At 50.8% G+C, this 57671-nt stretch carries 35 protein-coding genes and 1 pseudogene (2 of these 36 running past the window's edge); all 36 read left to right on the top strand.

What is annotated here, in order from left to right; genetic code table 11:
- On the top strand, positions 1–1784 hold the 3' portion of the coding sequence (locus VIS48_06235; GenBank protein HEY9165745.1) for a cellulase family glycosylhydrolase. Its footprint begins 70 nt before the window's first position; 1784 of the gene's 1854 nt are visible here — the last part of the coding sequence; its start codon lies beyond the left edge, outside the window; it ends in the stop codon at positions 1782–1784.
- 52 nt (positions 1785–1836) lie between these two features.
- The gene (locus tag VIS48_06240; GenBank protein HEY9165746.1) at positions 1837–3873 is read left to right on the top strand and encodes a sialate O-acetylesterase; all 2037 of its coding nucleotides are present in this window, start codon (positions 1837–1839) and stop codon (positions 3871–3873) included.
- A gap of 12 nt (positions 3874–3885) precedes the next feature.
- Complete coding sequence (locus VIS48_06245; protein ID HEY9165747.1) at positions 3886–6147, top strand: Sip1-related alpha-galactosidase; 2262 nt, start codon at positions 3886–3888, stop codon at positions 6145–6147.
- Positions 6148–6296: 149 nt separating this feature from the next.
- The gene (locus VIS48_06250) at positions 6297–7289 is read left to right on the top strand and encodes a glycoside hydrolase family 130 protein (GenBank protein HEY9165748.1); all 993 of its coding nucleotides are present in this window, start codon (positions 6297–6299) and stop codon (positions 7287–7289) included.
- Between the two features lie 104 nt (positions 7290–7393).
- Positions 7394–9808, top strand: coding sequence for a N,N'-diacetylchitobiose phosphorylase (locus VIS48_06255; protein HEY9165749.1), 2415 nt, complete (start codon positions 7394–7396; stop codon positions 9806–9808).
- 88 nt (positions 9809–9896) lie between these two features.
- Positions 9897–11393 (top strand): MFS transporter, encoded by a 1497-nt coding sequence (locus tag VIS48_06260; GenBank protein ID HEY9165750.1) that lies wholly within the window; start codon positions 9897–9899, stop codon positions 11391–11393.
- 157 nt (positions 11394–11550) lie between these two features.
- Positions 11551–13947 carry a N,N'-diacetylchitobiose phosphorylase gene (locus VIS48_06265; protein HEY9165751.1) on the top strand — a complete coding sequence of 799 codons (2397 nt, stop codon included), beginning with the start codon at positions 11551–11553 and terminating at the stop codon, positions 13945–13947.
- A gap of 102 nt (positions 13948–14049) precedes the next feature.
- On the top strand, positions 14050–15162 hold the full coding sequence (locus VIS48_06270; GenBank protein ID HEY9165752.1) for a cellulase family glycosylhydrolase: 1113 nt from the start codon (positions 14050–14052) through the stop codon (positions 15160–15162).
- Positions 15163–15183: 21 nt separating this feature from the next.
- Entirely contained in the window at positions 15184–16278 is a 1095-nt protein-coding gene (locus VIS48_06275; protein HEY9165753.1) for a cellulase family glycosylhydrolase, read from the top strand.
- A 326-nt stretch (positions 16279–16604) separates the two neighbouring features.
- Positions 16605–18659: a glycoside hydrolase family 2 TIM barrel-domain containing protein gene (locus VIS48_06280; protein ID HEY9165754.1), complete on the top strand. Its 2055-nt coding sequence runs from the start codon at positions 16605–16607 to the stop codon at positions 18657–18659.
- A gap of 38 nt (positions 18660–18697) precedes the next feature.
- On the top strand, positions 18698–20692 hold the full coding sequence (locus VIS48_06285) for an alpha-L-arabinofuranosidase C-terminal domain-containing protein (protein HEY9165755.1): 1995 nt from the start codon (positions 18698–18700) through the stop codon (positions 20690–20692).
- A 66-nt stretch (positions 20693–20758) separates the two neighbouring features.
- Complete coding sequence (locus VIS48_06290) at positions 20759–21595, top strand: alpha/beta hydrolase-fold protein (protein ID HEY9165756.1); 837 nt, start codon at positions 20759–20761, stop codon at positions 21593–21595.
- 210 nt (positions 21596–21805) lie between these two features.
- Entirely contained in the window at positions 21806–24208 is a 2403-nt protein-coding gene (locus VIS48_06295) for a beta-L-arabinofuranosidase domain-containing protein (protein HEY9165757.1), read from the top strand.
- A 10-nt stretch (positions 24209–24218) separates the two neighbouring features.
- Entirely contained in the window at positions 24219–25490 is a 1272-nt protein-coding gene (locus VIS48_06300) for a glycoside hydrolase family 27 protein (GenBank protein ID HEY9165758.1), read from the top strand.
- Between the two features lie 127 nt (positions 25491–25617).
- A complete protein-coding gene (locus VIS48_06305) occupies positions 25618–27087 on the top strand; it encodes a glycosyl hydrolase family 28 protein (GenBank protein HEY9165759.1) in 1470 nt (489 codons plus the stop codon).
- A 715-nt stretch (positions 27088–27802) separates the two neighbouring features.
- A complete protein-coding gene (locus VIS48_06310; GenBank protein HEY9165760.1) occupies positions 27803–29830 on the top strand; it encodes a T9SS type A sorting domain-containing protein in 2028 nt (675 codons plus the stop codon).
- 343 nt (positions 29831–30173) lie between these two features.
- A complete protein-coding gene (locus VIS48_06315; GenBank protein ID HEY9165761.1) occupies positions 30174–33179 on the top strand; it encodes a TonB-dependent receptor in 3006 nt (1001 codons plus the stop codon).
- Positions 33180–33390: 211 nt separating this feature from the next.
- Positions 33391–35223, top strand: a complete 1833-nt coding sequence (locus tag VIS48_06320; protein ID HEY9165762.1) for a T9SS type A sorting domain-containing protein — start codon at positions 33391–33393, stop codon at positions 35221–35223.
- Positions 35224–35444: 221 nt separating this feature from the next.
- On the top strand, positions 35445–37079 hold the full coding sequence (locus VIS48_06325) for a TlpA disulfide reductase family protein (protein HEY9165763.1): 1635 nt from the start codon (positions 35445–35447) through the stop codon (positions 37077–37079).
- 57 nt (positions 37080–37136) lie between these two features.
- Positions 37137–39632: a glycoside hydrolase family 9 protein gene (locus VIS48_06330; protein ID HEY9165764.1), complete on the top strand. Its 2496-nt coding sequence runs from the start codon at positions 37137–37139 to the stop codon at positions 39630–39632.
- Between the two features lie 21 nt (positions 39633–39653).
- Positions 39654–40715: a glycoside hydrolase family 88 protein gene (locus VIS48_06335; protein ID HEY9165765.1), complete on the top strand. Its 1062-nt coding sequence runs from the start codon at positions 39654–39656 to the stop codon at positions 40713–40715.
- Between the two features lie 370 nt (positions 40716–41085).
- Positions 41086–42780, top strand: a complete 1695-nt coding sequence (locus VIS48_06340) for a FlgD immunoglobulin-like domain containing protein (protein ID HEY9165766.1) — start codon at positions 41086–41088, stop codon at positions 42778–42780.
- Positions 42781–43322: 542 nt separating this feature from the next.
- Positions 43323–44840, top strand: a complete 1518-nt coding sequence (locus VIS48_06345; protein ID HEY9165767.1) for a hypothetical protein — start codon at positions 43323–43325, stop codon at positions 44838–44840.
- Positions 44841–44901: 61 nt separating this feature from the next.
- Positions 44902–45783, top strand: coding sequence for a TIM barrel protein (locus tag VIS48_06350; GenBank protein ID HEY9165768.1), 882 nt, complete (start codon positions 44902–44904; stop codon positions 45781–45783).
- A 36-nt stretch (positions 45784–45819) separates the two neighbouring features.
- Positions 45820–46812 (top strand): SDR family oxidoreductase, encoded by a 993-nt coding sequence (locus tag VIS48_06355; GenBank protein ID HEY9165769.1) that lies wholly within the window; start codon positions 45820–45822, stop codon positions 46810–46812.
- Between the two features lie 162 nt (positions 46813–46974).
- Positions 46975–47223, top strand: a complete 249-nt coding sequence (locus VIS48_06360; protein HEY9165770.1) for a T9SS type A sorting domain-containing protein — start codon at positions 46975–46977, stop codon at positions 47221–47223.
- Between the two features lie 30 nt (positions 47224–47253).
- Positions 47254–48420: an SMP-30/gluconolactonase/LRE family protein gene (locus VIS48_06365; protein HEY9165771.1), complete on the top strand. Its 1167-nt coding sequence runs from the start codon at positions 47254–47256 to the stop codon at positions 48418–48420.
- Positions 48421–48436: 16 nt separating this feature from the next.
- Positions 48437–48634: pseudogene (locus VIS48_06370) on the top strand (glycoside hydrolase family 27 protein).
- A 213-nt stretch (positions 48635–48847) separates the two neighbouring features.
- Complete coding sequence (locus VIS48_06375; GenBank protein ID HEY9165772.1) at positions 48848–50227, top strand: AGE family epimerase/isomerase; 1380 nt, start codon at positions 48848–48850, stop codon at positions 50225–50227.
- Between the two features lie 119 nt (positions 50228–50346).
- Entirely contained in the window at positions 50347–51432 is a 1086-nt protein-coding gene (locus VIS48_06380) for a GDSL-type esterase/lipase family protein (GenBank protein ID HEY9165773.1), read from the top strand.
- A gap of 216 nt (positions 51433–51648) precedes the next feature.
- Positions 51649–53355, top strand: a complete 1707-nt coding sequence (locus VIS48_06385) for a sodium:solute symporter family protein (GenBank protein HEY9165774.1) — start codon at positions 51649–51651, stop codon at positions 53353–53355.
- A 9-nt stretch (positions 53356–53364) separates the two neighbouring features.
- A complete protein-coding gene (locus VIS48_06390; GenBank protein HEY9165775.1) occupies positions 53365–53598 on the top strand; it encodes a hypothetical protein in 234 nt (77 codons plus the stop codon).
- 51 nt (positions 53599–53649) lie between these two features.
- A complete protein-coding gene (locus VIS48_06395) occupies positions 53650–54807 on the top strand; it encodes an aldose epimerase family protein (GenBank protein HEY9165776.1) in 1158 nt (385 codons plus the stop codon).
- A 109-nt stretch (positions 54808–54916) separates the two neighbouring features.
- The gene (locus VIS48_06400) at positions 54917–56617 is read left to right on the top strand and encodes a ribulokinase (protein HEY9165777.1); all 1701 of its coding nucleotides are present in this window, start codon (positions 54917–54919) and stop codon (positions 56615–56617) included.
- Entirely contained in the window at positions 56617–57312 is a 696-nt protein-coding gene (locus tag VIS48_06405; GenBank protein ID HEY9165778.1) for an L-ribulose-5-phosphate 4-epimerase, read from the top strand. The genes VIS48_06400 and VIS48_06405 overlap by 1 nt, the downstream gene beginning before the upstream one ends.
- Positions 57313–57374: 62 nt before the next feature.
- On the top strand, positions 57375–57671 hold the 5' portion of the coding sequence (araA, locus tag VIS48_06410) for an L-arabinose isomerase (protein ID HEY9165779.1). Its footprint extends 1209 nt past the window's final position; 297 of the gene's 1506 nt are visible here — the first part of the coding sequence; it begins with the start codon at positions 57375–57377; its stop codon lies off the right edge, out of view.

The raw sequence follows: 57671 nt of genomic DNA on the forward strand, positions 1-57671 counted from the left end.
AGTTCAATGATTTTGTCACGACCAAGAGCGACAAGCTCATGGACGGCAATAAAGAGCTGAGGTTCGTGTCGTACGATATTCCAAACCTGGCTTACGTTGAAGATTATATGCCGTTCGGTGCGTCGAGTCCATTCAGGCTCCCCGATGAGTTCGAGATAAGAGACGCACTGAAGGCTATCAAGATGGCTGGGGGGAAGGTCGCGAGAATATATACGTTATCTGTGAGAAGGGTCGGCGAATCTCCGAATATCATCCGTCACGTGGAGGGACCCGGGAGGTTCGACGAGCGGGCGTTCCGATCTCTGGATAAAGTCCTCCAGGTAGCTAACGAAGAAGGAGTGAGGTTAATCATTCCATTCGTCGACAATTGGTGGTGGTGGGGCGGAAAAGCGGAGTATGCAGCGTTCAGAGGTAAACAGCCGAATGATTTTTGGACCGACCCGCAATTGATATCCGATTTTGAAAAGACGATCAGCTTTGTGCTGAACAGGAAAAACACATACACCGGTGTCATGTACAAAGACGACAAAGCCGTCCTTGGATGGGAAACGGGCAACGAACTTGAGGCACCCTTTTCCTGGCAAAACACGATCGCTGCTTACATAAAGAGCATCGACAAGAATCATCTCGTGCTTGAAGGGACTTACGTCCAGGTGTTGAGCCCGCAGGAAGTCGCGGATTCCAACTTCGACGTGCTCTCGACTCACTATTATTCTCCAATCAACCAGGCGCTCCATGATGTTATCGCAAACAGAGATCTGACAAAAGGTCGCAAACCATATTTCGTCGGCGAATTCGGATACAGGAATCCTGGTGAAGCGATGTCGCTTGTGGACACGGTCATCAACAGCGGCGTTTCAGGAATAATGATCTGGAGCATGAGATTTCACGCGCGTGAAGGCGGATTCTACCAGCACGGGGAGAACTACGCAGTCGGATCGTACAGATTCCCCGGCTTCGCATCCGGCAGCATATATAATGAAAAGAAAATAATTGATTTCCTGAGACAGTCCGCATACGCGATAGACGGACTACCCGAGCCGCCGCTTCAGGTTCCTGATCCGCCAGTTCTACTGAGTATCAACGACGTGTACGACATTTCCTGGCAAGGCTCCACAGGCGCATCGAGCTATATGGTTCAAAGAAAGGAATTGGGTGCCGAGTCGTGGACCACGATTGCAGACAGTGCGAGCGATGCAGGTCAAACTTTCCGGCCGTTGTACGACGATACTTCTGCCGAGTTGGGTAAGAGCTACTCATACCGGGTGATCGCCGAAAACTCATCCGGCTCGTCGGTGCCATCCAACGAAGTCGGACCCGTCGAGGTAACATTCAAGAAACTTACCGACGAGCTCGCTGACTCAAGCATGATGTACCAGAAGTCGGACAGTCTGCAATTCGTAACTTATCAATTCGGATACCAGGCAAAGAACGACTTCAGCAGACTCCGGGGATCGAACGATTCTTATCTGATTTATCATGTTCCCGGAAACATCGATTCAATTCGAGTAGAAGTTTTCCAGACGAGCACGCAATGCGGATTGGATCTATCGGCTTCCGATTCGTTGACCACTCTCAGGCCGCTTGGCGCGAAACTCGAAACATTTCCGCCGTACAGGAATTTTTACAGGTTCTTCACACCGGCGTTGTACACTTGTGCCGAATTCCCTCCGAATAGCAGCTATTTGAAAATAAAGTTTAATGATATCTCGCAGCTGAGCCGAGTCGAAATTATTTATTCTAAGATTCACAAACCGAATCCGAATATTATTACTATCCAATGAGTCACGTTCGGTATCTTTCTAATTTTCTTCCAACCAATCTTCGGGTACGCTCATGAAAACTCTTACAATGCTTCTCGCGTTTGTCGCGCTCGCAAATGCCGGGCCGCAGGCCGGTTATCCAGTGATGCCTTCGATTCTCACAGACAATATGGTGCTCCAACAGAAAGCGAAAGTCCCGTTCTGGGGAAGGGCGCTCCCGGGAACTGAAATTGCCGTTAAACCCGGCTGGGGAAAAGTATCGAAGACTAAGGTCAGGGCCGACAGCACATGGCTGCTGAAGATTCAGACGACGAAGGCAGGCGGACCTTATGAGGTCACGGTGACTGTCGGCGATTCGACAATCATCTATAAGAACGTCATGCTCGGAGAAGTATGGGTATGCTCCGGACAATCGAACATGGAAATGCCGCTCGCAGGTTGGCCGCCGGAAAATCTCATTCAGAACTCCGCACAAGAAATTCAGAACGCGAATTACCCCAACATCAGGCTGTTCACTGTCACGAGAGCCGTGTCGAACGCACCGGAATTCAACTGCGGCGGCACGTGGAGCCAATGCGACTCCCAGACGGCGGCCAAGTTCAGCGCTGCGGGATATTTCTTCGGAAGGAAATTGTACCAGGAACTCAAAGTTCCAATCGGACTCGTGTTCACGAGCTGGGGAGGAACAAAAGTTCAATCCTGGATAAGCGGGAAATATCTCGGACAGGTAGACCGCTACAAAGGTCTCGTCGACTCCATCGGTTCGGTGGGCGGCGAAGTGAAAAAACTGGACGACTGGATCCACTCTCACCCAGCAGTTGAGATCAACACCAAAGCTCCTGATCATCAGTGGGAAGGTCTGGAATTCGGCGACAGCAGCTGTTCGCAGCGCGATTTTCCCGACAGCACATGGCGTACCATGAAACTCCCGCGATATTGGGAAACGACAGAGGTCGGTGATTTCGACGGAGTTGTCTGGTTCAGAAAGAAAATAGAAATCCCTGACGCATGGATCGGGAGAAGTCTTGTGATTGAGCTTGGACCCATTGACGACATGGACAGGACTTTCGTGAATGGCGTGCGAGTCGGCGGATTTGAGGGCGCCGGTTATTGGCAAACGCCTCGCGTTTATTCCGTCCCGCAAAATATCGTGACGGATTCGATCCTGACTATCGCGGTGAGGGTCCTCGACAACGGCGGCGGCGGCGGAATCTGGGGAAATGGTGTTAAGATGCAGATCCATCCTGCAAACGGTCCGGACAGTCTTCAGGCCGTTCCTCTTTCCGGAGATTGGAAATATCTCCCGGTCGCGGAATATATTGCCAACAAATTTTATGTCTATGGGATCAAAGACGAAGAATTTTATTCCCGGCCGAAAACGACTCTGACAATCGGACCTAATACACTGACCATGTTGTACAACGGCATGATCGCGCCGATTGTGCCCTATGGAATTAAGGGCGTGATCTGGTATCAGGGAGAATCAAATTCAGATCTACCTGAGGAGTATGACAATTACGGTTCTTTGTTTGCCCTGATGATCAAGAATTGGAGAGCCGAATGGGGCGAGGGGAACTTCCCGTTCTATTTTGTACAGATCGCTCCGTTCACGTACGGTCCTAATTCGAAATCATATGTCGTGCGTGACGCACAGAGACGGACACTTTCGGTGGCGAACACAGGTATGGCGGTCACACTCGACATCGCCAGCATCACCACGATTCATCCTTCAGATAAGCAGGATGTCGGGCTAAGACTCGCTTATTGGGCGCTTGCCAAAGATTATCACAAAAAGATCCTCTGCTCCGGACCGCTTTACAAATCTATGAAAATTCAAAAGGGAAGAGCGATCCTTTCTTTTGACTATGCCGGAAAAGGACTCGTCATGAAAGACAGCACCGGCGAAACCAATTTCCTGATCGCCGGCAAAGACAGCGTATTCGTCAAAGCAAACGTGAAGGTGGACGGACAAAGACTGATTGTCTACAGTGATTCTGTGAAAAACCCGATAGCGGTTAGATACGCATGGACAAATACCGATGTCGCCACACTCTTCAATAAGGAAGGTCTTCCTGCGTCGACATTCAGAACAGACAATTGGAAACAGTAGGCAATAGCTGAGATGCGTCCTTCAACCGTTCGCCCGCTTCGTTTGATCGCTTGCTTCGTTGTGACACTAGGATTTGTTGTAAGTCTCTGGCATTCAGTTGAGGCTCTGCCCACATCGGGTGGAAGCAAATCGAAAATCCAACTCGAGGCCACCGGCAACAAGTTCGACGTTTATTATGCGGGCAAAGTCAGACTTGTCGGCGGAAACTTCATGTTTGAGTCGAAGGATATTTCGACTCGCGTGCTGACCTTGACGAGAAGTAAGTTTACATTCCGGACTTCAGGGAAAGATGTCGGAATTACGTCGACGTCTGCGGGCGACGTTGTCTCTTTCTTCCTATCGCCCGGCGGAAATCAGTCGGACAGTGGCGAAGATTTTGTCGGGATGTTTTTCGACTCCATTCCGGGATATGCAAGAGGAGTGTCGCTCTGGCGCTACGGACCCTGGAATTCCTGGACGAAGCCCGTCAAGATCGATAGCGTAAGCGGCCTCGAGAGCTCGGACGTGCAATTCTTTTACTGGCAATATTCCGACGGACTTTACGGCGCCGCGATTCCTCTATCGGGCCAGGGCTACCGGACAACCCTCGGAGAAGAAAATGGGATGTTCGGGTCCAAATCCGTGAGCTATTTTTCAGGAATGAACCGCGGGAAAATTCCACAAATGGCGGTCGGGTTCGGAAATGATCCGTATAAATTGTTCGCAGAGTTATACAAGCAAGGATTGAAAGCCATCGGGAAGAGCAACGATCTCGTATCGGGAAAAGTTTATCCTGAAGTGTTGAAAGGCATAGGTTGGTGTTCATGGAACGCGTCGGTCTATGGAACGCGGTTAAATGAAAATCTGCTTGTGAGTTCGGCCGCCGATTTTAAACATGCCGGACTCCCGATGAGGTGGATCCTTATCGACGACGGGTGGTTCGATAACACTGACGGCAAGGTCAACTCGTTTCGGCCGGACAGCACAAAATTTCCTGATGAATTCAAACCGGTCATCCAGAAGCTGAAGAATGAATACGGCATAAAAGACGTAGGGATATGGCACGCATTCGATGGATACTGGTCGGGCATCAATCCCGATTCCAGGCTCGGGAAAGAATTTAAGAAAGACCTCTTCTCGTGGAAGGAAAAGACCAGACCGGATATCGATTCATCTGCGATTAAGAACTGCTATTTCGTTTCTCCCTTTTCCAAATCAGTTTGGAAATTCTATAACCAGTTTCACAAGTATCTTTCGGACCAGGGATTCACTTTCGTGAAAGTCGACAATCAATTGATTACCGAGAGAATGTCGCCCGGCAATTTCCCGATCTTTGATGGAGCGGAAATTTATCACGAGGCGCTCAATTTGTCAGTGGCAAGATATTTCGGCAACTCGATAATCAACTGCATGGACATGACGCCGGAAGCTTACTTAAATTTCGGTTCAACCTCCGTCGCGCGTGCAGAAGACGATTACTGGCCCGAGTACGATACGCTCCACCCCACTAATTACTGGATGAGCAGAGCGGGCGAACACGTTATCCAGGAAGTCTACAATTCATTATACTTCTCGCAGATGGTTTATCCGGATTACGACATGTTCGAGTCTACAAATCCCGCCGCTGCAGAATATGCGGTGGCGCATGCGTTGAGTAATGGACCTACATATATTACAGATAAAGTCGGGCGGCATAATTTCGGCGTGCTGTGGCCTTTGATTTTTTCAGACGGCACTCTTCTACGCGCTAACCGATCGCTTCTCCCGACTGAAGACTGCCTGTTCCAGGTTAATGGGCCCAAACTATTCAAAGCATATTCTATGGATGGTCAAGCAGGGCTCATCGGAATCTGGAATTGTGCGGACTCGAACGGTATCGACGGGGAGTTTAAACCGTCGGACGTCCATGGAATAGAAGGCGACTCGTTTGCCGTTTACGGATACTTCGAAAGATCGCTGAGGAATTCCGGTCGGGAGGAGAGATTACCTGTCTCGCTGCCCTCCTACGGGTGCAAGCTCTATTACGTGGTACCCGAGAAATACGGGAACGCGGTGATCGGCCTGGTTGACAAATACAATGCGCCCGCCGCGATTGTTAGTCAGAGAGTGACTCCATCAGGAATTTCAGTCACGCTTTATAACGGCGGCCGGTTTGCCGCGGCGGTCAAGTCCAGGCCCCGGAGCGTCACCATCAATGGAATCCATTCGGGGTTCAGTTATGAAAACGGACTCTTGATCGTAAATATTCCTGTGACACCTGAACGCGCCCGAGTGAATGTGGAAATAAAACTGTAGTGGATCTCCTGTCCATGACGGAGACCGTGTCGGGGCTGAGAGTTCTGTGAAATAAGATTCAGCGATCAGACATCTGAGTTACTTTTCCAAGATTTTTCTTACAATGTTTCTTCAGCATCTCCTGGAATTTCTAAATCAACGAGGAAAATATGACCACAGTGAAAATTATCAATCAGAAGCCAATACCAAACCTCCCGTGGGAAGACAAACCGGTCGGACACAACAAACCAGTCTGGCGATATTCAAAAAATCCGGTCATTCCGCGGGATCTACTTCCCACGTCGAACAGTATATTCAACAGCGCAGTGGTTACTTACAAGAATGAATTCGCAGGCGTATTCCGGTGCGACAATTGGGCGAGACAAATGAGGCTGCATCGTGGTTTCAGCAAAGACGGCCTGAAGTGGGAGCTCGATCCGGAGCCGCTCAAGTTCCAATGCGACGATCCGGAAGTGGGGAATTTCATTTACGGTTACGATCCAAGAGTAGTGTGGATCGAAGACAGGTACTATGTCTCCTGGTGCAATTATTATCACGGCCCCACGATCGGAGTCGCTTGGACAAAAGACTTCGAAAGCTTTCATCAATTTGAGAACGCGTTCCTTCCATTCAACCGGAACGGCGTGCTTTTTCCGCGGAAGATAAACGGAAACTTCTATATGCTCTCGCGTCCTTCCGACAGCGGGCACACTCCGTTCGGAGACATTTACCTCAGTCAGAGTCCGGATCTCTGCTACTGGGGCAAACATCGACATGTGATGGGTCCGATTGGAGACTCCTGGCAGTACACCAAGATCGGTGCCGGCCCGATTCCGATCGAGACATCTGAAGGCTGGCTCCTTATCTATCATGGCGTGCTGCAATCCTGCAACGGGTTTGTTTACAGCGCCGGTGCTGTGCTGCTCGATCTCGAAAAACCGTGGAAGGTCATCACACGGGGCGAGCCTTACCTCTGGTCGCCTCAAACATTGTATGAGTGCGTCGGCGATGTGCCGAACGTTGTCTTTCCATGCGCGATGCTATGCGATGCGGCGACAGGACGGCTCGCGATTTACTACGGTGCGGCCGATTCCGTGACCGGTCTCGTGTTTTCAACTGTCGACGAGATAGTGAACTTTGTAAAACGACATCCGCAAAGCTGAGATCGACTCCGGGTGTCGAGGGTCAATTCGTGTTGGTATAATTGGATATTCGTTTCTATTTTAGAAACGTCATTGCTGTTTGCTAACATGTAAGGGCTGGACGATTGCGATTCGGACATTTTGACGATAGACGGAAAGAGTACGTAATCACAAGACCTGACACGCCGAGGTCGTGGAGCAATTATCTCGGCTCCACCGAATACGGGGCGATAATTACGAACAATGCAGGCGGCTACAGTTTCTTCCACTCCGCCGCCCAGGGCAGGTTCACTCGATGGCGGCCGAACAATCTGCCGATGGACCAGCCGGGAAGGTATTTCTATCTCCGCGACCGCGACTCTGGAGATTTCTGGTCGTCATCGTGGCAGCCCGTCGGAAAATCTCTCGCATCAAAAATTCCGGGCCGGGAATTCAAATCGATCTGCCGCCATGGAACCGCGTACACGATCATCGAATCCGAATATGCCGGCATCTCGACTGAATCTACCTACTTCGTTCCTCTCGGCGAGTCGCTCGAATGCTGGCTTCTCAGGATCACGAACACCGACGCGAGGCAGAGACGACTGAATGTGTTTCCGTTTGTGGAATATAGCAGCCACTGGCAATTATGGATGGATTGGGTCAACCTGCAGTACACGCAGTACATAATAGAGATGAAAGTTGTTGACGGAATAATCAATCACTGCACTAATCCTTATCTTCCCGTGGTGCGAGGCGATTTTGCCGCGGATCCCCAGTCGCGCCACACCTTCTTTGCACTCGTTGGCGCGCAGGTATCAGGATTTGATACTGACCGCGAGAAATTCATCGGGCCGTATCGCGGCTACTCAAATCCGTTGGTCGTCGAAAACGGGAAATGCAAGAATTCCATTGCTGTCGGCGATAACGGGTGCGGAGTCTTCCAGGCAGATCTGGAGATCGAGGCCGGAGATTCTGCGGAGATTCTAGTGCTTATGGGAATCGGTGAGGCCGGCGTTGAAGGCAAGGCTGCGACTAAGAAATTCTCGTCTCCCGGGAAGGCGCGTGAAGCGCTCGAGGCCCTTAAGGCACACTGGCACTCGATGATCCACGCAATGTCTGTGGAGACACCCGATCAGTCGTTCAACAGCATGATGAACGCATGGAGCCCCTACAATTGTCTCATCACCTATGCCTGGTCGCGTGCGGCAAGCACTGTGTATGCCGGAGAGCGGGACGGTCTCGGCTATCGCGACACGGTACAGGATCTACTCGGAGTCCTGCCGCTGATCCCGGATGAGGCGGGGAAACGACTCGAGTTAATGATAACCGGACAGGTTTCTACCGGAGGAGCTATGCCGGTTGTCGGGCAATTTGACCACCACCCCGGTCGTGAGATGCCGCCGTCAGAAGACGAATACAGATCTGACGATGGTCTCTGGCTTTTCAATACTGTACCAGCTTACGTGAAAGAGACCGGTCGCTTAGAGTTTTATGACAAAGTCCTCCCCTATTCCGATGTCGGTGAGGCGACAGTCCTCGGCCATTTGCGTCGTGCGATCGAGTTCAGTTTGAGAAGATCGGGGACGCATGGATTGCCATGCGGCCTGAGGGCGGACTGGAACGATTGCATCCAGCTCGGCCAGAAGGGGGAATCCGTATTCGTAGCGTTCCAGTTGAGACATGCACTTCAGACCTATGTAGAAATTTCAAAGAGCCTCGGGAAAAGCGGCGAGTCCGAATGGGCGATGGAGAAACTCGAAACTCTCGACCTGAACATATCAAAGAACGCCTGGGATGGAGATTGGTTCCTTCGAGGTTATCGTGAAGACGGGCTGACCTTCGGCTCGCGCAGGAACGACGAAGGTCAGATATTCCTGAATCCCCAGACCTGGTCTGTGATAAGCGGCTACTCGTCGGAGGAAAGAGCGAAACGCATCATGGATGTTGTTCGGGAACGTCTCTCGACCGCCTACGGCCTCGTCATATGTGCGCCTCCGTACGAAAAGACCGACATTTCAGTGATGAAGGCGGCACTGTTCAACAAAGGCATGAAGGAGAACGGTTCGGTCTTCTGTCACACTCAGGGATGGGCAGTCATCGCTGAATCGCTTTTGAGAAGAGGAAATGAAGCATACGAAATTTTTAAGAACTACATGCCGGCATCGTACAATGATTGCGCCGAGGTCAGGGAAATTGAACCGTACGTTTACTGCCAGTCAACCGAAGCGCCGCCCAGTCCGCGCGCCGGTGCGTCGAGGCTTCCATGGCTCTCCGGCTCAGCATCGTGGGCCTACTTCGCCGCAACTCAGTACATACTCGGGATCAAACCGGAGATCGACGGACTGGTGATCGATCCGTGTGTCCCATCGGATTGGAAGTCTTTCAAAGTGTCCAGAGTATTCAGGGGAAAGAAAATCAATATACAAATTACAAATCCGAACGGAGTGCAATCCGGCGTAGTCAAGATTGTCATGAATGGAAAAGAAATTTCCGGAAAAGTGATGCCATTGGATCTCATGCGTGACATCAACGAAGTCCAGGTTTTGATGGGGACTTGAACTTTATAAACAGGGACGTCGCTGTCGCTGCCCGTCATATTGAAGTGGGCCGGCAGCTGAAGTCCGAATGCAAAAATAAGGAGTCGTCATGAGCGCAGATGTTAAGAAGTTATCTTTCTGGGAAAAAGCGGGATACGGGTGCGGAGACTTTGCGTCTGTACTTTTCTGGCAGACGATCATGGTTTACCTTCTCTTTTTCTATACCGACGTATTCGGGCTCGCTGCCGCAGCGGCGGGCACAATGATTGCAATCTCCAGGGCATTGGACGCGTTCTTCGATGTGGGAATCGGCATGACCGCGGACAGGACGCAAACCCGTTGGGGTAAGTTCAGGCCGTATCTTATCTGGATGTCCCTTCCGCTTGCGATAGCGGCCGTGCTGGCATTCTCGACTCCGGGCTTCTCTCCTACCGGAAAACTGATCTACGCCTATGTCACGTTCATCGCATTCATGTTTTTTTATTCGGCTATAAATATTCCATACACCTCTCTTCTCGGAGTGATAAGCGGGGAACCCGACGAGCGTACGAGCGCATCTTCATTCAAATTTGTCGGCGCCTACTCTGCCGGCATAGTCGTCTCCGCTACTGCCTTGCCATTGTCGGGATATTTCGGCGGCGGAAACAACGCCAAAGGCTGGCAGTCCACGATGGTACTCTATGCGGTCGTCGCTGTCGTTTTCTTCACGATAGTTTTTTTCTCGACGCACGAGCGCATACAACCGATGTCGAAGGAGAAGACATCTGTCAAGGGAGATCTTAAGGACATTTCCAGGAATACACCCTGGCTCGTGCTGTTCGGCGTGACGATCCTGCTGATCCTATTTGTTGCGATAAGGCTCAATGCGACAGTGTACTATTTCAAGTACTACGTCGGCGAGCAGGTCGTTCCATGGCTGACACACGTCACTAATTTCGCCGTCAGGAATGTGATAAATCCGCTGTGGGGCGTTTTCGGGAAGCAGCCGGTCCAGCTTCTGGACGAGACACACAGATACGGATACGAGGTTCTGGCCTCGTTCTTCAACGTTGTCGGTCAGGCCGCATCGCTCCTTGGAGTATTGCTTGTCCCATGGTTTTCACGCGTGCTGGGGAGAAAGAATGCGGCGATCGTCCTTTTTGTCGCGGCGATAATCTCCACAGGTTTGTTCTTCTTCTTCAGGCCTGACGATGTGCTGTGGATGTTTGTTCTTCAAATCATCGGGTCCGTCGTCGGCGGCCCGATCTCTCCGTTGTTGTGGGCGATGTATGCCGACACGGCTGACTATTCCGAATGGAAAACTGGCAGGAGGGCAACAGGACTTGTCTACTCAGCTTCGATAATGTCGAACAAGCTGGGATGGGCCATCAGTACAGCGATTGCAGGATGGATTCTTGCCATGACGGGATTCCAGGCTAACGTGGCGCAGAACCTGGCGGTACTGGCTGGAATTAAGTCCATGATGAGTGTCATTCCCGTTGTCCCCGGGCTTGCGGCGGTCCTCTTGCTTATCTTCTTCTATGGCCTCAACGAATCGACCGTCAAGAAGATCAAGGAAGAAGTAGAGACGAGACGCGTGGCAGCAGGAGTAGCAGAGGCAAAATAAAGAAAAATCTAAATTTCAAATTCTCAATTTTGAATTGAGAAAGGCTGAGCGCAATTTAAGGTGATCGTCAAAATGTCGCGGCACAAAACGTGAATTGTGAATCATCAATTACCGAAACTCACAATTCAGAATTTAGAATTCAAAATCCGGAACGAATATGCAGTACGGTTATTTCGACGATAAGAACAAGGAATACGTAATAAACCATCCGGATACCCCGAAGCCGTGGAGTAATTATCTCGGCTCGACCGATTACGGCGCGATAATTACAAATCATGCCGGGGGCTACAGCTTCTTCAAATCGGGCGGCATGGGACGATTCGTCAGGTTCAGATTCAATTCGATACCCGTTGACCAACCGGGTCGGTACATCTACTTCCACGATCATGGTACAAAGGATTTCTGGTCGGCGTCCTGGCAGCCGGTCGGCAAACCGTTGAGCAAGTACAAATCCGTGTGCCGTCACGGTACCGCTTATACGGCTATCGAATCACAGTACCAGGGCATAAGATCCGAAGTCACCTACTTCGTCCCGCTCGGCCGATCGTTTGAATTCTGGAAAGTCCGCGTCACCAACAAATCAAAGAAAAAGAGAACGCTGAGCGCATTCACTTATCTTGAATATGCCGGGAATTGGAATGCGATAGACGATCTCCTGAACATCCAGTACGTCCATTACATTGCGCAGATGAGTGTCGCGGACGGGATTATCGATCACGGAACAAATGTGAATATTCCCGAAATGCCGGACAACTTCAAGGAGAAGGATCAGGGGCGCCACACATTCCAGGCCATAACCGGCGCGAAGGTGATCGGTTACGACACGGACCGCGAAGCTTTCCTCGGCCCGTACCGTACGTACGCGAATCCCATCGCGGTTGAACAGGGAAAATGTTCGGGCAGTATCGCGTACGGTGACAACCCGTGCGGCGCGCTGCAGGTGAAATTCACGCTTCGACCCGGGCAGACCCAGGAGTTTCTTGTGATTGCCGGGATTGGCCGCGCCGAGCAAGAGGGGAAGGAAATCGCGCGCGAGTTCGGTGATCCTTCGAAGGCGGACGAAGAACTCGAGAGATTGAAAACCCATTGGCACCAGCGACTCGCGGGATTTTCCGCGAAGACTCCGGATCCGGAGCTGAACGCCACCATCAACACCTGGGGAATCTATAATTGCCTGATCACCTACGCGTGGTCGCGCTCGGCAAGCCTGATTTATTCCGGCATCGACAGGGACGGCCTGGGATTCCGTGACACAGTCCAGGACCTTATCGGTGTCATGCACTCAATTCCCAAGGAAGGAAGGAAGCGGCTTGAGCTCATGATTACGGGACAGGTCTCAACCGGCGGCGCAATGCCCGTCGTCATGCCGTTCGGCCATTCTCCCGGACATGAGACCGCTCCCAAGGAGGAAGACTACCGCTCGGATGACGCGCTCTGGCTTTTCAACGCGATCCCTGCATACGTCGAGGAGACCGGCGACACAGCTTTTTACGAGAAGGTTCTCCCTTACGCAGACAAAGGTGAAGACACCGTTTTCGGCCACATGAAACGAGCGATCAAATTCAATCTCGACCGCTCGGGCGCGCATGGACTGCCTTGCGGTTTGAAGGCGGACTGGAACGACTGCCTCCGGTTCGGTCATAAGGGCGAATCGATGTTCGTGGCGATGCAGCTCCGTTTCGCTTTGAAGGTCTACATCGACGCGGCAACAGTTCTTCACAGGGCCGACGAAGTAGCATGGGCGAAGTTGACACAGGAACGTCTCGACAGCAACATCAAGCGTTACGCCTGGGACGGCGAGTGGTTCATGAGAGGGTACAGGAACGACGGGATGAAGTTCGGCTCGAAGGAATGCAAAGAGGGCCAGATATTCCTCAACACACAATCATGGGCTGTTATTTCCGGACTCGCGTCTCGTGATCAAGCCGAAACGGCGATGAAAAGCGTGCGAGAGCGATTGTTCTCCCGTTACGGACTCGCTCTCTGCGATCCGCCGTTTACCAAAACGGATTACAAAATTGTCCGGGCATCATTCTTCAATCCCGGTCTCAAGGAGAACGGAGGCATCTTCATCCACACACAGGGCTGGGCAGTGATGGCCGAAGCGATTCTCGGTCACGGTGACCAGGCGTACGATTATCTGCGCGCTTATCTCCCTGCCGCGTACAACAAGAAGGCGGAGGTGCGCGAGATCGAACCATATGTCGTCTGCCAGTCAACTCACGCCAGGCAAAGTCCGAAACATGGAGTCTCTAGAATTCCATGGCTGTCGGGTTCAGCTGCGTGGACTTATTACGCGATCACGAGATTCATACTCGGTGTTCGTCCCGAGATGAATGGAATGCGAATCGATCCTTGTGTCCCGTCCAGGTGGGAATCGTTCTCGGTGAGGCGCGACTTCCGCGGAAAGATCCTGAATATCACAGTCCGCAATCCAAGAGGAATCGAAAAGGGCGTTAAGAAGATTATCCTCAACGGCGAAACTATCGACGGGAATTTTATTCCTGTGTCTAAGATGAACGCCGAAAATGAAGTTGCCGTAACGATGGGTTGAGTCCGCCGTCTCATATCGGACTTTCGCAGAGACAATGCGCCTCACTTGCAGATCGGACGGGGCGCGACACATAATTCTTCCACATAAGATCCAGGAGGATTCGTGAACAGATTCTTTATCGCATTCCTTCTCATCGGCATCGTGTTTAGCACAAAACTTTCGGCTCAATCACAGGCAGATGCAAGAAAATCTCCGGCCAAAGGCTATGATTGGAATCCTCCGCCCGATTTCCGGTTCCGGCTTCCGGTCTGGAAAAAGAACGCGAATGTTCTTCCGCAGCTGAGAGTTGAAGGCAACAGACTGATCAGCGACCGGGGAGACACGATCCTGTTTAAAGGCGTGTCGGTGGCTGATCCCGACAACCTTGAGCAAAGGGGACATTGGAGCAAGGAAATTTTTGCGGAGGCCAAAAAACTGGGAGCGATGATTGTGAGACTCCCGGTTCATCCCGGAGCGTGGCGCGCACGAACACCTGAAGCATATCTGAATCTTCTCGACCAGGGGATCGAATGGTGCACGGAGGAAAGTCTCTATGTCGATATCGATTGGCACTCCATTGGGAATCTCGAAGAAGGACTGTACGAGGACCCATCATACTACACGACGCTCCAGGAGACGTTTAATTTCTGGAAGACAATCGCCGTCCATTTTGCGGGATGCAACACAGTCGCCTTCTGCGAGTTGTTCAATGAGCCGACAGATGCGTCAGGAAGGCTCGGGAATCTTTCGTGGGACGGGTGGAAGAAGATAAACGAGGATCTGATAAAACTGATAAGAGCAAACGGAACCAAAAGTATTCCTCTTGTGGCCGGTTTCGATTGGGCTTATGATCTCACCCCGCTCCGTTTCGCGCCGATGAACGCAGAAGGGATCGGTTATGTCGTGCATCCCTATCCTCACAAACGAACTCCGCCGTACGGTCCCAAGTGGGATGAAGATTTCGGTTTTGCCGCGGCTAAGTACCCGCTCGTCGCAACGGAACTCGGTTTCACGCTGGGTGACGGCGGCTTGAAAGATAATGGCGACTACGGGAAGACGATCGTTTCCTACTTTGAAGCGAACCACATCAGCTGGATCTGGTGGGTGCTCGATCCGCTCTGGAGACCGCCGATGCTGCAAACATGGAAGGGTTACAGGCTGACCGAGGGTGGAGAGTTTTTCAAGGACGTTGCTCACGGGAAGACGGGAGAAGTTGATTCGACGTCGGCTCGTTAGCTTTCAGATAGAGGAGAAATCATGACGAGATTCCTGTGCATTACGATTAGCCTGGTCTTTTTAGTTTCGGTCGGTTTGCAAGCCCAATCGGGCTCGAGTACCGATTCAGTCGGTTACCACCAGTGGTGGTTTGACAGGTGGCCGGGGGCGCCGCTCAGGAGTCCGGACGGCAATTTACTCCCCCAGGTGAGAGTCAGCGGAAATTCTTTCGTGAATTCCATCGGAGATACGATTGTCTTCCGCGGGCTCTCGATCGCCGATCCCGATAAAATCGAACACCAGGGTCAGTGGAACAAGGAACTGTTTGCCCGAATCAAAAATCTCGGAGCTATGCTGGTACGCATCCCTGTTCACCCAATCTCGTGGCGCGAGAGAACACCCCAGAACTACCTCAAACTCCTCGACCAGGCCGTGGAATGGTGCACAGCAGAAAGTTTGTATGTCGATATCGACTGGCACTCGATCGGAAACCTCGAAGAGGGATTGTTCCAGGACCCGATGTACTACACCACCATGCAGGAAACTTTCAATTTCTGGAAGACAATCGCGAATCATTTCACTGGCAACAACACGGTGGCGTTCCTCGAGCTTTTCAATGAGCCTGCCGATTTAGGCGGAAGGCTGGGAAATGTTTCGTGGGACGATTGGAAGAAAATAAACGAAGAGCTGATTGCTCTGATAAGATCTTACGGCAACAAAAGCATACCACTCGTGGCGGGGTTTGACTGGGCTTACGATCTGACACCACTTCATTACGCCCCGATCGACGCGCCGGGGATCGCGTACGTCACACATCCGTATCCCATGAAACGAAATCCGCCATACGAACCGAAATGGGAAGAAGACTTCGGTTTCGCGGCGGACAAATATCCCGTCATTGCAACGGAGTTGGGCTTCGCGATGAGAAATCCCCAATCGGCTCTTGATTACGGAAGAAGAATCATGAAGTTCTTCGCGTCGAAACACATCAGCTGGCTCTGGTGGGTTTACGATCCACAATGGGGCCCGCCTATGATCAAGTCGTGGCAGACATTCGAGCTCACGGAAGGGGGAAAATTCTTCGAAGAGGCGGTCCGTGGTAACATCCCGGCGCCCGATTCAACGGCCATCCATTGATACGCCCCATCTCGGCGGATCCGCACCGGCGAAAATTCTCCTCTCGATTATACGGGAGCTCAATCAATGCAGCTGTCACGCAGCCTGTCCAAAGATTACTCCTTATTGTTCCCGGGGTTTTCATTTTTCTGAGACCGGGTATCATTCTTGCACAATTGAGCTTTGTCAGGGCGGCATGAACTCATTATACCCCAGGCTACGGATTGAAGATCAAGTTGCCGGAACTAAGGTGCTTCTAATCAAATAAGAGCTGCTTTTGTCAAAATGTGAAAATAATACCTGAGGTCATTATACTGGTAAAGAATTTTGGCGGAAGGGTCATTACGATGAACAAAATCCTCTTTTCGATTGCTTATATTGCGCTAGGCATCAATATGGCATCAGGTTTCAACCGAATTCAATTACCTCTCAATGACGGCTGGAAGTTCACGAAAGGCGATATCGCAGGCGCGTCAGGAATCGAATTCGCGGACTCGGGCTGGGAGAGCGTGTGTCTTCCACACACCTGGAATAACATGGACGGCCAGGATGGCGGGACTTACTATCGGGGTCCTGCCTGGTACAGGAACAAATTCAACGTGTCGAAAGACCTGTCGGCGAAAAGGATCTTTATAAGATTCGGTGCGGCTTTCATGATCGCGGACGTTTTCATCAATGGAAAATTTGTCGGCCGCCATGAGGGCGGGTTCGCGGCTTTTGTTTTTGATGTAACTCAATTCTTGAATTTCGGAAATCAGAATGTAATTGCCGTGAAGGTCGACAATACCGCGCCTGACACGTCCCCCGAATTCAGATTGGCTCCGCTCGATGCCGACTTTACGATGTGCGGCGGATTGTACAGGCAGGTCGAGCTGATCGTCACCGAAAACATCCACATCTTTCTTCTCGATTATGGCTCGCCTGGAGTTTACATCACTCAGGAGAAAGTCAGCGACGACGAAGCAGAAGTATCGGTGCGGACGATATTGAAGAACGATTCGAGGAAATCACGAAGCGTATCGGTGAGAACGCTGATATACGACCTCAAGAATGATGTTGTTGAGGACGCAAGCGCAAACGCGGAGATACCCGGCGGCAGCGCCGCAGCAACAGTACAGAAATTCACAATCGATAATCCTCACCTGTGGAATGGACGGATCGATCCGTACGTCTACAGAGTGGTTGTGTCGGTCCAACGCGGGAAGGAAATTCTGGACCAAACCGAACAACCGCTCGGTCTGCGATACTATAAAGTGGATCCGGAAAAAGGATTCTTTCTGAACGGGAGGCAGTATGATCTCCACGGATTCTGCTTGCATGAAGACAAAGAAAATGAAGGACGGGCAATTACGAACGCCGACAGGAAACAGGAAATGGATTATATGCTCGACATCGGAGCAACCGTGGTAAGGATGTCTCACTATCAGCATGGATCCGAGATGTACCGCCTCTGTGACAAGTATGGGATTGTAGTGTGGACAGAAATTCCTCTCATCAATCACATCGACAGCTCGAAAGCTTTCGCGGACAACTGCGAGCAGCAGCTTATCGAGTTGATCCGTCAAAACTATAATCATCCATCCATTTTCTTCTGGGGAATCTTCAACGAGATCCTCAACGTGAAAGGTCCCGATCCGACAGCGTTAGTGAAATCGCTCAACGAACTCGCAAAGAAGGAAGACCCGACGCGTCCCTCCACATCGGCAGCTAACATGAACGATTTTCCGTCCGCTTTCGTGACTGACGTCCTGGGCCTCAATAAATATTTCGGCTGGTACGACGGAAAGGTTCAGGACCTCGGTCCGTACCTTGACGACTGGCATAAGAAACATCCCGACAGAGCCATTGGTATTAGTGAATACGGCGCGGGCGGAAGCATTTTCCAGCACGAAGAAAATCCTCAACAGCCTCGCACGGACGGGCCGTGGCACCCCGAAGAATATCAAACCTACTTCCATGAAGTGAGCTGGAAAGCGATAGAAGAAAGGCCCTACATCTGGTTCTCAACCGTATGGAATGGATTTGAGTTCTCATCTGATTTCCGAACAGAGGGGTTTCGCGCTGGAATAAATGATAAGGGACTTGTCACGCAGGACCATTCGACAAAGAAAGATTCGTACTACTGGTACAAAGTGAACTGGAACCCGGCACCGCTGGTTCATATTACAGGCAAGAGATTCACCGTGAGGGACACATCTATCATAAATGTAAAAGTCTATTCGAATGCTGATGCGGTCGAGTTGTTTTTGAACGGGGCTTCGCTCGGTAAGGCAAGGAGCACCGATCACAGGTTCATATGGAACGATGTGAAGTTGAATTCCGGATCGAACGACGTGAAAGCCGTAGCGATTCTCGGAGGTGTTGAGTATTCTGATGAATGCTGGTGGAGATTCGACAAATAAGTGATCGTCGACCCCGGCTTAATTGAAGGAGAATCCTGATGAGGCGATTTATTACTATTTTTATTTTAGTCTGCTTCAATTCGTTGCTGACCGCTCAGGTGAAAGAGACGGCAGTGGTTGTCGATGCATCTCATCTTCAGTACAAGATCAACAGGAACATCTACGGCCAATTCAGCGAGCACCTCGGACACTGTATCTACGGCGGTATATGGGTCGGCGACACATCCTCGATTCCCAATATCGATGGGATAAGAAAGGACATCGTGGACGCCCTGAGGGAAATCAAGGTCCCTGTCCTGCGTTGGCCCGGAGGATGCTTTGCCGACGAATATCACTGGATGGACGGAGTCGGTCCTCGGAATCTTCGTCCGAAGATGATCAACACAAACTGGGGCGGCGTCACCGAAGACAATAGTTTCGGCACACACGAATTCCTGGAGTTCTGCAAACTGGTCGGCTGCGAGCCGTACTTCACGGGAAATGTCGGGAGCGGAAGCGTTCGCGAGCTGTCGCAGTGGGTTGAGTACGTGAACTCCGACAACGTCAGTCCCATGACTGAGCTCCGGGCAAAGAACGGCCGTGACAAATCATGCGGAGTGAAATACTGGGGGATAGGCAACGAGGCCTGGGGATGCGGCGGGAATATGACGCCTGAATATTACTCGAATCTCGTCAGGAGAATCTCCACATTCATGCACGACTACGGCAAGAACAAGATATTCAAAATCGCGTGCGGACCTTCCGACGACGACTATAACTGGACCGATGTCGTGATGAAGAATGCGGGCGGCTATATCGACGGCTTGTCGTTTCATCATTATTCATTCGCGAACTCGAAGATCGCGACGGATTTCGATGAGCGTGGTTGGTTCGATATAATGAAGAAGTCTCTCTCGATCGATGAGATGATTAAGAAGCACTCCGCGATAATGGATATTTACGATCCTGGAAAGCGGGTTGCGCTCGATGTCGACGAATGGGGAACATGGTACAAAGTGGAGCCGGGGACGAACCCGGCATTCCTGTTCCAGCAGAATACATTGAGAGACGCAGTTGCCGCTGCCAGCACTCTCAATATCCTTAATAACCACAGCGATCGAGTCCGTATGGCAAACATTGCACAAATGGTGAATGTCCTCCAATCGATGCTCCTTACAAACGGGGACAAGATGGTACGGACACCGACTTATTATGTCTTCGACATGTATAAAGTTCACCAGGACGCGATGTGGATACCGACCGATGTGAAATCGACCGAATACACGCTTGACGGTCAAAAACTTCCCGCGGTGAATTGTTCGGCTTCCCTTGACAAAGACGGTAAGATGCATATCTCTTTGTGCAATATTAATCCTGATGCCGAAGAACATGTCGAGGTGAATCTTTCGAAATTTACGGCTGACAGGATCACAGGTCAGATTCTCACTGCCGGCAAAATGAACGTCGACAACACTTTCGATAATCCAAGCGCTCTTGTCCCTGAGAATTTTTCCAGATTCAAGATTAACGGCAGTCGTGTCGAAGTGAGCCTCCCCCCGATGTCCGTGGTCGTACTCGAATTGACAGGCACGTTGGCAGTCGAGCCGCCGATACAGCTAAAGAATCCGCTGCCGGGGTTGAACTACAAATACTATGAAGGGACCTGGACGATATTGCCAAACTTCTCTCGGCTTTCTCCCAGGAAGGAAGGTGTGACGAACGATTTCACATTAATACCAAATACTCGCGATGAAAACTTCGGAATTCAATATGACGGTTATATAAAGATCCCTTCCGATGGCATGTACACTTTTTATTTGAATTCAGACGACGGGTCTGCGTTGTATATCGATAACATGACAATCGTAACTAACGACGGACGCCACGCACCGAAGGAGGAATCCGGAAGCGATGTACTCAGAGCGGGCTATCACAAGATCACGGTTACATTCTTCCAGGCATCGGGCGGAATGGAGCTCGCCGCAAGTATCGAGGGACCAGGGCTGCAGAAGTCGGCGATTCCTTCCGACATGCTTTTCAGAGAAGGCAAATAGACCGGACCGTTGTCGTCGGACGTCGTCCAGTTCCCGGTTGCTTCAAAAACCAAAACAGGTGGAGTGGTGAGAGACCCGAAAAGTTTGTCCTCATTTATTTTTCTCGTTGCGTGGATGAGCCTGTGTTCCTGTGAAAGATGCGAGATCGACTCGCCCGACTCCCGCGAAACCGCGAAATTCCCGACTGAAAAGATCATAGACACGACATTCATCTCCGCCTTTGTCAAGGACAGCATAAAGATCGACATCAGCCTGCCGAAAGGTTATAATGAAGAAGAAAAGTCGTATCCGGTAATCTACATGACGGATGGCTACTGGCGCAGGGCAGATCATGACACGATTCACCTGATGAGTGACCGCCACGAAATACCAGATGTGATAGTTGTCGGAGTCGGGTATCCTGATGACTACAACTTTGATAGCACGAGGGTCCGCGACCTTATAAAAAACTCCGGATCCCTCTTCGAATGCATAAAATCCGAAGTGCTTCCGTATGTTGAAGGCAAATTTCGAGCGGACACCGCGAACCGAACACTCCGGGGTGCATCCTACGGCGGCTACTTCCTTGTTTATGCATTCACCGAGCATGTCAGGCAGGGAAGACTGTTTAAGAATTATATCGGAGCGAGTGCTGCACTTGTGCCGCCGTACCAGCATGTGGACCTGCTCGAGAATGAACGTGCACTCTGGGAGTCCACGAAAAGTCTCCCCGTGAATCTCTATCTCACCGTGGGAGGAAACGAGACGACATTTTTCCGGGACTCTTATACCTCGCTAGTCAACGCAATAGAGTCGCATCATTACTCAGGCCTGCGGTTCGAGCACGAGATAATTCCCGGCACGGATCATTACACTGTCTGGCGACCGACTCTTCTCAAAGGTCTGCGGACATTTCTAAACTGACACGACCCGCGGAAAATGTTCCTCACGTAGGTGCTCGGTGGCAACCTGAGCTCAACGCCGGACCACGAATTTTGAAGGAGCTCTTCAGGACATTTTCTGGACAGATAACGTCAAATCTCGATCTTAACATTTCATCAAGACACAAGTTTTGAAATATTTTTTTGGGTAAATTGTCGGGCCATCCAATAGATCCGAAAGGAGCCGGTAATCATGCGGACTTTGATCGCGAATTCAAATAAGTCGTCTTCGACTGTCTTTCGCCGGGTTCTTCTTAACTTCACGATACTTTCTACTCTCCTCATTTCTCTGCCGGGGTTTGCCGGAATTTTACCGGGGAGGTCCACAGATCTCGTACCGAACAAAATCGGCCTCGTCGTTCGTCCTTTCGATCTGAAGGATGTGCGGCTGCTGGACGGGCCATTCAAGCACGCGATGGAGATGGACGAGAGCTATCTACTGGAGCTAAGACCGGACAGGCTGCTTAGCTGGTACAGAAGAGAAGCCGGGCTTCCCCAGAAGGACAGCGTCTACGGCGGCTGGGAGTCGATGGGAATCGCGGGCCATTCGCTCGGGCACTACCTCTCCGCGTGCTCCATGATGTACGCCTCTACCGGAAATGACAGCTTGAAGGAGCGGGTGGACTATATTGTCGACCAACTCGCCATTTGCCAGGACGCTAACGGCAACGGGTATGTTGCGGCGATCCCGGGTGGGAAAAAAGTCTTCGAGGAACTTATTGAAGGCAAAATTGAAACGAAGCCATTCGAGTTGAACGGTGTCTGGGTACCATGGTACACGATACACAAAGAACTTGCCGGGCTCCTCGATGCGAACCGTTATTGCTCAAACTCGAACGCGTTATCGGTAGCGACAAAGCTGGCGGACTGGGCATACGAAACCACGAAGAACCTTACCGACGAGCAGTTCCAAAGAATGCTTGCCTGTGAACAGGGAGGCATGAACGAAGCGCTCGGTGAGCTTTACGCGAGAACAGGGAACGAAAAATATCTGAAACTTGCAGAGCGATTTCATATGAACGCCGTTCTTGTCCCGCTCGAGCACCGGAAAGATGTGCTTGCCGGCATTCACGCGAACACCCAGATTCCAAAGCTCATCGGGCTCGCCCGCCTGTACGAGCTCACCGGCGACACCACGTATGAGACCGGCGCAAAGTTTTTCTGGAACACAGTCGTCAAGCATCATAGTTATGTCATCGGCGGGAACAGCATGAATGAATCCTTCAGCCCGCCCGATGAACTGAACAATCTCCTGGAGGATAATACCTGCGAAACATGCAACACATACAACATGTTAAAGCTGACTCAACATCTTTTTGAGTGGGAGCCTTCAGCGGCCTACGCCGACTATTACGAGAGGGCTCTCTACAACCACATCCTCGCCTCTCAGAACCCGAAGACGGGAATGATGTGTTACTACGTCTCTCTGAAACAGGGCACGGAAAAGGAATTCTCGACTCCTTTCAACAGCTTCTGGTGTTGTGTCGGTACCGGGATGGAAAATCATTCGAAGTATGGGATCGGAATTTATTATCACGATGCGAACAGTATCTGGGTCAATCTCTATATACCATCCGCGCTTACGTGGGAGGAAAAAGGGATCAAGCTGACACAAGAGACAGAGTTTCCTGACAGCGACGAAATACATTTTACCGTCAACTGCGCTAAACCAATTAAGTTGTCGCTGAGATTCCGTTATCCATCCTGGGCGGTGAATGGAATGTTTCTGCGTGTTAACGGAACCGGGATACCCGTGACCGGTAAACCGGGAAGTTACCCGGAGGTTGACCGGACATGGAAGGACGGCGACAGGATCGAATTGAGAATACCGATGTCGCTTCGCACCGAGAGCATGCCGGACAATCCGGACCGGGTCGCAATTTGCTACGGACCTATCGTACTCGCGGGCGACCTCGGCGAGTTGAACGATCCGACGTCGAAGCAGTTTAATTTTGTGCCGGCGCTTCTGACGAGTGGACATCCCGTTAATGATTGGGTGGAGCCGGTCGCGGGGAAACCCCTTACTTTTCGAACAGTCAAGGTAGGAATGCCTCATGACGTGACACTCGAGCCGTTCTATGAATATTATGATAGAATGTATTCGGTTTATTGGGACATTCTGACGGGGGAGCAATGGAATCAACGATTGCTCGATCAAAAAGCCGACCTGGATCGCCAAGCGGCCATCGAAAAAGTTACGATTGATTTCGTCCAGCCCGGTGACGATAAGTCCGAACAGACTCATGACATGAAGGGTGAAAACACTTCTTCGGGAGAAGCTTTCAATCGGAACTGGCGGCACGCTTACGATGGAGGGTGGTTTTCATTTGCGATGAAGATCGAAAGGGGCGGCCCTGACACACTCGTCTGCACATACTGGGGCGGTGACAGCGGGGATCGGACGTTCGATATTCTTCTGAACGGCAGGAAGATCGCAACACAAACTCTTCAGAACAATTCCCCCGGGAAATTCTTCGACGTTCGCTATCCGGTGCCGGTAGACATCGCGAATGGTACAGATAATGTGTCAATCAAATTTGTATCTCGTCCCGACAGTACTGCCGGGGGAGTATTCGGAATCAGAATAATCAAATAGAGGGATGAAGATGAAAAAAGTTATTTCCATGTTTTGGCTCATGATGAGCTTGGGCTTTGTTGTTGTCTCAAGTCCAATCGTATCTAGTTCCGATGTGTTCGCGCAGGGCACGGGAGAGAAGGATCCGCTTAAGGGACTCGCGTTGACTCCTCCCATGGGATGGAACAGCTGGAATAAGTTCGGCTGCAATGTAAACGAGCAAATGATACGCGACATGGCAGACGCGATGGTCACTTCCGGCATGAAAGACGCGGGATACATTTATATTAACATCGACGACTGCTGGCACGGACAAAGAGACAGTCTCGGGTTCATCCATCCTGATTCGGCCCGATTTCCTCACGGCATGAAGGCGCTCGCGGATTATGTCCACTCGAAAGGTTTGAAGCTGGGGATTTACTCGGATGCCGGTTGGCAAACTTGCGCGGGCAGAGCCGGGAGCAGAGGCTACGAATTTCAGGATGCACTCACGTACGCTAAGTGGGGAGTCGACTATTTGAAGTACGACTGGTGTAACACGGAAGGGCTGAACCAGCTCGGCGCGTACATGACGATGCATGAAGCACTCAGGAAAGCGGGAAGGCCGATAGTTTTCAGTATCTGCGAATGGGGTACGAGCAAGCCCTGGGAATGGGCCAAGGGAATTGGAAACCTCTGGCGCACGACCGGAGACATCTCGGCAAACTTTGCGCACAACATCGACCATGGGACATGGATACAGCTGAGTGTCGTTTCAATCATCGATCAACAGGACAGCATTCGCAAATACGCGGGCCCGGGACACTGGAATGATCCCGACATGCTTGAGGTTGGGAATGGAATGACTGTCAGCGAGGATCGTGCGCATTTCTCCATGTGGTGCATGCTTGCGGCACCACTCATTGCCGGAAACGATCTGACGAATATGACGCCGGACACAAAAAGGATATTAATGAATAGAGACGTGATTGCAGTCGATCAGGATTCTCTCGGGATTGAAGGCTTTAAGTATTCCTCGAGCGACAGCGTCGATCTTTGGTTCAAACCGCTTGAGCACGGCGACTGGGCGATGTGTTTCTTGAACAAAGGAGACGGTCCAAGGAATGTCTCATTCGATTGGAAAAAAGAAAATGTGACCGACAATCTTTCGGGAAGAGATGCTTCTTTCGGGAAAGTTGATTATAAGGTCAAAGACCTCTGGACCGGCAACGCGAACAGGACGACGGCAAAGGTGCTCAACGCGGAGGTACGTGGTCACGATGTCTTAATGCTAAGACTTATCAGGACTGGCGAGTCGCACTGACTCCCGGTGGCTTCAGCCGGGTATCAGCCGTGATTCAGCCGATACCCGGTGGGTTGCGCTTCATTTCTATTGGCCTCATGTTCAGGGTGCCCCGGATTAATCGCCTACTTTTAAAGGACCTCTCGAAATGCAAACATTGAAAACGGCATTCTTTTTTGTTCTTGCGTCGTGGGGTGCCTCTGTGTCCGCTCGGGTGTACAACATTAGGGATTTCGGGGCCGTCGCAGACGGGAAGACCGTAAACACTGTGGCGATACAAAGGGCGAATGACAACTGCAGAAATTCCGGCGGCGGAGTGGTGCTGATTCCTGCGGGAACATTTGTATCTGGTCCGATACAACTGTTCAGCAATATCGAGCTGCTCATCGAGACCGGGGCGACGCTGAAAGGAAGCGGCAACGTTTCGGATTATTTTATCGCGGGGAAAAAACTCGGGCTCATCTATACTGAGAACTCGACAAATGTTTCCATCACCGGCGGAGGAAACATCGATGGGAACGGAGACGCATTCATGGAGCTCGATCGGTCTAAGGTGTTCGATACCGCGGCTACGAAATACACACGTCAGGGCATTCACTTCCGAGAAGTTCTTAGTGGACCGGGGGACGGCCCGCTCGTGCCGAAGGATGGTCCGTTTCAGATGATAATCTTTTCGAACTGTAAGGAAGTAACCGTGCGCGAGGTGCTAATATCGAACTCTCCTTTCTGGACGCTTCATCTCGCAGACTGCGACGGAGCAATCATCACAGGTGTGAGAATATGGAACAACTTGATGATCCCCAATAATGACGGTTTGGATCTCACCTCTTGCAGTAACGTTCAAGTTTCCGACTGCGACATACGAACCGGCGACGACGCGATCGCAATAACAGGTTATGCGTACAATTTTGATTTGCCCGGCTACAAGAATATCACGCACAGTTCAGAAAACATTACCGTTACAAATTGTTACTTCGTTTCGAGATCAAGCGCGATACGAGTAGGCGGATGGGATCAGAACGACATGCTCAATTACACGTTCAGCAATATCATTATTTCAAATTCGAATCGCGGCATCGACCTCTGCGTTAGAGATCAAGGGTCGATCCGGAACATGATCTTCTCCAATATCATTATACACACCAGGTTGTTTACAGGTGACTGGGGGGGTAACGGTGAGCCGATTCATATCTCAGCGATCAGGGGAAAAGAAAATGTGAAGCTTGGAAAAATTGGAAACATCAGATTCAATGATGTCATTTGTAACGGCGAATCCGGGGTTCTCATGTATGGAACAGATGAAAGCGGGATCGAAGACGTCACGTTCCACAACTGTTCCATCCATATAAATGATAGCGAGCTGAACAGTACTTGCGGTGGTAACTTTGATCTTCGGCCGGTAATAGACCACAGGTCTTCTATCTTCGCACATGATGTTCCGGCATTTTACGCGTGCGATGTGGGAAACATCAAATTGTACGACGTTAACATCAGCTGGGGGGACGTAAAGGAACTTTACTTTACAAACGCGGTCGACATCACACATTTTGACAGTGTGCCTCTCGACGGATGCACTCTAGATCGAGCTCCTCACAGCGCTAAGTCAGCTGTCATATAATTGACTGACGGGAAGTCGTATCGTGTTCTGAACTCACGCTCTTCTAAACCTGGGGGAAGTTTTCTCCGAAAAAAATGTATCGGGACAGTGACCAGGACGGAGTAGAACTCACACCTCTCTCCAGAGAGCCACTTTATTAATCAAGGTCTTGCCAATATTGGACTGCGGCACGTTGAAACTAGTATTGATCGCAACCGACTTCACTGCGGCTTCGAAATTGGTCAAACGGGTAAATGAGTCATCTTACAATCGGAATTGTTATGTTGACTCGAGGAATATGTCAAGAACGGCAGGCGAACGGATCGCTATTATAGAGGCGCATTGAGTTGAGAGCCAAAAACGAAATGGTAAGCAGCATGTATTGAAGCCCATAATCGGGCGGCGTTGAACGATCCTCCGATGGATCAGGTCACTCGCTCGGCAAATCCTGTATTTTTGGACGATGATCGCCGGAAATGTTGATGACACGTTCTTGAGTGTGTTCTGTAGCCACTTCATTTTGAATTTAGATGAAAAAAGGACTTGCGTTCTAGGCTGAAGTTTTGTAGACTAAGATCGTTGGGAAAAGGTAACTAGTTCAGGCGGTGCTGCAGGAATGTATGTCAGTTATGGCGTTGTGTCCTTTTATTGTTCCCGAAATCAGGGCATCGGGAATTTGGACATACCTTTGATTTCTCCCCAAACAACAAATCCCTAAAACAGTAAAGGAGCAAAAATGAAGAAGGTCTTACTACTTTTCATTGGCCTGTTGCTGTTGAGTCCGCATGCTAAGGCTCAGGTGTATGCGAACTTCAATACGGCAGGTGACCTACAGGGCTTCAAGAAATCCAGCGACAGCGACACGTCGCATTACACATTACAGCAGATGACAGATCCTAATAACCCCGCGAATGGTGTGGCTGCAATCAATTTTGCATTCACAACGGGCAGCCAGCACGCGCGTCTTGAGTACGACGGACCTGCTGGAGGTTTGGTGCTGCCGGGCGCCGCAGAGTTCCTGACGTACTGGGTATACCTTCCGTCAACTCAGTCGGTGCCGGACAGTTTCAAGATTGATACTTATGCCATGCCGTCGACGACATGGAACTGGACAGAGGAAGTTCACTACGCGGTAGATGTCCCGAAGAACAAGTGGTATCCTCTTTCGTTCCCTGTAGCACAGTATGCGGCGGGAAAGGCCGGGTTTGACAGTGCGTTTGCGTACCCGATTGCACAATCTGGCTTGCAGCTGTATCCAGCCCCACGTGCCGACTCCACCTGGAACGGGACATGGTACACAGACAACGCGGAGATCGACGGCGCCAATCTTCCGGGAGAACAGATTGAACAATTCAATTCGACCGGCACGACTGGGCTGTATGCTTATAACCACTGGGGTCCCCACAAGTTCATCGATTCGATCTATCAGCAGGCGACTGTGAAGATGGGCAACACTGGTGGTGCTCTTGCAGTGGCGCTGAATCAACAGGGACTGAACGATTGGGATGCAATAGGTCTTGCGAATTCCTACAAGGGCCACGTCAGTTCGGCCGGCGCGGGCTTCACCGGGTTGGCTCTTACGATGTGGGTCTTCATCCCGAAGGCAGATACAATCTCCGACAGCACTGCGTTTGGTCTCTATTACCAGCCGGTTGCTGGCGGCGCGTGGACGTGGACAAACACGGATTATCTCGTAAAGAACATGCCAAGAGATATCTGGTATCCGTTGTCGGTTCCGATTCTTGCACTCAGCATTTCGGATTCGGCAGGTCATTACCTACCCGGAACTAACGACATAGGAGATTTCGGTATCCAGTTCCACTATAACGGGGATACTGCGCACGTTGCGAAGGGTGTAGTGTATGTCGACAACATTCAGATCGTCAGCTCGGCGGCGACTCCGCCACCGCCGGTCTGGGCGGCAGCTGATTTCGAAGCAGCCGGTAGCGGCAAGAACGCCGGACTGCAGGGTTTCTACGTGTCTGGCTCTGCTCCCAATGGCAAGATTGCACGAAAGGCTGATTTCGTCACGAGCAATGGAACCTATGTACTTGTGGACACCATGAATTTCACTGCGGCACCTCATAAGTCTGGTATTCAGCGCGATAGTCTGCAGCTGGCCGACGCAGCGCTCGATTCGACTGCACTGTCCGCTTCATTCCAGATTTACCTTCCGAATAAGTTCCCCAACCACGCGGTGGTGAAGTTCTATCTCTCTCGCGGCGCGACTGACAGCGTGGCATTTGTTGACACCGTCGGCGGCGCAAGCGGAATGCTGAAAGCCAATCAGTGGAACACGATGACGATCAACGTCGACTCGCTTGCGAACGCAGGTAAGATCGATCCCACTAAGAAGCATACGGTGGGAGTGGTGATGTATTATCCTGCTCCGTATGACACGACCAAGTGGATTGGTGGAGTACTGTTCGATAATCTTGACATTGTCGGGCTAACCCAACCACCGCTCGTTGATCTGGGAGTAAAGGGACTCAACGTTGTGAAAGAATACATGCTTTATAACAACTACCCGAATCCCTTCAACCCGTCAACGATTATTCGTTACGATCTGCCGAAAGACTCGAAAGTCGTGCTGCAGATCTACGACATATTGGGACGCGAGGTAACGACGTTAGTCAATGAGAGACAAGGCGCGGGTACTCACGAGGTGTCCTTCAACGCCTCCAGGTACGCTAGCGGCGTGTACTTCTACAAATTGACAGCTGGCACCTATTCCAAAGTCCAGCGGATGATGCTGATAAAGTAAGCTGTTCCATATTGAGAGGCGGAACCCAAAGTGGTTCCGCCTCTTTATTTCTGTGGCGTTCAAATTTGTGGTTGCCGGACTTTGAAGGAGGAATGCGATCTGCCGCTCAGTTCGATCTTGACGGATGATCGAAGGTCTCACGGTCTTTGCGTCAAGAAAATGGAGATGCGGCGTCCCGGGCGCGGATGGCGGTTTGCGCCCAGCCAGATGACGTAGGGAGTGGTCAGAAGAAGCTTTCACCTGCATTTTACGGGCACCCACTATAATTCCGAAGAGATGAAGCAATCGCTTAAACGATATTTGCCAGGCCGAAGTGGATTGATTTAAAAGCAGGGAGAAAGTTATGTCATCAAGTGGCTTTCGGATTTTATTCAGAAGTTTAGCAGCCTTGAGTGTCTTCTTCGTTGTTTCATCCCAAACGCTCATGGCCGCAGGCACAGGCACAGTCAGGGGACGGGTGTTTGACAAGGACACAAAGGATCCGCTGCCGGGAGCGACGATCATGGTCAAAGGAACCAGCATCGGTGCAGCGTCGGATCTCAACGGCCGTTATATAATTCGAAATGCTCCGTCCGGTCAGCAGACACTCACCATTTCCTATATCGGGTATAACTCTACAACCATCGATCTAAATCTTCCGGATAACGGAGACATTGAACAGGACATATACCTGGAAGCAAAGGCAATCACCGGGCAAACTGTGGTGGTTACTGCACAGGCCGAGGGACAGGTTCAGGCCGTGAACCAGCAGCTCTCGTCCAACTCAATAGTCAATGTTGTATCGGCGAAGAAGATTCAGGAACTCCCCGACTTCAATGCCGCAGAAGCTCTCGGACGCTTGCCCGGCATTTCGGTAACTAGAAGCTCCGGTGAAGCTGACAAGATAGTGATAAGAGGACTTGCCCCACAGTTCAACACAGTGGCGATCAACGGCGTTACACTCGGAGCCACCGACAGCACAAACAGAAGTGTAGACCTGAATCAGATAAACCCGAACATGATCAAGACAATCGAGGTTTATAAGGATATCACTCCCGATATGGACGCGGAGGCAATTGGCGGCTACGTCAACATGGAACTAAACGACGCTCCATCGGGATTGCATACAGACCTGCTGTGGCAGTCGGGTTACAACAAGTTCAGAAGCAAGTACAGCAACTATAAAGTATCCGGATCGGTCAGCGACAGGTTCTTCGGTGATCAGCTGGGCGCATATCTCCTGTTGAGCGCCGAGCAAGTGGACCGAAGCTCAGATCAACTGAGCGCGGGCTATCAGGTTATCGGCGCCGGCGCACAGGAACAGGTGCGTGTCGGCAACCTTTTACTTAACAGGCACTACGAATCACGAAACAGGGTCAGCGGCAACCTTTTGATGGATTACAGGCTACCGAATGGAAGGATCGTTCTCTCAAGTTTCTTCGGACGACTTAATCCGCGGACTTCCGATTACTCGCTTAATTATTATCCTCCATGGAACAACGCGGGATGGCAAGTGTACAACGTTTCTGGCGGTGTGAGCACGAACGACTTGATGACAAATTCACTGGAAGGCCAGTATGATCTCGGCTTCCTCCAATTTGACGTCGGTGCCGCTAACGACTATGTTTGGAACCGGACCCCGTCTGCCCCCTATATACAGTTTCTTCAGACGAACGGTTGGTCTCCTACATTAAACGCCGTCATCGGCGCGGGTATGTCGCCGCAAACACTTGTGACCTACTCCGTCCCTAAAGATTCCAATATTGCACTGGCAGGATTGGGCAACCAGGTTCTCTCATTTAAGAACACCAACCAGGCTTACCAGGCGAACGTGAAAATCCCGTTCGTGATTACGTCCGACGCATCAGGGTTCTTCAAGTTCGGAGGAAAATACACAGACATCAAACGCGTGAACGATGATACCAGATATTACGCTGACGCGTATTACGGTGGTAGCCAGGATGTGATAAACGATATCAAACGGCTTTACCCGACACTCATAATGGCTCCATTAGGCGGTGCCTCAGGTGGTAATATTTCAGCTCTCAATTTTACAAATCCCGACCCGACTGTCTGGGAAAATTTTCTCCCAGACCAACATGTCGGAGATCTCAATTGGACGTCGACGCTGGGCTACCCAAATCAGGTCAGGATGTCGCTCTTTGACGACAAAACGAATCCAAGTACGGTTGTACAGAACCAGATTGCACCCGTCAACGGTGCTGAGGGACTGTACCTGAACGACTATACTTACCTCGAAAAATTAAGTGCCGGCTATGGAATGGCAGAGCTCGACCTCGGGCAGCAGTTCATGGTTGTCGGAGGTGTGCGTTATGAAAACGATGCGAATAATATAACGGCGTATGCCGTGAAACAGCAGAGCGTGCGTCAGGTTGCGTTCAATCAGGACACGATCAATGCGGTGACAACCAACCACTTTCTTCTCCCGATGGTTCAGGCTAAGTACAAGATCACGGATTGGCTTGATGTTCGTTACGCATATACACAGACGCTTGGTCGCCCTGACTTCACTGCTATGATTCCGAGAGTCTACATCAGCAGCAACGGTGGGTACGGTTCACTCGGCAATCCGTTCCTCGTCCCGGCCCGCGCATACAATCACGATGTGATCTTGTCATTTTACAGCAACTCGATTGGACTGTTTACTCTGGATGGTTTCTATAAGCAGATTAATGGATTCATTTATCAGAGAGGCTACCCGTTGCTCGTTCATCCGCCCGTTGCGTTTGATTCGACGACCTCTACTGTAGGTGGATATACTCTTCTCCAACTGGGATTCGCTCCGGGCGGCGCGACCATCAATGACTGGGTGAACAATCCGCACCCCGCCTACCTGCGTGGAGTGGAGACAGACTTCGAGCATCGCTTCTGGTATCTCCCCGCGCCGCTTAACGGTTTGGTCCTGGGAGTCAACTACACTCATATCTGGTCGAATACCCTTTATCCGATAATCAGATCGAAATCTGTCGGAAAGTCTGTGATTATTCTTCCGGATTCTGAATATGCCGGGCGATTGGTGCAACAGCCAACGGACATATTCAACGGTTCGATCGGTTATGATCTTGGAGGATTTTCGGCGCGTGTATCATTCATTTACCAGGGCGCAGTCCTGACCGCGGTCAATTCTGATGTAAATAACAATTATCAGAACCAGTCTTATTTCAGGGCCGACGCTGCTGTCAGATACTTGCTCCAACCCGGCTCCATCTTGCCGGGACTGCAGTTCTATCTCAATCTCAATAATCTGACTGCGAGACCCGACGAATCTAATCAGGTGACGAAGGGTTTCATATCGTACGAGAACTTCTATGGCTTTACCGCCGATCTCGGAGTGAGATACACACTTTGACAAATTTGAGTTGATGAATCGCGTGACAATCGTGTGGTCCGGCGGAAACCCCGCCGGATACCTCTCCGATTGTTGCTGTTGACAAATCAAAAAAAAAGAATCATCTTTGTGATGATCTTAATGGAAGGAGGGATGGACGGGGCAGAATTAGATTGAGGTTCAGCTTGAACTGTTTGTTTGATAAATCACTAAACAATCAGAAGGAGAAAAGATGAAGAAGTTCATTTCCATTTTAGCACTGGGACTATTCATTGTTCCAATCAGCCTTCAGGCACAGTGGACTGCTAACGTCACGCATGGAGACACGACGTATGTGGCGGCGGTCGACAACACCATGGCACCGGTGAACGACGCCCTTTCAAGCGCAATTATGGGCGACACCACCGCTGCCGGCGCGCGCGTCGATGCCAACAGGGTCTACGTATTGGAACGTGGCATGACGTATTTCAATACGATCCACATCGCGAGCACCGGTTACCATCTGATGATCGTTGGACAACCTGCTACGGCGGACTCAACCCTGCCGGTAATCCAGCTTGCGCCGAATCAAAGTGCAAACTATGATGATCGCGTGATCGATGCGTACGGCGACATGACGTTGAAGTATGTTTGGATCCTTGCATGGCACACAGGCGGCGGAGAAATCTGGCAGCCCGTTTATGAAGAATCCAACAATACCAACATCTGGATCGACCATTGCGTGTTTGAGTGGTCACAGGGTCCGTTCATTTGCATCCAGGGCAGCGGAACGAACACACATCTGACAAATGACCTGTTCCGTAATTCGATCGACCCGGGTCAGTGGTGGGCCGGAAGAGTAATCTATCACATCCCCGGCGTCACTGTCGACTCGTTGATCGAAGTCAACAACACCGCCGAGAACGTCGGATTCGGCTGGCTGCAAACCCAGAACGACTCGATGGCGTACTATTTGTGCGATCATAACACCATGGTCAACTGCGCAAAGTTCGTGTGGCTCGGACACAACTTCCACGAGGCGTATTTCGGAAACAACCTTGTCGTAAACGGCCACTTCACTGGCGAACGCTTCAACGACAGACCCGGTCAGGATCCCGATGGACTGATTTACGGACAGGGTCTTGGTCTCGACACGCTCGTAATCGGTGGCGTGACAACGAATTCGTCTGATCCCGAAGAACTCGCCCGCATCGTCCACTACGAGAACAACGCCACTTACCTGGACACAACGTTCTTGTATCCGTTCTATGCGGCGTACAACGATACGGTAACTACTGGGCTTCACGGCCTGATCCAGGCTGAGCCGATCATGAATGCGCGTACTGCAAGCATGTTCACTTGGCATCCGCACTTCATCTATAAGAATAATCTCGAGGATGCGTCTGGCACACCGTCAAGTGATCCTTCGAACACACCGACCGAATACCTCGGGATCAATCCTGGCTTTACAAAACCGATGACGAACGGCCCGGATATGCTGACCTGGTTGACAGCCATGTTCCACGGTGCCAGCGACGGCTACTGGGGCTATGATCCCGATAGCTTGCAGCATCCCGGCATCGACGTTGCTCAGAACCTGACATACCAGTACTCGAACTCCTCGGGCACGACGTATCCGAGCTTCAACGATGATTCATATCCGACAAGCTCCCCTCTGTACACCGGCGGCGTCGGCGGATACCCGATTGGCGATTTGAACTGGTTCCCAACAAAGATTGCTGCGTACAATGCGGCAGGCGGCTGGGCATCAGTCGACCAGCCTCTCCTCGCGATCAGGGAAGTTCCGAATAAGGTAGTCCCGAGCAATTACACCCTCGGCCAGAACTATCCGAATCCATTCAACCCAGCAACTCAGATCAACTACTCCGTACCTCAGAAGAGTTATGTGACGTTGAAGATATTCAATGTTCTCGGCCAGGAAGTTGCAACGGTGTTCTCCGGCGTATTAACGGCCGGCAACTATGTTGCGACCTTTGACGGAAGCAAGCTCGCCAGCGGCGTGTACTTCTATCGCCTGCAGGCCGGCAGCGTCTCCATCGCGAAGAAAATGATCCTGATGAAGTAATCAGATTCGCGAAGATTGGTTTTCGTCCAATGTAAATTTGGCCGAAATATTTTCCTCAATGGAGCCGGAGGACGCCGAGTCTTCCGGCTCCTTTTGTTGAATCGGATGTCAATTAACTGATCCATTTTCCCTAAATTGAATTTGAGAGCGGAAGCCGCCGAATCGTGTCGTTGCGCGCTGACTTTCTCATCCGTTTACTCTAAAACAAGGCGGAGTAGTAGATGCGGAAAATGATTTGGATCGTGTTCCTTTCACTTATTTCTTCATGGTATTCTTTCTCCCAAACAGTAGTGACCGGAAGGATCTTGGGCGGCGACGGAAAACCGATGAGGGAGGCTCGCCTCTTCGTTGCCCGCCCACTTGAGCCCTTGTCAGGAGCAGGGATGCAAGCGCGAACAGATGGCAGTTTCCGGATCGATATCCGATCAAAGGGTGTGTGGATGTTGAATTTCACGGGAACATATCATGACGTTTTTGCTCTCCCACTCTATGTCGACAAGAAGCGGTCAGTCAAACTCAATGTTCGTCTCGCGACGCACCGATACCTCGCCCACCTAGGGCAGGTCAAGATTACTGGAAACTTCAACCGCTGGTATCCACCCGACGCGGTCACGATGTCACTACAACCCGACGGGAGCTATTCGGCCGTGATCGACAACGAGTCCGACACTGTAATCTACCGCGTGGTCGGAGTGAGTCCCGCGAGGGAAGTCGAAGGCACTGAAGCCGATGGGTACATAAGTAATGGGGTTGCTGGCTTTAGTTCCTTCTTGATCTCGAAAAAAGGCATGATCACGATAACTTTCGATCCCCGAAAGCTTGTCACCTCGAATCAAGAGGCAAATTTTAATTTCGCACCTACCGACTCGTTTGATTCCCGATTCGCAAAGATTTACCTCGAGACCCAGCGTGACAAAATAGAATGGGCGCACGCGCAGTTGGAAGCGATAGAGAAAAAACGAAGCGGACCGGTTTTTAATACCGACAGCGCTCTGGCGTCACTTCAGAGCCAATTAATGAATGAGACAAACCATCTCTTGCGGCAGGAAATATATCTCGAGTATTTTGTCCTGAAATCGTTGAGGCATTACGCTGACTCATCAACCTGCCGGAAGACCGTATCGGAGATTCCTCCGTCGTCTTATATTTGGGGACTCGATCCGGGTGCAATCTCTGATGCCTTTGATCACGTGGGCTACAATGATAATGAAGCGCGACGGGGCCAATACGTTGACATGGTGTTGACAAGCAATCCGGTCGAGAAGACCAAGTCCATTCTGCTATCGAATGAATTCAAAAGGAAACTATACCAGGGAGCGGACGAGAAAGCGCTTCGCTATTATTGCATTCTCACCGACCAGTACGGTAACACTCCGGAAGCTGAGGAACTGCAGAGAGTTTTCTACCACATGAGTTCAATACAGATCGGCAAGCCTGTTCCGCGCTTCAATGTCGTTGACATGATAGACTCAATGACGATATCCAATGATTCGCCGAAAGGAAGATACCTACTTATGAATTTCTGGTCCACGACAAGTCGTGCTTCCATTGATGAGATCAAGAACCTGCAAGGCGCTTACGGAAGATACATGAAGAAGAACTTGCTCATCATCAGCCTGTCAGCTGACAGCTCTGCCGGTGTCGTGCTGAAATTCCTTCACTCGACAAAAATGCCGTGGGCGAATGTGTTCATATACGACGGAATAAACGGCAAGCTTTTCAGGGACTTTAATGCCTATTCGCTTCCTAAGAATATCCTGGTCGGGCCTGACGGCAACGTCATCGCAATGGGAATGGAGCTCCGCGGAAGCGATCTCGAGAAAACGCTTTCGAAATGGCTGGAGAACCGGAAGTGAATTTCCGTGTAGCCCGGATCAAATCCAACCGTCATAACCGCATTCTAAAGGTGATGCATGTCTAGACTGTCTTGTCTCTTTGTTTTTTCATTCGTGGTCCTAGCTTTCGCGTCAAGGGTATCCGGTCAACCTCTGAACTCCCTTCGAATAAACGATCTTGGTTACTACGAATTGCAAAGCTTAAACGTTATGGTCTTCGATGACTTCTACCCCGAAGGTCATCAAGGCGGAATCACCATCGTGCAGTTCGGCGAGCGTGTTGCGGCAAATGGAGATGTCCGGATCGACCCAACGCCCGGCCAATGGTCTCCCGTCCCGAAACTCGGGAGCCGCACGATCGACAGGAAAGACGGAACGATCAAAGTCACGTTGTGGTACCCGGATTCAAGCAGAAATGAAAAGGGATACAACCCGATCGATTATCCCGATCTGGCGTTTAAGTATACAATCATCACAAAGGCCGTCGGTACAAGCCTGCGCGTTATGGTAAATCTTGATAAGCCGCTTCCTGACAGCTGGTCTAACAAGATAGGATTTAATCTCGAATTGTATCCCGGTCGCCTTTTCGGAGAACATTATTTCATGGACGGCAATCCGGGAATTTTCCCGCGGCAGGTGGACAGCCCTGTGAACCCTGACTCAGAGGGACAGCTCCAGGTGTCTCCAATGGCCGTTGGGAGAGAGTTGATCGTCGCACCCGGTAATAATTATAAGGAAATTAAGATTGTCAGTCTCAAATCTAATCTGGAACTACTCGACGGCAGAGGTCTGTACAATAACGGCTGGTTCGTTCTGAGGTCTACCATTCCTGCAGGCGTCACTACCGACGCGCTCGAGTGGACAATCAGTCCGGGCATCGACACAACATGGAGATACAAGCCGGTCGTTCAAGTCTCGCAGGTCGGGTACGCCCCCGCGCAAATTAAATTCGCTGTGATAGAGCTCGATAAGCTGACCGATTCATTCACGCCGATTGAGCTGATCAGGATTGATTCGAATTCCGAACGGGTGGTGAAGAGCGACAGCTCTCCTTCACCGTGGGGAAATTTCCTCAGGTACAAATATCTTAGATTCGATTTCACGGACATCAAACAAACCGGATTGTATAAGATCAGGTACGGGAGTTCAGAATCGAACGAGTTTCTAATCTCCGACGATGCTTACGCGAACGACGTGTGGCAGCCGACTCTTGAATATTTTCTCCCCGAGCAGATGTGTCACATGAAAGTCGAGGACAGGTACCGCGTGTGGCACGGACTCTGTCATATGGATGATGCGACGATGGCTCCCATCAACGAGGACCATTTTGACGGTTACTTTCAGGGTCCCTCGACGCTGACCAAGTACAAATCCGGTGAGCATGTCCCCGGTTTGAACATCGGAGGTTGGCACGACGCCGGAGATTATGACCTGAGAATCGAATCGCAGGCGGAGACAGTTTACAAACTCGCTCTGGCGTACGAGTTGTTCGGAAATAATTTCGATCAAACATCGATCGACGAGAATGCCAGGCTGACTGAACTCCACAAGCCGGACGGGAAGCCTGACATTCTGCAACAGGTCGAACATGGACTGCTGTCGATAATAGGAAGCTACGAATCGCTCGGAAGGCTGTACAGGGGAATCCAGGAGGCGACACTGCACCAATACACTCTACTCGGGGACGGCGAAAATGCTACGGACAACCTGGTCTACAAAGCGGGTGAAACGGATCCGGTTCTTCACCGTCCTCTTCCGCAAGACGACAGGATTGTATTCACGGAGAAAAATCCTAGAAGAGAATTGTATGTCGCGTCGACACTCGCCGCGGCTTACAGGGTCATGAAGAAATTCGACCCTGCGATGGCGGAGAAGTGCATCGAGATCGCCGAGAGGATTTATGACGGCGATTCCACGGCGCCGGCAAGATTCAGGATAAATGCAGCTGCGGAGCTCTTTCTTTCTACTTCGAATCCCGCTTATGCCAGACTGCTCCTCGACAATGCCGACTTAATTTCAAAAAACATTATGCCGTATAGTATCGTCATTGGAAGAGTTGTCAGGAAACTGGATAACCCGGAATTCAAAGAAAAGATTGAAGCGGCCGTCCGCAAAGCGTTTGAAGATATTTCGAAGAGATCTCAGCAAAATCCATACGGTGTTCCTTACGAGCCGTATATTTGGGGAGCAGGTTGGGAAATCCAATCCTTCGGTGTAGAACAGCTGTTTCTCTATCTTGGTTTTCCATCCATCTTCAAATCGGACTACGTATTCAACGCGCTCGACTTCGTCCTCGGCTGCCACCCCGGGGAGAACACGTCTTCTTTTGCCTCCGGCGTCGGTGCGCGTTCGATGACTGTTGCTTACGGCGCGAACCGCGACGACTGGTCATATATTCCAGGAGGGATCGCAAGCGGCACCGCTTTAATACGCCCAGACCTGCCGGAACTAAAAACCTGGCCATACTTCTGGCAGCAGGGAGAATACGTGCTTGGAGGCGGCGCGACAGATTTCATTCTTTTGTCCATGGCGGCAGATTATCTTTTCAACAACATGAATCCGATCGACAAATGAATCTTCAGTCAGGAGGGAATCGTGAAACGAAGAAACTTTTTGGAGGGCATTCCGCTCGCGGCGATTGCCGCGGGGAGCACGGGTAAAATGTTCGAGAGGATTTTTGGTTCGCAGTCCAGTACGGGTCAGGGTGATGAAATGCTGATTGAAAAAGTGAAGCTCGCGATGCTCAGCCTGCAGCGTGCGACATGGGAACAAGGTGTTGCAATGCAGGCGATGCTCGAGACCGGCAATTCCGATCTCGTCATCCTGATGGCACGAGATGCCGTCCTAAGACAGGCACAGGATGGGCGGCCTGCGATGCTCGGCGAAGAATTCGCATCTACTGACGCTGCCTCAACCGGAGAAGCCATTCTGTGGGCCGCAAAAAAGACAGGAGATCCCAACATGACGGCGTCTTATGACAAGATGCTGACATACTTTCTCGAGAAGGCGCCGAGGAACAAAGAGGGTATAGTTTATCATTTTACAAATCTTCCTCAGGTGTGGAGCGATTCTCTCTATATGCTTCCGCCGTTCCTGGCGACGGCGGGGAAATTCGATGAAGCTATGAAGCAGATCGACGGCGTCCGAGGATTTCTCTGGAACTCCGAGAAAAAACTTCTGTCACATATGTGGGACTGCGAAAAGAATGATTTCGCGAGAAAGGATTTCTGGGGAGTAGGAAACGGCTGGGCAGCTGCAGGCATGACAAGAGTGATACACGCCATGCCCGAATCCATGCGCGCCGTGAGAGATAAGCTGATGAGCTACGTTCGTGACCTTATCGACGGATGCCTCGCGCACATTAGAACAGACGGATTGTTCCACAACATCATCGACAATCCGGGCTCTTTCATTGAAACAAATCTCTCGCAAATGCTCGCGTACTCGATCTATCGCGGAATCAAGGGCGGCTGGATTGATGGAGGATACGAATCGCGCGCCGACAAGATGTACGAGGCCGCCCGATCGAAAGTCGATGAACTTGGTATGGTTCAAGGGGTGTGTGGTTCGCCCGAGTTCGATCACCCCGGCACGGCTACCGAGGGGCAAGCCTTCTTCCTCATGATGGAGAAAGCTCGCGCTGATCTGGCCGGCTGAAATTGCGGCCATGTATTATCACATCGAATCGGTTGTTCAGACTAATTCAAAAAGATTATCTCATAGTATTTTTCAGCGGCGTGTTAACATCAAAGCTCCAATCTGTTTCTCTGTCGAAATAATTGTAATGAAGCCCCACGATTTGTATACTGGACTTGCAAACGGATGGCGACCCGCAGCTGAGGTACAATCAACTATGCGGGACTAACGGGTCGAAGCCCTACTACGACATTGCCGAAAGTAGTTGCCGCTATGCCGACGGGATTAGACCCAAGAGCGCGGATTTGATTTTCTTAATGGAATTACGACTCTTCGGAATTCGGTGAGTCAGCAGTTACCTGAATTGCGCACGAACCAAGGAGATGCTAAGATGTTACTTGTCACTGCTAAACGGATATTGCTCGCGGTATTTATTTTCACCTTCGTTAAATGCGCAAACGTTCAGGCGCAGCCGAAGGTGCTCCATACGGGAGTTTCAATAAAACAACTAGCTGTTCTCGGTCATAATACGGTCAGGATCAGGCGGGACCCTGTGACCGGAGACCTTTACGTCCTGCAGAACAACGGAATAATCCAACGAGTAAATTTCAGTTCGGATAGTTCTTCGGCAACTCTGACGACAGTTTACACTACCTCCGACCACGGGTTGAACGCTCCCCTCGGGATGACGTTCGGGAGCGATGGAACCATGTATTTAGTCGGAAACGATTCCACAAGTGTCCTCGGGACTGCTACCATCGTGAAAGGTATCCCCGACACCGTCGGTGGCGAGACGCGCACATGGAGCGTGATCGCGACGACGGTCCCTTACGCTTACGGCAACATTTATAACCATAGAATGAGCGGGATTATACTCAATCCCACAGGCGACTCATTGTATGTAAACAGCGGCGCTGGAACGGATCATGGAGAAGTTGAAAACGGTTATCGCGAAGTCGGTCTCACTTCGATCATACTCCGTCTCCCCGTGGACGGCAACGACGTCATCCTTCAGGATGATCGATCTTGGCTGAGATCGAATGGGTATCTTTTCTGTGAAGGGATCAGGAATGAATTTGATTTTGCGTACGACGGGAACGGAGACCTCATAGGCGTCGAGAATTCCGGCGACCGTGACGATCCAGAGGAAATCAACTGGCTCAGACCTGGGCTCCATTACGGTTTCCCATGGCGCATAAGCACAGATATCACTCCTCAGCAGTTTACTCCTTACGATTCTCATTCAGATCCTCTCCTGAGTCCGTACGCCTGGGGCGGAGGAAATCTTTATAAGACTTTCAGCAACGATACTTCGTACCCTGCGGCGCCGGACAGCATCACGTTCACCTATCCCATCCCGAGTTACGGTCCTGACGCCGATCACTTCCGTGACACGGCGACAGGTCAGGTGATGGACGCGAGTCAGTCGGGCACTACAATATCATCTCTGACGCCGCACAGATCGCCCGATGGGATTGCCTTCGACAGGGACTCCATCCTCGCCGGAGACCTGAAGGGAAGCGGATTCGTGATATCAGTTGCGACAAGTAGGCTGGTAAGCGACCTGGGCGATACCAGTCAGGATCTCCTGGTTGTCAATCTCGTGAAAGACACCGGTAATTATGCGGCTCACGTTACGAGGATGATATCCGGTTTCAACTCGCCGCTCGGAGAGGAGCTTGTCGGCAACCGACTCTTTGTTGCGGAAACCGGCCTGGAGCAGCCTAACGGTGCACCGAAATTATGGGAGATTACGCTTCCGACTTCAGGAGCAACCGGGATCAAGACCACTAATGAGAAGTCCGCGACATTTCAGTTACGACAGAATTACCCAAACCCCTTCAACCCGACAACTAAGATCAGCTTTTCCGTGCCGGAGCTAGCTGAATTCACATTATCCGTTTATAATTTGCTCGGCCAAAAAATACGAACGCTTGTTCACGGCACAGTTGCTCCAGGGGATCATGTAGTTGAGTGGGACGGCCGCAATAGCCAGGGTCAAAGCGTGCCGAGCGGTGTCTACTTCTATCGGCTCTCCCAGGGCTCGCGCGTGATCGCAACAGATAAAATGATATTATTGAAATGAATCATGGCAAGTTCCAAGTTGAAATCGCAATCAGGACGCAGCTCTTCATTTAGTTTTACTTTGACATCAGGCATCCGTGAGTATTGGGTGAACAACAAATGAACTTGTGCTCGGATGAATTCGACCAATGCAGCGTATTTAGGAATGAGAGAGGAACTCCTTCGGTCGCTCTGTTTTCAGATCGGAGCGCGGAGCGGTGATCCCATTCCTGAATTGATGCTCGGGATTGAGATGCAATTCAACCGATCGGAAAGTCCTCTTGTCATTATGGCACAAAGGTTCTAATTTTAAGCCGTCACGTCGAATAAACAGGAGACCTGTTTAAGATGACCAGAAGGCATGCGGGAAAGTTCATCGATCGGTTTTCGGAGGGCTTGAACCTCGATGCGGGCGGGCTGAATCGCTGGTCATGACCTCAGTCTGGAGTTGTGCTCCTTACGGATTCATCTGTGAAGAGTTGGCATCACGGTCTTTAAGGCCGGTTCCTGTTTTTGATTTTCTTCATGACGTTATAACCAAAAGCTGGAGGTCAAGATAAAATCATGAGACCAATTTCTCCTGTCCCTGCGGCCCGGAATCTGAAAACTATTTTCCATCTTTCGCTTGTGCTCGTTGCCTTATTCTCTTTTGCGACGCTCGCGTACGCGCAGACTAAGTTCGACGGACAGACAAAAGTGGGAAGGGTACATCTTCCGTGTTCCATGAAGTACGACTCCGCTGCGCATACGTACACCATCACCGGTAGCGGCAACAACATGTGGGCAAACGAGGATGATTTCTACTATGTATGGCGTCACGCCTCCGGAGACCTTCATCTTTCAACCGATATATCGTGGGTGGGCGAAGGCAAGCAGCCTCATCGCAAGGCGGGTTGGGTCGTCCGGGCAGGGCTGAACAGCGACGATCCGTACGTTGATGCCGTCGCACACGGCGTCGGATTGATATGTCTCCAGTACAGGACTACAACGGGCGGGACGACGAGCGAGGTTCAGTCTCCTGTGGCCGCTCCTGCAAGGATGATTCTGGAACGAACCGGAGACCAGTTCACGCTGACCTTGGTGAAGGACGACGTGAAACATATTGTTGGAACCATCACGCTCAGGATGCCGGCAGATGTCTATGCTGGACTTGCCGTGTGTTCGCACGACTCGACCACGCAGGAGACGGCGGTTTTCTCGGATGTAAAATTCACACAGACAGGAGAAGTGAAGGTGGATCAACAGGTACTTGAAAGCACTCTTGAGACGATTGACGTGAGCTCGGGAGTCAGAACGATCGTTCGCAGCGCTAAGGAGCATTTTGAGGCGCCAAACTGGAGCCGCGATGGAAATACATTGTACTTCAACAGCGACGGAAAGATTTACACAATACCCGTCGGTGGCGGAACGCCGACTCTCATCAATACCGGATCGCAGACCAAGTGCAACAACGATCATGGCCTGTCGCCGGACGGCAAACTTCTCGCGATTAGCGACCAGAGCAAGGATGGGAGCTCCCGCATCTACATCTTGCCCAGCGGCGGAGGAGATCCCCGGCTCGTCACCGAGAATGCGCCGTCATACTGGCACGGTTGGTCGCCCGACGGCAAGACGCTCGCCTACTGCGCGGAACGCGACGGAAATTTCGACGTGTACACGATTTCGGTCAACGGCGGGAAGGAAATCAGGCTCACCACCGCTCCCGGTCTTGACGACGGCCCGGACTATTCTCCGGACGGGAAGTACATCTACTTCAACTCCGTTAGAACCGGCCAGATGAAAATCTGGAGAATGAAAGCCGACGGCTCAGAACAAACGCAGATAACTCCCGATGACGGATACAACGATTGGTTCGCGCACCCTTCACCGGACGGAAAATGGATTGTGTTTGTCTCTTACGACAAGAGCGTCGAAGGACATCCGGAAAACAAAGACGTTGTCCTGAGGCTCATGCCCACTTCAGGGGGCGAGCCAAAAATCATCGCCACCCTCTTCGGGGGACAGGGGACAATTAACGTACCATCATGGTCGCCGGACGGCAAGCGTGTCGCCTTCGTCAGTTACCGGCTCATAGCTCCGTGAATTGACCGTTAACCCGACGCCGGATTCCGTCACAGCGGCGAAAAGTTTAAAGGAGAAGAACATGTCGAACTTCAATAACTCCAGAAGAGATTTCCTGAAATTAATGGGACTTGGTACGGCAGCTCTTGCCCTACCGCGCTTTAAATTCTTTCCTTCAGCGGACTCTTACGAAGCGAACATCGGCCTGCAGCTTTATAGCGTTCGCAAGGCGATCGTGGATGGTTTCGAAGGGACGATGAAGAAGGTTGCAGACACCGGCTATCTGGGAATCGAGAGTTATACGCTGCCGGAAAACCTTTCACTTGACCGGGCGGCAAAAGTCTTTCGAGATCTGGACCTTAAAGTGTTCAGCATGCATTCGGAACTTCCAGTCGGAGATGCGCGCGACCTAGCGCTCAAGATGGCTGACGCGTATAAATGCGACACACTGGTTTATCACGGTTGGCCGGAGGGTGACAAGTATAAGAACGAAGCCAATATCAAACTCATGGTTGATGTCCACGACGAGATCGCGGCGTTTCTTAAGAAAAATGGTTTGCGATACGGTCTTCACAACCATTGGTGGGATTTCGAAAAGAATGACGATGGCATTGTGCCGTTTTATTATCTCCTTGAACATCTCGATAATGACGTATTCTTTGAGATCGACACCTACTGGGCGAAGGTTGCGGGCCAGGATCCGACAAAGATCATTCAGGATTTCGGCAAGCGCGCACCGCTCCTTCACATCAAGGATGGTCCCGCTGTTCACGGAGAGAAAGGTTATGAGCAGGTCCCCGCGGGAAAAGGCGTCCTTGACTTTCCGTCCATCGTTAAAGCAGGAGGAGATAACATAAAGTGGATGATTGTCGAATTCGACGAATATGGAGGAGATATTTTCGACGGGATAGGAGATAGTTACTCTTATCTGACCAAGAATAAACTCGCTAAAGGAAAAGTCTGATCTCGTAATGCCTTGGTGCAAATCGAAGGAGAATAAATGAAAGTTTTGTTTATCGGTGGTACCGGAAACATCAGCACATCTGTCAGTAAACTCTGTGTCCGACGCGGAATGGATCTTTACATTCTGAACCGCGGCCAAAGGAAAGTGAAGATCACAGGGGCGAATGTCATTAAAGGTGACATTTCCAACTCGGCCGCTGTATCAAGGGCTCTCAAAAGCCATAGATGGGATTCAGTTGTCGACTGGATTGCCTTTACCCCCGACCAGGTGGAAAGAGATATTGAGCTCTTCCGCGGAAAAACTAACCAGTATGTATTCATAAGTTCTGCGTCGGCATATCAAAAACCGCCGACGTTTCCGGTTATTACCGAATCAACTCCGCTTTGTAATCCGTACTGGGAATACTCGCGTAACAAGATCGCCTGCGAGGAGAGACTGAATCGGGCGTATCGGGAAGAGGGGTTTCCAATCGTCATTGTCCGTCCGTCGTTTACTTATGACACGGTGATACCGCTGGCAATAGGCGGCTGGAGTGAATACACCGCGGTCGACAGGATGAAGAAAGGGAAGAAGGTGATAGTCCACGGTGACGGGACTTCTCTCTGGACCATCACTCACGCTGAGGATTTTGCGAAAGGGTTTGTAGGGCTCCTTGGCAACCGGCAGTCAATCGGTCATCCCTTCCAGATTACCTCGGATGAAGCGCTGACATGGGACCAGATATATAAGATGGTCGCCGAGGCTGCGCGGGTGGAAGCAAAGATCGTGCATATACCGACAGACTTTCTCATAAAATTCGACGGCTCGCTCACCGGCACCTTGCTCGGAGACAAGTCCCACTGCGCGATCTTCGACAACACGAAAATAAAAACTTTTGTGCCCGATTATAAGGCGACGATACAATTCAGCGAGGGAGTGAAGAAGACGCTTGCTTGGTTCGATGCCGACCCGAAACGAAAGATCGTACAAAAGGAAACAAATGCGATGATGGATCTTGTCATCGAGAAATATGAGGGGAGACTCGAATAGCGGCCGACCAATAATTCATGGTCCGCGCTTCTTGTCTTTGATACCCGGTCCCGAAACAATATTCGGCGGAAAAAGCATGGCGAAATTCGAAACCGACGCAACGTATTCAATCTACGACTAATAAATTGTCCCGATTCTCCAAAACCGGAAATGCTTTTGAAGATGATGAAAATTAAATCACTCGTCATCGTCGCCGGCCTTCTGACCTCATTCCACGATATAAACCAGAATGTCAAATTGAGCGTATTCAATGTGCTCGGACAACTCGTGGAGAGACTCGTTGATGGAAATCTCATCGCAGGGACTCATGTCTACAGATTTGACGCAAAGAATCTGGCAAGCGGAATTTATTTCTGCCAGCTCAGGACCGCTTCGTACGTCGGAATCAGCAAAATGCTTTTGTTGAAATAGTAGAATGTAATTATCCGGAGAAATATGATCATGAGGATTCTTAACCTTCTTCTGCTCTTGTCAGCGACTTCTGCGTTCTGTCAATCGCCTGTACCGCCCGGGGCCACTCTCGAAAAGATCGCGACGGGATTTCAGTTCGTCGAAGGTCCGGTCTGGAAGAATGGAACAGGGCTGCTCTTTTCGGATATTAATGGGAACAAGATGTACAAATGGTCATCCGATTCAGGGGCGACGGTCTTCATGAACCCGTCGAACAATTCAAACGGCTTAACATTTGACGGTCAGGGAAGATTGGTTTTTTGCCAGATGGGATACAGACGCGTTGCCCGCGTGGAAACTGACGGCTCCCAGACGTCTCTTGCATCGACATGGAAGGGAAAAGCATTGAACAGCCCGAACGATGTTGTCGTGAAATCCGACGGAGCGATCTTCTTTACTGATCCGGATTACAATATACCCACCGGGCAGAAGAAAGAGCTTTCCTTTTGTGGGATATACAGGATCAACCAGCTCGGCGACTTGCAGCTCCTCGACAGCACACTCCAGGAACCGAACGGAATTTGTTTTTCACCTGACGAGACAAAATTCTATGTCAATGATTCCGGCAAGCGAATCATATATGTGTGGGATGTCGTGGACGATTCTGCAATCGCGAATAAGCGGCAGTTCGCGGTGATGGCCACATCGTCCGGTAATGCCGACGGAATGAAGGCAGATTCGAGCGGGAATATATTTTCGGCCGGACCGCTCGGTATTTGGGTTTTCAGCCCAAGCGGAGCGACGCTGGATACGATCCTCGTACCGGGTCAGACCACAAACTGCAACTGGGGCGACTCGGACAGGAAGACTCTTTACATAACGGCCGGCAACAGCGTGTACAGAATTCGTCTTGCAAAGGCCACGGGAATCGATCGGTATAATCTTGTCCGGCCATCTCACTTCAAGCTTTATTCGAATTTTCCGAATCCATTTAATCCGGAGACGATCATCAGCTATCAGCTTTCAGCTGTCGGCCGTGTGACGTTGAAAGTATATGATATACTCGGAAGAGAACTGGCGACGCTCGTAAACGATATTCAGACACAAGGAAAGCACGCAGTCACTTTCAACGCGTCAAGTCTCACCAGCGGCACATACTTGTACAAGCTTGAATCCAATTCTCAGAGCGAGTTCGGAAAAATGGTCCTGATGAAATGAGCGGGAACGCGGCGAGTGGGCAGTTTGTATCTTCAACAGCGGCGATGACCAAATGAAAATCCGAATAAACTGGAATTATCTCCCGTTTCTCAAAGGAGTGTTTCTTATAAAGGACTTGTGGCATCATGAGGAAATTGGCCGCACGGACGTCAACTTCGTCGCCGAAATACCATCACATGACGTTGTCATGCTGAGACTGGCTCCGATCAGCTAATCTAATCATCGGCAACTTTCCTTAGCGTAATCATCCGGCAAGCAGGAAGATTGCATGAGAACAATTTCATTCGTCCTGTTAGTTTCTCTTCGAGGTTCGCATTAAATTTGAAATGTTAAACTGTGGACGAAAATCGGAAATAGAGTGAGACTCTATCCCTCGTACCCGACCCGATCTTCTGTAGATAAAAGCTCACAGGCAAAGGGGATTAGTATGATTAGACCATTTTCGAAATCGCTCCTTTTATTCCCTCTCGTCATCGCGCTATTCTCGAGTCCTTCAGCCGGAATTGCGAGAATGCCTTCTCTACCATTTTCGCTGCACGCCGGTATAAGTAAAGACACTCTGATATCTGAGTTAGCCACTGCCCTCAAGAGCGAGTTCGATCTCTGGTATCCTCTCACAATCGACACGGTCTACGGAGGATATTTCAGCGACGTCAATTACAAGTGGGAGCTTGAAGGAAGACAGGTCAAGATGATTGTGACGCAGGCACGCCACGTCTGGTCGAATTCCAACGGGTCGATGTATTATGGTACAAAGGAGCCGTACTATACCGATGCGCGTTACGGCTACCATTTTTTAGAGAACGAAATGTGGGACAAAGTGGACGGCGGATTCTACGATTTTGTTTCCCGTGAAGGGAAACCGCTCGGGTTCAGAGGCGACACCGCCAAGACTGCCTACGGCAACGCGTTTGCAATCTACGGTCTCGCTACGTATTTCCAGGCATTCGGTGACACCGGGGCGCTGAACCTCGCGATAAAAACTTTCAACTGGTTGGATCAACACAGTTACGATCCGAAATACGGCGGTTACTTCCAGAACCTTGAAGTGGACGGCACCCCTCACAAAGACTGGTACAGAGGGACCCCGCCTAAGGACCAGAACTCGATGATACATATCATGGAAGCTTTCACCGAACTCTACACTGTCTGGCCTGATCCGACATTGAAGGCACGACTGGACATGCTTTTCCATGAAGTGAGAGATATCGTCGTCGGCAACAAGGGTTATATGACGCTCTTTTTCAATCGTGATTGGACTCCCGTATCCTATCGCGATTCAAGTGGGGAGAGCTTCCGGAAGAATTTTGAGCTCGACCATATTTCATTCGGTCACGATGTCGAAACTGCTTACCTCCTTCTTGAGACATCAAAAACTCTCGGCTACGCAAATGACACCGCAACCATCAGGGTGGCGCGTCAGCTCGACGAGTTCGCGCTCGACAACGGCTGGGACCGCGAAAAGGGCGGGATCTACGACGGCGGATACATTTTCAAGGGGCGGGACAGCGTGACGATAGTCCTGCCTACGAAAGAATGGTGGTCACAGATCGAAGCACTCAATTCATTCCTGATGATGTCTGAGATGTTCCCGCGCGATAAACACGATTACTACAATAAGTTCCTCACCCAGTGGAACTACATAAAGACTTATCTGATCGATCATGGATACGGAGGATGGTACTGGGGCGGAATCGATGAAGCGCCTAACGTCCAGAAGGGACCGAAGTCGACGATCTGGAAATGCAATTATCATACGACACGCGGATTGATGAACTGCATCCGGAGGCTAGCGGGTAAACTTTGACATTCGGCGCGACCAGACCTGTGTCGGCGGGACGGGGTCTTCAGTCGTTTTCTGCCGGCGTGGTCATCCAGGCGAGGTGTGAAACCCTCTTTAAGAATCAGATGAAAGGAATGCGGGAAATGAAGATGAACCTTAACGCATTCATGGTGGTGATCTTTTTCCTTTTGTTCCTTAGTGGTTCGAGTTCCGCCGCGAAGCTGGTGCCCGCGAATGATCCACGCACCGAATACTTTGGCAGATGGGACAAATCAGATCCGGTCAATTACCGGCATTCCTGGCCGGGCGTCTTCATTGTCGCCGTGTTCGATGGCGACAGCGTTGGGGTTAGAATGAGTGATACTACAAATTACTATGATGTTTACGTCGACGGACGATTGCATTCAGTTTTCCATGGTACAGCATCCGGTGATGCAGATTATATACTTGCCGATAGCCTGGTCGGCGGGCGACACACTCTAAGGTTCAGCCAGAGAAATATCTCTTTCGGGATCTATTCGTTTTCAGGGCTTATGATTTCAGATTCAGCGTCATTGTACCAGCCGCCTCCGATTCCATTGAGGAGAATTGAATTCATCGGCGATTCGTTCACCGCTGCTGAAGGAAACGAAGCCACGCTGCCGGAGATGAATTGGCAAGATAAGTTCCCGGTCACGGATATTGACAGCGGCTTCGCGACAATGGTGGCGCGAAACTTCAACGCGGACTACCACATCACAGCACGCTCAGGGATCGGAACGGTCTGTGACTGGCAAGGCAAGCTTGACATTTGCATGCCGCACTATTTCAATAGAACGCTCATGGAGTCGCCGGAACCTAAGTGGGATTTTAGAAATTGGACGCCTGACCTGGTCGTCATCTGTCTGGGACTTAACGATCATTCCGGACTTAGGGGAAAAGACGGAAATGTATCGGAGAAGAATTCAAAAATATTTCAGGAAGGATATGAGACCTTCCTGGACACTTTACTCCGGGTATATCCGGGAGTGCCGATCCTTGCCGTGAGTTCCTACGAGGAGTGGATTGTACAAAATGTGGAACGCGTGATCGATGAGGAGCACGCGGCCGGACACAAGGACATACAATTCGCCAGTTTCGGATTCTATCCGGGCGGCTACGTAGCTAACAGCCATCCGACCGTCGCGAGTCATAAAAGGATTGCCGCTGTTATCATCAAAGCGATCGATGATATGAAGGTTTATAAGTAAACGTTTCGGCCGCATTGTTCGATAGAATAATTTTGAGCACGGGCCGAATACATTAGTCGGACATGATGCAGGTTGTTTACTTAAATGTTATATTTTTCGAAATACTCATGCCATTGCTTGAAGAAAGGTGCTGCAGATTTGATTCCTTCACCAAAACTTTTCACTGACAACTAAAGAAGGAAGGCTATGGATTACTGTTCAACGTTGCGCGTCCCGATGCTCTTGTTCAGTCCGACGACACTTGTATCGCTCGACTGGGTTGATTCTCTGATCATCGCGATATACTTCGTGTTCGTTCTCGGAATAGGCTATTACTTGTTACGCTTCACTAAGACCGGTGAAGACTTCTTCATGGCCGGCAGAAAGATGACCATGTGGATTGCCGGCCTCTCCTTCGTCGCCGCGAATCTCGGCTCGCTGGAACTGATGGGCTGGGCTGCGTCCGCCTACCAGTACGGAATCCTCGCAACACATTGGTACTGGATCGGTGCAATCCCTGCGATGCTGTTCCTGGCGATCGTCATGATGCCCTTTTATCACATCAGTAAAACCCATTCGGTCCCTGGGTATTTGAAACTGAGGTACGGTGAAAGCGCCAGTATGCTGTCTGGGGTTTCTTTCGGATTCATGACGGTCCTCATGAGCGGCATAAATATGTTCGCTATGGCTTCGGTCATGAATGCGATCCTGGGTTGGGACTTACATTTTAGCATCTGGGTTTCGTCCATCACTGTCATGGTCTATGTCGTTCTAGGCGGATTGCTTTCGGCTATTTTCAATGAAGTTCTCCAGTTCATGTTGATCTGGCTTGGAGCGCTGGTGATCCCCATTCTTGGTATGATCGAGGCAGGGGGATGGAGCGGAATGGTCGCGAAAATTCACCAGAACTTCCCGGTAGGAGATTATACACATCTTTGGAGGACACTCGGTTCTTTTACCGACAATCCAATGGGAATCAATTGGGTCGGGATTGTATTTGGTTTGGGCGCCTGTATCTCGATGGCATACTGGACGACAGATTTTCTTGTAGTCCAGAGGGTACTGGCCGCGAAAGACCTGCGTGCGGCGAAAATGGCGCCAATAATCGGTGCCGGATTCAAGATGATGGTACCTTTCATCGTGATTCTTCCGGGCCTGCTTGGGCTGGCTTTGATTCCAGGCTTACTCCCTGAGGATGTTGCAAAGAATGTGGCGGGCGCTCACAGCTACAACCAGGTTCTTCCGCTCATGCTCGCAAGATATGCGGGACCAGGATTGCTCGGTCTCGGAATCACGGCATTGATAGCCGGATTCATGTCCGGCATGGCGGGTAATGTCAGCGCCTTCGCGACGGTTTGGACGTACGACATTTACCGACCGCTACATGTGCGGGTGGCTAAGAAAGAAGAAGCTGACGCGTATTACGTGAAGATCGGCAGATGGTGTACCATCATAGGTGTACTCATAAGTATCGGTACCGCTTACTTGGTCCAGCAATTCGCCAGCATAATGGATTATGTGCAGGCACTGTTTAGTTTCTTCGTTGCGCCAACCTTCGGCACCGTCGTGCTCGGAATGCTCTGGAAAAGAGCCACTCCGAAGAGCGGATTCTGGGGCCTGTTCGCAGGTATCGGCTCGTCAATCGGTATGTGGGCCTGGGTCAAGATCGACCCCAGCGCGCTTCGCTACATCGCCCTCTCCATTCATGCGCAAGCAATGGCTGAGAACATGTACCGGGCTCTCTGGTCGTGGCTCATCTGCGTCATCGTAACGGTTGTTGTCAGCTACCTCTCGCGACCGAAACCGGAGACGGAGCTGGTCGGCCTCGTGAGAGGGTGCACCGAAATTCCTTCGGAAGGTGACCTCCCGCTTCTGAAGCGTCCGATCTTCTGGGCCGGAGTCGTCTTCGCGGGATTAATCGCACTAAACGTAATTTTCTGGTAGGAGATTACAATGGTAGAAAATAAAGGTATCTCGATCTGGTTCTTTATCGGTAGCCTCCTTCTCCTTTACGGCATCATTATTACCGTCTCGAATATTTTTGAAGCGCTCTATTCCTCTTTTGGAAAGCAGGTCGTCCTCAGGAATCTCCACTTCGGGATTTGGTGGGGTCTACTCCTCATCGTAATCGGCACGATCTATTTCGTTAATTTCAGACCGTGGAAGAAGAAGAAAGTAACGCTCTGACACAACTAAGGTTCGAGACTCGCTATAAATAGTTCTGGAAGGAAAACGAAAATGAAAATGAAGAACTTAATACTTGTCATTGTCACGATCGCATTCGTGTTTTCTGTGACGGGGTCATTGAAAGGACAGTCAAAAATGAAAGCTCAACCTATGATCGAAAAGTCACCATTCGGGAAATTATCTGACGGCAGAGAGGCTCATCTCTTCACTTTGAAGAATGCCTCCGGTATGACTGTCAAGATCACTGATTACGGCGCAAGCGTGGTTTCCGTGTTGGTACCCGATCGAAATGGAAAAGTTTCCGACGTGGCGCTAGGTTATGACAGCGTAGGAGGATATGAAAACGGGAAAGCCTATTTCGGCGGGATCGTCGGGAGATACGCGAACAGGATCGCGAAGGGACAATTCAGTCTCGATGGAAAAGCGTACCAGGTTACTGTCAACGACGGTGCAAATACACTCCATGGAGGCAAAATCGGTTTTAACAAGGTAATATGGAATGCCGAGCCCCTCGAGACGTCCAAAGGTCCCGCGCTCAAGCTGACTTACATAAGTAAGGACGGTGAAGAAGGATTCCCCGGTACTGTTACGGTAACCGCGACTTACACTCTTACAAAGGACAACTCGATTCGAATTGATTACACCGGTACAACGGACAAAAGGACGATACTGAACGTTTGCAACCATTCTTATTTCAACCTGAGCGGTGATACGGGCAAGACCATCCTTGATGAAGAGCTGATGATCGCGGCGGATCGATTCACACCCGTCGACAAGGGACTCATCCCCACGGGAGTCCTCGAAAAAGTTTCCGGTACACCGATGGACTTCCGCAAAATGACAGCGATTGGTGCACGGATCAATAGTGACAACGACCAGCTCAAGACGTGCGGAGGGTACGACCTTAACTGGGTGCTGAATAATTATGACAAGAAAGTCCGCAAGGTCGCGGAGCTTTACGATCCGTCGAGCGGAAGAGTGATCGATCTCTCGACCGATCAACCGGGACTTCAATTCTACACGGGAAATTTTCTGAATGGCAGCGAGGTTGGGAAGAACGGGGTGCACTATCAGTATCGAACCGGACTTGCACTTGAGACGCAGCTTTATCCCGATTCGCCGAACGAGCCGAAATTTCCGACCGCAACCTTAAAGCCGGGACAAACATACAAACAGACAACGATTTACAAATTCTCGGTGAAGAAGTAATTACTTCAGATCTGCGCGGGGCCTCCCAACTTTCGTCGGGCACGGAGACCCCGACTGCCCTTCTCGTGTCCGCTGCGACTGACTTACTATTATTCCGCCGGAGTTTCAGATGAGTCGTTACGCCATAGGGCTGGATTTCGGGACCAACTCATGCCGGTCGTTGATAGTCGATATCGCCGACGGCCGTGAGGTTGCGTCCCATGTTTTTCCTTATCCGTCCGGTAAAGACGGCGTAATTATCGACCCGAACGATCCAAATCTCGCCAGGCAAAACCCGGCAGATTATCTGCTGGGAATTGAAGTAACTGTGAGAGAAGCACTTCGAAGCGCGCAGGCAAGCGAGCCTGCTTTCAATCCGACCGATGTCATCGGGATCGGAGTCGATACCACGGGAAGCAGCCCGATGCCCGTCGACTCGACCGGCCAGCCGCTTTGCCTTGATCGGAAATTCAATAAAACTCTTTCCGCCTACGTGTGGCTCTGGAAGGATCACACGAGTCACGCTGAGGCGGCTCAAATCACGGAAGCCGCCTCTAAGATGCGACCGGAATATCTTGGGAAGATTGGAGGAGTGTACTCGTCGGAATGGTGGTGGAGCAAGATCCTCCATTGCAAGAAAGTTGATGAGAAAGTTTTCGACTCTGCATACAGCTGGGTGGAAATTTGCGACTGGATTACAGCAAGTCTCACCGGAGAGATCCGGCCCGACAGGTTGAAGAGAAGCGTGTGCGCTGCAGGGCACAAGGCGATGTACAATGAGGCCTGGAAGGGTTTGCCTGACGCGGGATTTTTGAATTCACTCTCGCCGGGCCTCGGCGAGCTCCGTTCGAGACTTTATGACTCTGCGTACACTTCTGAAAAATCGGCGGGAAAACTTTCTAAAGATTGGGCCCAGCGGATCGGACTCTCGACGAGCGTAACAGTCTGCGTGGGCGCGTTCGATGCGCACATGGGTGCGGTTGGCGCCGGGATCTCGACTGGAACACTCGTGAAAATTATCGGGACAAGCACCTGCGATATCATGGTCTCACCTCATTCGGAAAAACTGGCGGACATTCCCGGCGTATGCGGCATAGTCGACGGTTCGGTCATGGACGGCTACTACGGAATTGAGGCAGGGCAGTCGGCAGTCGGCGACATCTTCCTTTGGTTCGTCAATAACTTGACTCCTGACGATTATGGTACGACGCAAGATGAAAAGTTCAAGAACCTGAATGCCGCTGCTGAAAAGTTGAAGCCGGGAGAAAGCGGATTGATCGCGCTTGACTGGAACAACGGTAATCGGACAATCCTGGTCGATGTCAGATTGAGCGGGATGCTGATCGGGCAGACTCTTCAGACTCGGGCGCATGAAATTTATCGTGCCCTTATTGAGGCGACTGCCTTCGGGGCGCTTGCGATCATAGACAGGATAGAGGAATACGGCGTGAAGATAAAAGAAGTGGTGAATTGCGGCGGCCTCGCGAGCAGGAACCCTCTACTCATGCAGCTATATGCCGACATAACCGGCAGGCCGATGAAGATTTCGAGAAGTGACCAGACTCCCGCGCTAGGAGCCGCAATCTTTGCGACAGTTGCAGCAGGTAAAAGTGCGGAAGGTTATGAGTCGGTTGCAGAGGCGCAGAGAGTCATGACTGGGACCAACAGGACATTTCATCCCCGTCAGGAGAACCGTGAGATTTATGGCAAACTTAATGCCCTTTATCGGGAGCTGCACGACGCCTTCGGTACTCGCAAATGGTCGGGAAGTGTTTATCACGTCATGAAAGATCTTCTTAATATCAGGGACGAGGCGAGGAGAGCAAGATAGTGCTTGAGAAATTGAAGAAAGATGTGTGCGACGCGAACATCAGTCTCGAAAAATACGGGCTCGTGGTATTAACCTGGGGCAACGTAAGCGGAATCGACCGCAAGAAGGGACTAGTTGTCATCAAGCCGAGCGGCGTAGAATACAAAAGGATGAAACCAGCGGATATGGTAGTCGTGAACTTTAATGGAGATGTCATGGAGGGGAAAAAGCATCCCTCGTCCGATACTCCCACTCACCTGGAATTGTACCGGGCGTTCCCTGAAATCGGCGGGATCACTCATACTCACAGCACGTATGCCACAATTTTTGCGCAAGCAGGTCTGGAAATCCCGTGTCTCGGTACAACCCACGCGGATCAGTTTTTCGGTTCGGTGCCGGTGACTCGGCTGTTGAGCGAAAGGGAAGTTGAGAGCGATTATGAGAAAAATACGGGGAGGTTGATCGTCGATCGCCTGAAGGATACAGATGTGCGAAACACTCCGGGAATTCTTGCAGCCGGTCACGGCGCATTTTGTTGGGGCGATAACGCGTCGCAATCGGTTGAGAACAGTCTCATCCTGGAACGAATCGCCGAGATGGCGTTCAGGACAATGCAGCTTAATCCGGAGATTAAACAGCTTCCCGCATATATCGTGAAAAAACATTACATGAGGAAGCACGGGGAAAACGCCTACTACGGACAGAAGCATAAATGAAACTCGAACATTATTGTCTCCACGAAAGCCGCGATCTCTTCTAAAAATATGGGAACACGAAAATGATAGACATTAAAAAACATGAAGTGTGGTTCGCAACAGGTAGTCAGCATTTGTATGGGCCGGAGACCTTGAAGCAGGTCGCCGAAAATTCGCAAGCGATAGTCGAAGGGCTGAACAAATCCAAGCACATTGCCGGCAAGGTCGTTTTCAAGCCTGTGCTGACCTCGCCGGACGCGATCGCATCGTTGTGCATGGACGCGAACAAGACAGCGAACTGCATCGGCCTCATCATGTGGATGCACACGTTCTCTCCGGCGAAAATGTGGATAGGAGGTTTGAAACTTCTGGAAAAACCT

The sequence above is a fragment of the Candidatus Kryptoniota bacterium genome (genome assembly GCA_036567965.1).
Taxonomy (GTDB): Bacteria; Bacteroidota; Ignavibacteria; order Kryptoniales; family JAKASW01; genus JAKASW01.

Bases quoted from the DNA above. Each gene is read 5' to 3' on its own strand.
- VIS48_06240 (HEY9165746.1), top strand. From the start codon at position 1,837: ATGAAAACTCTTACAATGCTTCTCGCGTTTGTCGCGCTCGCAAATGCC.
- VIS48_06245 (HEY9165747.1), top strand. From the start codon at position 3,886: ATGCGTCCTTCAACCGTTCGCCCGCTTCGTTTGATCGCTTGCTTCGTT.
- VIS48_06250 (HEY9165748.1), top strand. From the start codon at position 6,297: ATGACCACAGTGAAAATTATCAATCAGAAGCCAATACCAAACCTCCCG.
- VIS48_06260 (HEY9165750.1), top strand. From the start codon at position 9,897: ATGAGCGCAGATGTTAAGAAGTTATCTTTCTGGGAAAAAGCGGGATAC.
- VIS48_06265 (HEY9165751.1), top strand. From the start codon at position 11,551: ATGCAGTACGGTTATTTCGACGATAAGAACAAGGAATACGTAATAAAC.
- VIS48_06275 (HEY9165753.1), top strand. From the start codon at position 15,184: ATGACGAGATTCCTGTGCATTACGATTAGCCTGGTCTTTTTAGTTTCG.
- VIS48_06280 (HEY9165754.1), top strand. From the start codon at position 16,605: ATGAACAAAATCCTCTTTTCGATTGCTTATATTGCGCTAGGCATCAAT.
- VIS48_06285 (HEY9165755.1), top strand. From the start codon at position 18,698: ATGAGGCGATTTATTACTATTTTTATTTTAGTCTGCTTCAATTCGTTG.
- VIS48_06295 (HEY9165757.1), top strand. From the start codon at position 21,806: ATGCGGACTTTGATCGCGAATTCAAATAAGTCGTCTTCGACTGTCTTT.
- VIS48_06300 (HEY9165758.1), top strand. From the start codon at position 24,219: ATGAAAAAAGTTATTTCCATGTTTTGGCTCATGATGAGCTTGGGCTTT.
- VIS48_06305 (HEY9165759.1), top strand. From the start codon at position 25,618: ATGCAAACATTGAAAACGGCATTCTTTTTTGTTCTTGCGTCGTGGGGT.
- VIS48_06310 (HEY9165760.1), top strand. From the start codon at position 27,803: ATGAAGAAGGTCTTACTACTTTTCATTGGCCTGTTGCTGTTGAGTCCG.
- VIS48_06315 (HEY9165761.1), top strand. From the start codon at position 30,174: ATGTCATCAAGTGGCTTTCGGATTTTATTCAGAAGTTTAGCAGCCTTG.
- VIS48_06320 (HEY9165762.1), top strand. From the start codon at position 33,391: ATGAAGAAGTTCATTTCCATTTTAGCACTGGGACTATTCATTGTTCCA.
- VIS48_06325 (HEY9165763.1), top strand. From the start codon at position 35,445: ATGCGGAAAATGATTTGGATCGTGTTCCTTTCACTTATTTCTTCATGG.
- VIS48_06330 (HEY9165764.1), top strand. From the start codon at position 37,137: ATGTCTAGACTGTCTTGTCTCTTTGTTTTTTCATTCGTGGTCCTAGCT.
- VIS48_06340 (HEY9165766.1), top strand. From the start codon at position 41,086: ATGTTACTTGTCACTGCTAAACGGATATTGCTCGCGGTATTTATTTTC.
- VIS48_06345 (HEY9165767.1), top strand. From the start codon at position 43,323: ATGAGACCAATTTCTCCTGTCCCTGCGGCCCGGAATCTGAAAACTATT.
- VIS48_06350 (HEY9165768.1), top strand. From the start codon at position 44,902: ATGTCGAACTTCAATAACTCCAGAAGAGATTTCCTGAAATTAATGGGA.
- VIS48_06355 (HEY9165769.1), top strand. From the start codon at position 45,820: ATGAAAGTTTTGTTTATCGGTGGTACCGGAAACATCAGCACATCTGTC.
- VIS48_06360 (HEY9165770.1), top strand. From the start codon at position 46,975: ATGATGAAAATTAAATCACTCGTCATCGTCGCCGGCCTTCTGACCTCA.
- VIS48_06365 (HEY9165771.1), top strand. From the start codon at position 47,254: ATGAGGATTCTTAACCTTCTTCTGCTCTTGTCAGCGACTTCTGCGTTC.
- VIS48_06375 (HEY9165772.1), top strand. From the start codon at position 48,848: ATGATTAGACCATTTTCGAAATCGCTCCTTTTATTCCCTCTCGTCATC.
- VIS48_06380 (HEY9165773.1), top strand. From the start codon at position 50,347: ATGAAGATGAACCTTAACGCATTCATGGTGGTGATCTTTTTCCTTTTG.
- VIS48_06385 (HEY9165774.1), top strand. From the start codon at position 51,649: ATGCTCTTGTTCAGTCCGACGACACTTGTATCGCTCGACTGGGTTGAT.
- VIS48_06390 (HEY9165775.1), top strand. From the start codon at position 53,365: ATGGTAGAAAATAAAGGTATCTCGATCTGGTTCTTTATCGGTAGCCTC.
- VIS48_06395 (HEY9165776.1), top strand. From the start codon at position 53,650: ATGAAAATGAAGAACTTAATACTTGTCATTGTCACGATCGCATTCGTG.
- VIS48_06400 (HEY9165777.1), top strand. From the start codon at position 54,917: ATGAGTCGTTACGCCATAGGGCTGGATTTCGGGACCAACTCATGCCGG.